The sequence below is a fragment of the Amycolatopsis sp. 195334CR genome (genome assembly GCF_017309385.1).
Taxonomy (GTDB): domain Bacteria; phylum Actinomycetota; class Actinomycetes; order Mycobacteriales; family Pseudonocardiaceae; genus Amycolatopsis.
This window is the reverse complement of the sequence record NZ_JAFJMJ010000004.1, coordinates 282764-339154: the sequence shown is the minus strand read 5'-3', so window position 1 is coordinate 339154 and position 56391 is coordinate 282764. Positions and strand designations below refer to the sequence as shown.

At 70.1% G+C, this 56391-nt stretch carries 50 protein-coding genes and 2 pseudogenes (2 of these 52 only partly in view); 25 read left to right on the top strand and 27 right to left on the bottom strand.

The genetic code is table 11. The features are described from left to right. The 3 genes in view from JYK18_RS45350 to JYK18_RS45340 are tightly spaced (at most 29 nt apart) and all read right to left on the bottom strand, a layout consistent with a single transcriptional unit that may run on beyond the window. Nucleotides 1–802, bottom strand: the 5' portion of a protein-coding gene (locus JYK18_RS45350) for an ABC transporter substrate-binding protein (RefSeq protein ID WP_242584607.1). Its footprint begins 467 nt before the window's first position; 802 of the gene's 1269 nt are visible here — the first part of the coding sequence; it begins with the start codon at nucleotides 800–802; its stop codon lies off the left edge, out of view. A gap of 29 nt (nucleotides 803–831) precedes the next feature. Next, nucleotides 832–1659: a carbohydrate ABC transporter permease gene (locus tag JYK18_RS45345; RefSeq protein WP_206810484.1), complete on the bottom strand. Its 828-nt coding sequence runs from the start codon at nucleotides 1657–1659 to the stop codon at nucleotides 832–834. Then, nucleotides 1659–2600 (bottom strand): carbohydrate ABC transporter permease, encoded by a 942-nt coding sequence (locus JYK18_RS45340; protein ID WP_206810483.1) that lies wholly within the window; start codon nucleotides 2598–2600, stop codon nucleotides 1659–1661. The genes JYK18_RS45345 and JYK18_RS45340 overlap by 1 nt, the downstream gene beginning before the upstream one ends. Nucleotides 2601–3295: 695 nt before the next feature. On the opposite strand from JYK18_RS45340, the pseudogene JYK18_RS45335 reads away from it, so the two are divergent. Together JYK18_RS45335 and JYK18_RS47370 are read left to right on the top strand one after the other, a co-directional pair. Further along, nucleotides 3296–3430: pseudogene (locus JYK18_RS45335) on the top strand (IS256 family transposase); the annotation flags it as partial. A gap of 77 nt (nucleotides 3431–3507) precedes the next feature. After that, nucleotides 3508–3707: pseudogene (locus tag JYK18_RS47370) on the top strand (transposase); the annotation flags it as partial. A gap of 98 nt (nucleotides 3708–3805) precedes the next feature. On the opposite strand, the gene JYK18_RS45330 reads toward JYK18_RS47370, so the two are convergent. Continuing rightward, on the bottom strand, nucleotides 3806–4417 hold the full coding sequence (locus tag JYK18_RS45330) for a TetR/AcrR family transcriptional regulator (RefSeq protein WP_206810482.1): 612 nt from the start codon (nucleotides 4415–4417) through the stop codon (nucleotides 3806–3808). A 400-nt stretch (nucleotides 4418–4817) separates the two neighbouring features. On the opposite strand from JYK18_RS45330, the gene JYK18_RS45325 reads away from it, so the two are divergent. The 3 genes from JYK18_RS45325 (at nucleotide 4818) to JYK18_RS45315 (ending at nucleotide 7723) form a co-directional block, all read left to right on the top strand. Beyond that, nucleotides 4818–5723: an NADP-dependent oxidoreductase gene (locus JYK18_RS45325; RefSeq protein WP_206810481.1), complete on the top strand. Its 906-nt coding sequence runs from the start codon at nucleotides 4818–4820 to the stop codon at nucleotides 5721–5723. 51 nt (nucleotides 5724–5774) lie between these two features. Next, nucleotides 5775–6497 (top strand): alpha/beta fold hydrolase, encoded by a 723-nt coding sequence (locus JYK18_RS45320; protein ID WP_206810479.1) that lies wholly within the window; start codon nucleotides 5775–5777, stop codon nucleotides 6495–6497. An 83-nt stretch (nucleotides 6498–6580) separates the two neighbouring features. Then, on the top strand, nucleotides 6581–7723 hold the full coding sequence (locus tag JYK18_RS45315; protein ID WP_206810478.1) for a Gfo/Idh/MocA family protein: 1143 nt from the start codon (nucleotides 6581–6583) through the stop codon (nucleotides 7721–7723). Nucleotides 7724–7987: 264 nt separating this feature from the next. Here JYK18_RS45315 and JYK18_RS45310 read toward each other — a convergent pair whose 3' ends face one another. Beyond that, a complete protein-coding gene (locus JYK18_RS45310; protein ID WP_206810477.1) occupies nucleotides 7988–8524 on the bottom strand; it encodes a MarR family winged helix-turn-helix transcriptional regulator in 537 nt (178 codons plus the stop codon). Between the two features lie 135 nt (nucleotides 8525–8659). Between JYK18_RS45310 and JYK18_RS45305 the strand changes: the two genes are divergently transcribed. Together JYK18_RS45305 and JYK18_RS45300 are read left to right on the top strand one after the other, a co-directional pair. After that, entirely contained in the window at nucleotides 8660–9631 is a 972-nt protein-coding gene (locus tag JYK18_RS45305; protein ID WP_206810476.1) for an aldo/keto reductase, read from the top strand. A 63-nt stretch (nucleotides 9632–9694) separates the two neighbouring features. Further along, complete coding sequence (locus tag JYK18_RS45300; protein WP_242584606.1) at nucleotides 9695–10786, top strand: Gfo/Idh/MocA family protein; 1092 nt, start codon at nucleotides 9695–9697, stop codon at nucleotides 10784–10786. A 287-nt stretch (nucleotides 10787–11073) separates the two neighbouring features. On the opposite strand, the gene JYK18_RS45295 is transcribed toward JYK18_RS45300, so the two are convergent. Continuing rightward, a complete protein-coding gene (locus JYK18_RS45295) occupies nucleotides 11074–11973 on the bottom strand; it encodes an LLM class flavin-dependent oxidoreductase (protein WP_206810475.1) in 900 nt (299 codons plus the stop codon). After that, nucleotides 11970–14174 (bottom strand): LLM class flavin-dependent oxidoreductase, encoded by a 2205-nt coding sequence (locus JYK18_RS45290; protein ID WP_206810474.1) that lies wholly within the window; start codon nucleotides 14172–14174, stop codon nucleotides 11970–11972. Before JYK18_RS45290 ends, JYK18_RS45295 begins: the two co-directional genes overlap by 4 nt. A 119-nt stretch (nucleotides 14175–14293) precedes the next feature. Between JYK18_RS45290 and JYK18_RS47360 the strand changes: the two genes are divergently transcribed. Together JYK18_RS47360 and JYK18_RS45280 are read left to right on the top strand one after the other, a co-directional pair. Then, nucleotides 14294–14671 carry a helix-turn-helix domain-containing protein gene (locus JYK18_RS47360; RefSeq protein WP_206810473.1) on the top strand — a complete coding sequence of 126 codons (378 nt, stop codon included), beginning with the start codon at nucleotides 14294–14296 and terminating at the stop codon, nucleotides 14669–14671. 522 nt (nucleotides 14672–15193) lie between these two features. Beyond that, nucleotides 15194–16071 (top strand): IS5 family transposase gene (locus tag JYK18_RS45280; RefSeq protein ID WP_374195134.1). Its coding sequence is split into 2 segments (ribosomal slippage): nucleotides 15194–15586 and nucleotides 15589–16071, totalling 876 coding nucleotides; the frame shifts between segments, so codons are not numbered across the junction. A gap of 18 nt (nucleotides 16072–16089) precedes the next feature. Here the strand turns inward: JYK18_RS45280 and JYK18_RS45275 are convergent. Then, entirely contained in the window at nucleotides 16090–17028 is a 939-nt protein-coding gene (locus tag JYK18_RS45275; protein WP_206810471.1) for a DUF5996 family protein, read from the bottom strand. A 137-nt stretch (nucleotides 17029–17165) separates the two neighbouring features. Continuing rightward, complete coding sequence (locus JYK18_RS45270) at nucleotides 17166–18563, bottom strand: S28 family serine protease (RefSeq protein WP_206810469.1); 1398 nt, start codon at nucleotides 18561–18563, stop codon at nucleotides 17166–17168. 197 nt (nucleotides 18564–18760) lie between these two features. Here JYK18_RS45270 and JYK18_RS45265 point away from each other — a divergent pair, with 197 nt between their 5' ends. The 3 genes from JYK18_RS45265 to JYK18_RS45255 all read left to right on the top strand — a co-directional run bounded on the left by JYK18_RS45265 (nucleotide 18761) and on the right by JYK18_RS45255 (nucleotide 20989). Next, nucleotides 18761–20320 carry an alpha/beta hydrolase gene (locus tag JYK18_RS45265; RefSeq protein WP_206810468.1) on the top strand — a complete coding sequence of 520 codons (1560 nt, stop codon included), beginning with the start codon at nucleotides 18761–18763 and terminating at the stop codon, nucleotides 20318–20320. A 137-nt stretch (nucleotides 20321–20457) separates the two neighbouring features. Beyond that, nucleotides 20458–20709: a hypothetical protein gene (locus tag JYK18_RS45260; RefSeq protein ID WP_206810467.1), complete on the top strand. Its 252-nt coding sequence runs from the start codon at nucleotides 20458–20460 to the stop codon at nucleotides 20707–20709. 37 nt (nucleotides 20710–20746) lie between these two features. After that, nucleotides 20747–20989 carry a hypothetical protein gene (locus tag JYK18_RS45255; protein WP_206810466.1) on the top strand — a complete coding sequence of 81 codons (243 nt, stop codon included), beginning with the start codon at nucleotides 20747–20749 and terminating at the stop codon, nucleotides 20987–20989. A 76-nt stretch (nucleotides 20990–21065) separates the two neighbouring features. On the opposite strand, the gene JYK18_RS45250 is transcribed toward JYK18_RS45255, so the two are convergent. The 3 genes from JYK18_RS45250 to JYK18_RS45240 form a co-directional block, all read right to left on the bottom strand. Continuing rightward, a complete protein-coding gene (locus tag JYK18_RS45250) occupies nucleotides 21066–21509 on the bottom strand; it encodes a VOC family protein (protein WP_206810465.1) in 444 nt (147 codons plus the stop codon). A gap of 26 nt (nucleotides 21510–21535) precedes the next feature. Then, complete coding sequence (locus tag JYK18_RS45245; RefSeq protein ID WP_206810464.1) at nucleotides 21536–22990, bottom strand: alpha/beta hydrolase; 1455 nt, start codon at nucleotides 22988–22990, stop codon at nucleotides 21536–21538. Nucleotides 22991–23081: 91 nt separating this feature from the next. Continuing rightward, complete coding sequence (locus JYK18_RS45240) at nucleotides 23082–23693, bottom strand: stage II sporulation protein M (RefSeq protein ID WP_206810463.1); 612 nt, start codon at nucleotides 23691–23693, stop codon at nucleotides 23082–23084. Between the two features lie 84 nt (nucleotides 23694–23777). Between JYK18_RS45240 and JYK18_RS45235 the strand changes: the two genes are divergently transcribed. Further along, a complete protein-coding gene (locus JYK18_RS45235; RefSeq protein WP_206810462.1) occupies nucleotides 23778–24332 on the top strand; it encodes a TetR/AcrR family transcriptional regulator in 555 nt (184 codons plus the stop codon). Nucleotides 24333–24449: 117 nt separating this feature from the next. Here the strand turns inward: JYK18_RS45235 and JYK18_RS45230 are convergent, their stop codons facing one another. Both JYK18_RS45230 and JYK18_RS45225 read right to left on the bottom strand, forming a co-directional pair. Beyond that, nucleotides 24450–25361 (bottom strand): hypothetical protein, encoded by a 912-nt coding sequence (locus JYK18_RS45230; RefSeq protein WP_206810461.1) that lies wholly within the window; start codon nucleotides 25359–25361, stop codon nucleotides 24450–24452. A gap of 376 nt (nucleotides 25362–25737) precedes the next feature. Continuing rightward, the gene (locus tag JYK18_RS45225) at nucleotides 25738–26847 is read right to left on the bottom strand and encodes an SMI1/KNR4 family protein (RefSeq protein WP_206810459.1); all 1110 of its coding nucleotides are present in this window, start codon (nucleotides 26845–26847) and stop codon (nucleotides 25738–25740) included. 133 nt (nucleotides 26848–26980) lie between these two features. Here JYK18_RS45225 and JYK18_RS45220 point away from each other — a divergent pair, with 133 nt between their 5' ends. Beyond that, nucleotides 26981–32596 carry an RHS repeat-associated core domain-containing protein gene (locus JYK18_RS45220; RefSeq protein WP_206810457.1) on the top strand — a complete coding sequence of 1872 codons (5616 nt, stop codon included), beginning with the start codon at nucleotides 26981–26983 and terminating at the stop codon, nucleotides 32594–32596. Nucleotides 32597–32611: 15 nt separating this feature from the next. Here the strand turns inward: JYK18_RS45220 and JYK18_RS45215 are convergent, their stop codons facing one another. Further along, a complete protein-coding gene (locus JYK18_RS45215) occupies nucleotides 32612–33532 on the bottom strand; it encodes an AraC family transcriptional regulator (protein ID WP_206810455.1) in 921 nt (306 codons plus the stop codon). A gap of 81 nt (nucleotides 33533–33613) precedes the next feature. Between JYK18_RS45215 and JYK18_RS45210 the strand changes: the two genes are divergently transcribed. Then, entirely contained in the window at nucleotides 33614–34429 is an 816-nt protein-coding gene (locus JYK18_RS45210; RefSeq protein WP_206810453.1) for an NAD(P)H-binding protein, read from the top strand. Nucleotides 34430–34441: 12 nt separating this feature from the next. Here JYK18_RS45210 and JYK18_RS45205 read toward each other — a convergent pair whose 3' ends face one another. Genes JYK18_RS45205 through JYK18_RS45195 form a run of 3 tightly spaced genes read right to left on the bottom strand, consistent with a single transcriptional unit; the run spans nucleotide 34442 to nucleotide 36825 of the window. Further along, nucleotides 34442–35275, bottom strand: a complete 834-nt coding sequence (locus tag JYK18_RS45205) for an AraC family transcriptional regulator (protein ID WP_242584604.1) — start codon at nucleotides 35273–35275, stop codon at nucleotides 34442–34444. 9 nt (nucleotides 35276–35284) lie between these two features. Beyond that, on the bottom strand, nucleotides 35285–36106 hold the full coding sequence (locus JYK18_RS45200) for an alpha/beta fold hydrolase (RefSeq protein WP_206810451.1): 822 nt from the start codon (nucleotides 36104–36106) through the stop codon (nucleotides 35285–35287). Nucleotides 36107–36165: 59 nt separating this feature from the next. Beyond that, the gene (locus JYK18_RS45195; protein ID WP_206810448.1) at nucleotides 36166–36825 is read right to left on the bottom strand and encodes a phosphatase PAP2 family protein; all 660 of its coding nucleotides are present in this window, start codon (nucleotides 36823–36825) and stop codon (nucleotides 36166–36168) included. 237 nt (nucleotides 36826–37062) lie between these two features. On the opposite strand from JYK18_RS45195, the gene JYK18_RS45190 reads away from it, so the two are divergent. Then, entirely contained in the window at nucleotides 37063–37287 is a 225-nt protein-coding gene (locus JYK18_RS45190; protein WP_206810446.1) for a hypothetical protein, read from the top strand. 113 nt (nucleotides 37288–37400) lie between these two features. On the opposite strand, the gene JYK18_RS45185 is transcribed toward JYK18_RS45190, so the two are convergent. After that, on the bottom strand, nucleotides 37401–38396 hold the full coding sequence (locus JYK18_RS45185) for a LacI family DNA-binding transcriptional regulator (protein WP_206810445.1): 996 nt from the start codon (nucleotides 38394–38396) through the stop codon (nucleotides 37401–37403). 541 nt (nucleotides 38397–38937) lie between these two features. Further along, the gene (locus tag JYK18_RS45180) at nucleotides 38938–39477 is read right to left on the bottom strand and encodes an isochorismatase family cysteine hydrolase (RefSeq protein ID WP_206810444.1); all 540 of its coding nucleotides are present in this window, start codon (nucleotides 39475–39477) and stop codon (nucleotides 38938–38940) included. A 109-nt stretch (nucleotides 39478–39586) separates the two neighbouring features. On the opposite strand from JYK18_RS45180, the gene JYK18_RS45175 reads away from it, so the two are divergent. The 3 genes from JYK18_RS45175 (at nucleotide 39587) to JYK18_RS45165 (ending at nucleotide 42389) form a co-directional block, all read left to right on the top strand. Then, complete coding sequence (locus JYK18_RS45175) at nucleotides 39587–40096, top strand: RICIN domain-containing protein (RefSeq protein ID WP_206810443.1); 510 nt, start codon at nucleotides 39587–39589, stop codon at nucleotides 40094–40096. A 34-nt stretch (nucleotides 40097–40130) separates the two neighbouring features. Beyond that, the gene (locus JYK18_RS45170; RefSeq protein ID WP_206810442.1) at nucleotides 40131–40874 is read left to right on the top strand and encodes a LuxR C-terminal-related transcriptional regulator; all 744 of its coding nucleotides are present in this window, start codon (nucleotides 40131–40133) and stop codon (nucleotides 40872–40874) included. 78 nt (nucleotides 40875–40952) lie between these two features. After that, nucleotides 40953–42389, top strand: coding sequence for an Nramp family divalent metal transporter (locus JYK18_RS45165; RefSeq protein WP_206810441.1), 1437 nt, complete (start codon nucleotides 40953–40955; stop codon nucleotides 42387–42389). Nucleotides 42390–42404: 15 nt separating this feature from the next. Here the strand turns inward: JYK18_RS45165 and JYK18_RS45160 are convergent, their stop codons facing one another. Further along, entirely contained in the window at nucleotides 42405–43481 is a 1077-nt protein-coding gene (locus tag JYK18_RS45160; RefSeq protein ID WP_206810814.1) for a M20 family metallopeptidase, read from the bottom strand. Between the two features lie 72 nt (nucleotides 43482–43553). Further along, nucleotides 43554–45098 carry an AbgT family transporter gene (locus JYK18_RS45155; RefSeq protein ID WP_206810440.1) on the bottom strand — a complete coding sequence of 515 codons (1545 nt, stop codon included), beginning with the start codon at nucleotides 45096–45098 and terminating at the stop codon, nucleotides 43554–43556. 130 nt (nucleotides 45099–45228) lie between these two features. Here JYK18_RS45155 and JYK18_RS45150 point away from each other — a divergent pair, with 130 nt between their 5' ends. Then, nucleotides 45229–46206: an Lrp/AsnC family transcriptional regulator gene (locus tag JYK18_RS45150; protein WP_206810438.1), complete on the top strand. Its 978-nt coding sequence runs from the start codon at nucleotides 45229–45231 to the stop codon at nucleotides 46204–46206. Nucleotides 46207–46218: 12 nt separating this feature from the next. Here JYK18_RS45150 and JYK18_RS45145 read toward each other — a convergent pair whose 3' ends face one another. Continuing rightward, the gene (locus JYK18_RS45145; protein WP_206810436.1) at nucleotides 46219–47178 is read right to left on the bottom strand and encodes an SDR family NAD(P)-dependent oxidoreductase; all 960 of its coding nucleotides are present in this window, start codon (nucleotides 47176–47178) and stop codon (nucleotides 46219–46221) included. Between the two features lie 57 nt (nucleotides 47179–47235). Between JYK18_RS45145 and JYK18_RS45140 the strand changes: the two genes are divergently transcribed. From JYK18_RS45140 to JYK18_RS45125, 4 genes are read left to right on the top strand one after another with little or no spacing between them, the layout of a single operon-like run. After that, nucleotides 47236–47655, top strand: a complete 420-nt coding sequence (locus JYK18_RS45140) for a MerR family transcriptional regulator (protein WP_206810435.1) — start codon at nucleotides 47236–47238, stop codon at nucleotides 47653–47655. A gap of 35 nt (nucleotides 47656–47690) precedes the next feature. Then, nucleotides 47691–48032: a helix-turn-helix transcriptional regulator gene (locus JYK18_RS45135; protein WP_206810434.1), complete on the top strand. Its 342-nt coding sequence runs from the start codon at nucleotides 47691–47693 to the stop codon at nucleotides 48030–48032. Between the two features lie 3 nt (nucleotides 48033–48035). Then, nucleotides 48036–48509, top strand: a complete 474-nt coding sequence (locus JYK18_RS45130; protein ID WP_206810433.1) for an SRPBCC family protein — start codon at nucleotides 48036–48038, stop codon at nucleotides 48507–48509. Then, complete coding sequence (locus tag JYK18_RS45125) at nucleotides 48509–49129, top strand: dihydrofolate reductase family protein (protein ID WP_206810432.1); 621 nt, start codon at nucleotides 48509–48511, stop codon at nucleotides 49127–49129. The genes JYK18_RS45130 and JYK18_RS45125 overlap by 1 nt, the downstream gene beginning before the upstream one ends. Before the next feature lie 4 nt (nucleotides 49130–49133). Here JYK18_RS45125 and JYK18_RS45120 read toward each other — a convergent pair whose 3' ends face one another. The 4 genes from JYK18_RS45120 to JYK18_RS45105 are packed head-to-tail and all read right to left on the bottom strand — an operon-like array spanning nucleotide 49134 to nucleotide 55725. Further along, nucleotides 49134–50024: a hypothetical protein gene (locus tag JYK18_RS45120; protein WP_206810431.1), complete on the bottom strand. Its 891-nt coding sequence runs from the start codon at nucleotides 50022–50024 to the stop codon at nucleotides 49134–49136. Nucleotides 50025–50082: 58 nt separating this feature from the next. Further along, nucleotides 50083–51378 (bottom strand): MFS transporter, encoded by a 1296-nt coding sequence (locus JYK18_RS45115; RefSeq protein ID WP_206810430.1) that lies wholly within the window; start codon nucleotides 51376–51378, stop codon nucleotides 50083–50085. Further along, nucleotides 51375–54797 carry a non-ribosomal peptide synthetase gene (locus tag JYK18_RS45110; protein ID WP_206810428.1) on the bottom strand — a complete coding sequence of 1141 codons (3423 nt, stop codon included), beginning with the start codon at nucleotides 54795–54797 and terminating at the stop codon, nucleotides 51375–51377. The genes JYK18_RS45115 and JYK18_RS45110 overlap by 4 nt, the downstream gene beginning before the upstream one ends. Before the next feature lie 7 nt (nucleotides 54798–54804). Further along, entirely contained in the window at nucleotides 54805–55725 is a 921-nt protein-coding gene (locus JYK18_RS45105; protein WP_206810427.1) for a LysR family transcriptional regulator, read from the bottom strand. Nucleotides 55726–56219: 494 nt separating this feature from the next. On the opposite strand from JYK18_RS45105, the gene JYK18_RS45100 reads away from it, so the two are divergent. Then, on the top strand, nucleotides 56220–56391 hold the beginning of the coding sequence (locus JYK18_RS45100) for a GNAT family N-acetyltransferase (RefSeq protein ID WP_206810426.1). The gene runs 638 nt beyond the window's last position; the window shows 172 of its 810 coding nt (coding positions 1–172); its start codon is at nucleotides 56220–56222; its stop codon lies beyond the right edge, outside the window.

Below are 56391 nucleotides of genomic sequence, written 5' to 3'. Positions count from 1 at the left end.
TGGTCATCGCCACCTGGCCGCCGTAGAACGGCGCGAGCGCCTTGGTGCCGGACTGGGTCAGGGTCACCGGCATGATCGACTTGTCCTCGTAGGCCATCGCGTCGACCAGCTTCGGCAGTGCCATCTCGCCCTCGCCGATGCTGACGTTCATCGCGTCGCCGGTGCCCTCGAAGTACTTGCCGCCGAAGCCGGGCGCCATCGCCACGAACGAGGCCGTCGGGCTGGACAACCCCCAGCCGAGGCCGAACTTGCCGTCCTTCGTGGTCGCCTTGGCGATCTCGCGCAGCTGGTCCCAGGTCATCGTCGGACCGGTCGGCGGGCTCACCCCGGCCTCGGCCAGCAGCGCCTTGTTCGCGAAGACCACATAGGACTGGACCTCGGTCGGGAAGCCGACCACCTGCCCGTCCACCGTCACCGAGTCGAGCACGCCCTTGGTCACGTCGGCGCGCTTGGCCTCGGGCAGGTACGGGGTCAGGTCGGCCACGTACCCGTCCTTGGCGAACGGCACGATGCCCGCGGCCTCGTAGTGGATGATGTCCGGCGCGCTGCCCGCGTTGAACTGGGTGACCAGCTTGTCGTAGACGCCGTCCCAGCCGGCCGGCACGATCTCCACCTGCGCGTCGGGGTGGGTGCGGTTCCACTCGTCGACGGTCTTGCGCGTCTGCTCGATCGCGCCCGGCTGGTCCGAAAGGGACTGGAAGGTCAGCTTGACCGGGCCGGAGTCGCCGCTCTCCCCGCTCCCGCAGGCGGTGAGCACCAGGCTCAGCAGGCAGGCGGCGAGCGCCGCGCGTCGCATCTTCATTGACCGACCTTTCCTCGGGGTGGACGTGCTCATCCCTTCACCGCCCCGGCCATCAGCCCGCCGGTGAGGCGGCGGCGCAGCAGGGTGAAGAAGACGATGCTGGGGATGGCGGCGAGCACCGCGCCCGCGGCCAGCGGCCCGAGCGAGACCTTGCCCTCACCGCCGATGAACATGTTCAGCGTGATCGGCAGCGTGTAGTTCTCCGGCGACTGCAGCAGGACCAGCGCGAAGAAGAACTCGTTCCACGAGGAGACGAAGCTGAACATCGCCGTGGCCACCACGCCGGGGGCGAGCAGCGGGAAGACGATGGTGCGCAGGACCCGCAGCCTGCTCGCACCGTCCATCGCCCCGGCTTCCTCCAGTTCCACCGGGATCGCCGCGACGTAGCCCTGCAGCATCCAGAGCGCGAACGGCAGGGTGTAGGTGGTGTGCACCAGGGTGAGCCCGACCAGGCTGTCGGTCAGGCCCAGGGACCGGAGGATGAGGAACAGCGGCAGGATGATCAGCACCACCGGGAACACCTGGCTGACCAGGATCCAGCCGATGCCCGCCATCCGCACCTTGCCCTTGAGCCGGGCCAGCACGTACGACGCGGGCAGCGCGATCAGGATGACGAGAACGGTGGAAGCCAGCGCCACCACCAGGCTGTTGCCCGAGGAACGGATCAGCCCCTGCCGGTCCAGGGCTTCCGGGTAGTTCTGCCAGTGCCACTGCTCCGGCAGCAGGCTCACGGTCAGCGAGTTCAGCTCGCCCGAAGACTTCACCGAGGCCGAAATGAGCCACAGCAACGGGAAGCCGAGGAACAGGATGTAGCAGGCCAGCGCCAGGTACTGGGCGGGCCGGACGAGTGCGCGCATCACCGTCCCCCTTCCGCGCGGTCGTCACGGAACTGGGCACGCAGGTAGACGGCCAGGATGAGGACGATCAGCACCACCAGCACCACGCCCATCGCCGCGGCCTGGCCGATTTCGCGGTTCTTGAAGGCTTCGAGGTAGACGAAGAGCACCGGCACCATCGTCTTGCCGCCGGGGCCGCCCGCGGTGAGCACGTAGACCAGCGAGAACGAGTTGAAGTTCCAGATGAAGTTCAGCGAGGTGATCGAGGTGACGATCGGGCGCAGGCTCGGCCAGGTCACCGCGGTGAACCGGCGCCAGGCACTGGCCCCGTCCACGGCGGCGGCCTCGTGCAGTTCGGCGGGGATCTGCTGCAGCCCGGCCAGCAGCGTCACCGTGGTCTGGGGCATGCCCACCCAGACGCCGACCACGATCACCGCGGGCAGCGCGGTGGCGAAGTCGCCGAGCCAGTTGATGTCGTCGGGCAGGCCGACCTCGCCGAGGAAGGCGTTCAGCGGGCCGCCGTTGGCCGAGTAGATCATCTGCCACATGATCGCCACGACGACCGGCGGCATCGCCCACGGCACGAGGGCGAGCACGCGGGTCAGGCCTTCGAGCTTGAGGCCGGAGTTGAGCAGCAGCGCCAGTCCCATGGAGGCGGCCAGCTGGAGCACGGTGACCCCGACCGTCCAGATGAGACCGATGCGCAGGGAGTCCCAGAACAGGTCGTTGCCGACGAGCTTGCCGAAGTTGTCGAGCCCGGTGAAGGCGTAGTCGGGGTTGCGGACCAGCCGGGCGTCGGTGAACGCCAGCGCTATCCCGATCACCAGCGGGGCCACGCTGAGCACGAGGATCGGAATCAGCGACGGCATCACCAGGGCGGCCGCCTCCCGGCGGCGGGCGCGCACCATGGGGGTGGACGCCACAGCCTTGCGGCGACGGGGTCGCACCGTGGGGGTCGCCATCAGGCACCCCCTGCTTCGCGCCCGTCCCCGGACCGCTGCGCCCCCGGCGCGGCGCGGGTTGACGTCATCGTCACTCCACTTCGGGAAGATCTCCGGCTTGGAAACGTTTCCAAGCCCAGGTGCGGGCCGCTGGAAACGTTTCCAATGTGAGGTAGCGGGAATACTTCCACCCAGATGGCGGTAAGTCAACAAGCTCGCGCAGGCTAAACAGTGTTCTACCGCGACAGGCCGCCGCGGCGGCCCAGCCACCCCGGACACTTCAACGACCCCACTCTTCCAGACCGTTCGAAAGCCGCTCGTCAAGCTCGCGACCCGTCGCCCGAGGTCGATCTCGTCATGCCTGGTCAGAGCCCGCTTGGCTGCATCGCGCCCTGACCTTCGATGTCCCAGTAATGTCCGAGACGCGTCCTAAAAGGACGGTTCTGGACCACCTGGCGGCGGCTTCGGTTCGGCCAACCCTCCCGCAGGAGACCGAGACGGCGAACCGCAGCCGCGATCTTCGGCTCGAGTGGGTGCCGCCACCACCGGTCCGCGGCCCCTGTCGGGATCGATGAACGCCACGTCCGCCAGGATCGACTTCTCAACCTTCACCCCGAACCCCCTCGCCGGCCTCCCGCCCGCGGGCAGTGGCGGCGACAACGGCAGAACCAACCGCCGTCAACCGGGCCGCACCCTCGGCAGCCATCGATATCGTGTGCCGGTATCTTGTGACCCGCAGCCTGGACCCGACCAGGACAGGCCGCGCCCGATGGACGATGCGCTGGAAGCCAGTGCTCAACGCGTTCGCTATCACGTTCGGTGGCCGCTGGCCGGGATCCGAAACCTACTGATCAACAACGCCGAAACACCGGCCACGGGACAGCCCCAGGACAACCCGGCCCGGTTAGCGGAAAGGACCAGCGCCGCACGCAAGGCCGATCTCCCTCACGTGCACTCCTTTGCCCGAGGCATCGACCAGGACATCGACGCCACCACCGCCGCGATCACCCTCGCCCACCACAACGGACGCACCGAAGGCGTCAACACCAAGACGAAGCTGCTCAAGCGGCAGATGTACGGAAGAGCCGGCATCGCTCTCTCCTGCGCCACCGCATCCTCCTCGGTTGACCACCCCGGAAGTGCACCAGAGCCGATCACGGGATAGATCCCCGAGTTACGTGACATCCCTTGAGGCATCGATGAAGACGATCGCGGAGTTCGCTGTCTCAGTCGTGGGACCAGGACACCGCGTTCATCGCCACATCAGCGACCCGGCGCAGTTCCGCCTCGCTCTTGCCCGTCGCCGCTTGAACGGCGATGCCGTACGCGACCGTCGTGATGAAGGTCGCCAGCGTGCGCGGATCCTCGGTCTCCGGCAGATCACCCTCGGACCGCGCACGCAGAAATCGGGACTCAAGGCGCGCAGCGGCATCCTGGCGCCAGTCGACGAGGACCTTCTGGGCAGTGAGCCCGTTGTCGCCGGCGGACAGCGCGGCCTGGACGCCAAGGCATCCGTGGGGTGCCTCGCGACTCGTGCTGGCAGCGGCCGCGCCGCGAAGAATGGACTCGGCGACTTCGCGTGCGGTCGGCTCGGACAGTGCACGGGTTCCGTAGGAGGCTGGGCCTTCGGTGTACAGCTCGACCACTCGGCGGAACAGCTCGTCCTTGTTCCCGAACGCCGCATACATGCTGCTGCGGGTGATGCCCATCGCGTCGGTCAGGTCCGTCAGGCTCGCCCCTTCGTATCCTTTGGCCCAGAACACTCTCATGGCTTGTTCGAGGGCGTGGTCGGGGTCGAACCCGCGGGGCCGCCCCATCGTGGTCTGCGATACGGGCATGGCAGTCATTATGCCCCCTTACGGATCGGGCAGTCCAGATAGCGCGAAGGGGCAGGCGTTCAAGCCGCCGTCGATGGTGAGCACAGCTCCGGTGATGAGGCGGGCGGGGAGTTCGACGCCGCACAGGCTGCTCCGGCCGAGGCGATGAGCGCGCTGTACAACCCCGCGCAGCGCGATGTCATGACGCGGGCGATCGAGCTCGCGCGGGCCGAGGACGGCGCGAACACCCAGGCCTGACGCCCCGGGCCGTGACGCCCGCCCGCGCGGTTGAGAGCTTGCGAATAGATCTCCGCCTGTGTACGTTACTTATGTACTGATCAGTCCCGAAGTAACGCACTGGGCCTCCGGACGTGACCTCGCCGCAGCGGAGTGCCGCCGGCTCGATAGGAGAAGGATCATCATGAAAGCCGCCGTCATCACCTCGTTCGGCGAGCCCTCCGTGTTGCGGGTCACGGAGGCTCCGCGACCGGTGCCGGGTCCGGGTCAGGTACTGGCGCGGGTGCACGCCGCCGGGGTGAACCCGGCGGAGATCCAGGCACGCGCCGGAGCGTTCGGCCTGCGTGCTCCCGCCATCATCGGATTCGAGTTCGCCGGCGTCGTCGAGGCGGTTGGCCCGGGCGTCGACGAGGGCGTGGTCGGTGACCGCGTCGCCGGGTGGCCGGACTCCGCCACCCAGGGCTCCTACGCCGAGTACACGGTCAGCAGCAACTTCGCGACGATCCCCGACGGCGTTTCCTTCGAGGAGGCCGCGGCTACTGTCATCGGCGCCGACAACGCGGCGAGGGCGCTCGGGCTTCTGAACCTTCGCCCGGGTGACACGCTCGTGGTCGCCGGCGCGAGCGGCGCTCTGGGCGGCGCCGCCGTGCAGTTCGCGCGACAGCGCGGTGTGACGGTGATCGGCGTCGCCGGGACTGCCAACGCCGACTTCGTCAAGAGTCTCGGTGCGATCCCCGTCGCCCACGGCCCGGGCCTGGTCGACCGCATCCGCGCCGCCGCTCCCGACGGTATCGATGCCGCGCTCGACACCGTCGGCAAGGGACTCCTGCCCGGCCTCGTCGATCTTCTCGGCGGCCCGGACCGGATCGTGACGCTCGCCGACCGCGATGCCGCACGATACGGCGTCGCATTCAGCCCGGGAGGCAGCGGGAACCGCGACCGCGGCCCGGTCCAGGAAGCCCTGAACCTGATCGCCGCCGGTGCGTGGACCGCACGCATCGGCCGGAGCTTCCCGCTCGACGAGGCCGCGGACGCCCATCGCCTCGTCGCCACGGGCCACACCCACGGCAAAGTCATCCTTCTTCCCTGACTCGGCCGACCGGCCATTCCAGCACGACAACAATCAATTGGAGAATCCGAAATGCCTGCAGTCCTCGTCCATGGTGTGCCTGATACCCACCGGATCTGGGAAACTCTCCGCTCCCATCTTCAACGCGAAGATATTGTCACGATCGATCTCCCCGGATTTGGCGCACCCCTGCCGGCGGGATTCACGTCGACGAAAGAAGAGTATCTCGATTGGCTTATCAAGAAGATCGAAGAAATCGGCGAACCCGTCGACCTGGTCGGTCATGATTGGGGGTCTCTGCTGACGGGCCGCATCGCGTCCATCCGGCCAGATCTGGTGCGGACGTGGACAGGCATCAGCGGGCCGATCGATCCGGAGTATCCGTGGCACTACCTTGCCAAGATCTGGCAAACGCCAGGCGAGGGCGAGCAGTGGATGGCAGACCTCGATCTCGAGGAGTTCGCGGCAAGTCTCAACGAGGCGCAGATGCCGCTCGACGCGGCAAACGAATCGGTCCGGCATATCGATGCCACCATGAGGGCAAGCATTCTCACCCTTTACCGTTCGGCGATCGAGGTCGGGGCGGAGTGGAAGCCGGGTTTGAGCAACGTGACCGCGCCAGCGCTGGTGATCTGGGGCCTGGACGATCCGTTTCTCCCGCACCGCTTCGCCGACGAGCTCGGTAATGCCACCCGCGCACGTGCCGTCTTCAAGCTGCGCAGCTCGCACTGGCCGATGCTGGAGCGTCCGGCCGATGTCGCGCGCGAACTCGAGGCCCACTGGGCTCACAAGTAAAACCTGCGCATTTGTCCGGAAACGCATCATCGTGACCCGGCCCGGAGAGCGTTGCCGGGGCCGCACAGGGCAGGAGCATCCTGATGACGAATTCAGCAAATAGCCGGATCGGCGTCGGCCTTGTCGGGGCCAGTGCCGATCGGGGTTGGGGTGGAATTGCCCACGTCCCGGCGCTGCAGGCGCTCGACGCGTTCCAGATCCGCGCCGTCAGCACGACTCGTATGGAGAGCGCGAACGCGACCGCTCGTCGGCTGGGCGCCGATCTCGCCTTCGACACACATGAGGCTCTGGTCGTGCGGCCGGAGGTCGACCTGGTGGTGGTTGCGGTCAAGGTGCCGGAGCACAAGCGGATTGTTTCCGACGCGCTGGCCGCGGGCAAGATGGTTTATTGCGAATGGCCGCTCGCAAGAAACCTGCCGGAGGCCGAAGCGCTGGAGGGGTTTGCCCGCGAGCGGCGGCTGTGGACGGTTGTCGGGTTGCAGGGCGGCCTGCACCCGCCGATCCTCTTCCTTCGCGACCTCATCGCGCAAGGCGTGATCGGCAAGCCGCTCAGCACGAGCATCCGAGCGCATTTGGCCGACGAAATGTGGGTCGGCCGATATGACCCGCCGGTCGAGTACATGGCTCAGGCAAAGAATGGCGCCACGCTTCTGAGCATCATGCTCGGTCACGGGCTCGAACCGCTTGCGCGCGTGCTCGGCACGTTCGAGAGTCTGTCCGCCGTCGTCGCCAATCAGCGCGGTGACGGCGTCCGCCTCTCCGATGGCGCGTCGCTGCCGAAGGACGCGCCGGATGAGATCGTCGTCTCCGGCGTTCTCGAAGGCGGGATCGTCACTTCGCTGCACTACAGTGCCGGGCAGTCCGCCGGCCCGGCGACGGTGTGGGAGATCCAGGGCACCGAGGGTGGTGTGCGGGTGGAATCGGCGTCGGGCTACCTCCATTTCACCGATTTCACCATCACGCTGCGCCGCGGCAGCGAGCCTGTCCAAGTGCTACCGGTTCCCCCCGCCTATGCAGGTCCCGACCGGCAACTCGACGCACCCGCAGCGGGGGTCGCCCGCCTCTACGCCCAGTTCGCCGCCGACCTCCGCGACGGAACCGCCGATGCGCCGGATTTCACGGTCGCACTCGATCGCCACCGGGTGCTCGAGGCGATCACACGGGCCGCTGAAACAGGTCATCGGCAGCATCTGGCCCGCCCCGACCGAATGAACTCCACACTTTGAACCCGGCAGAGGCGGTGCCCGTCGACTACGGCGACGGGTTGCCCGACCGGCCGCGGACGGCCGCACCGTCCGGAGTGGACCGTGTGCCCGACGCCGCGGGCACGGACGAGACCATCGCGAACGTTTGCGGAGGAACCCAGCTTCCGGGACCTTCCGCGGTGACCTCAACAGCCGGAGGCTGATGCGGATCGAGGACGTCCGGGGTAATGGCGGACCGACTCCGGGGTCGACGTTTCGTCCGGGGAGGCCACCGTCGAGCCCCTGTCACGTTTGCGCGCGCTTGATGGCGGCATCGACCGCGGTGCCGATCCGGCGCAGTGCTGTCAGCTCGTGCGGCTCGAGTTCGTCGATCAGGTACTCCCGGACGGCCGCGACATGCCCTGGCGCCGCCGCCGCCACGACCTCGTAGCCCGCCTCTGTCAGTATGGCGTTGGTCCGCCTGCCCGGGCCGGGGATCCGGGCTCGGGTGAGCAGTTCACGCTTCTCCAGCCGCCCGACAACGTGCGACAGCCGTGACAGCGATGCCGCCGTCCGCGCGGCGAGTTCGCTCATCTGCAGCGTGTGCTCCGGCTGCTCGGACAGCACCGAAAGCACCATGTACTCGAAAAAGGTCAGCTGGGCCTCGCGCTGCATCCGCGCGTCCAGTGCGGCGGGCAGGCTGATCATGATCGCGGAGTTGGCCAGCCATGCCGCCCGCTCGTCGCCGTTCAGCCATCGCGTGCCGACCGGCACCTCGGGTGCCGCGTCCTTGCTCGGCACCCGGCGGCGTGGTCCGTCCGTGCCCGCTGCGGTGTTCGCCATGACGCCATCCTAACCGGGCTTGTTGACGGGTCAAGTTCGATCGGGTAGAACTTGAAGCGTCAAGTTCAAGGGCCGGCGTAGCCACTCAGGCGACCGACGCCGCACCTGCCCATCGATTCGTGAAAGGACCATCGGATGCACCGCACCTCGCTGGGAGGACTGGAGGTCTCGCGGATCGGCCTCGGGGCGATGGGGATGTCGGCGTTCTACACCGGCGCGGGCCGGGACGACGCCGAGTCGATCCGCACCATCCGGCGAGCCCTGGACCTCGGTGTCACCCATCTGGACACCGCCGAGGTGTACGGGCCCTACGTCAACGAGGAACTGGTGGGCCGGGCGATCCGGGGCCGCCGGGACGAGGTTGTCGTCGCCACCAAGTTCGGCCTCGTCTCCCACACCGGCCGGCCGGGTCCGGACAGCACGCCCACGAACGTGCGCGCGGCGGTCGACGGATCGCTGTCGCGGCTCGGAATCGACCACATCGACCTGTACTACCAGCATCGGGTGGACCCCGGCACGCCGATCGAGGAGACGGTGGGAGCGTTGAGCGAGCTGGTGTCCGCGGGCAAGATCGTCCACATCGGACTGTCCGAGGCGGCGGCGGCCACGATCCGCAGGGCGCACGCCGTTCATCCGGTGGCCGCGGTCCAGACCGAGTACTCACTGTGGACCCGCGACCCCGAGGCGGAGGTGCTGCCCACGCTGCGAGAGCTGGGCATCGGCCTGGTGCCCTACTCGCCGCTGGGGCACGGCTTCCTCACCGGCGACATCCGCACCCTGGACGGCTTGGACGCCACCGACTGGCGTCGCACCAATCCCCGGTTCACCGGCGACAACCTCGCTCGCAACCTGCGCATCGTCGACGAGGTCCGCGCGGTCGCCGCCGACGTCGATGCCACGCCCGCGCAGGTCGCGCTGGCCTGGCTGCTCGCGCAGGGGGACGGCATCGCGCCCATTCCGGGCACCAGGCGGGCCGACCGGCTCGAGGAGAACAGCGCCGCCGACCGGATCCGGCTCGGCACCGCACAGCTCTCCCGGCTGAACGAACTGCCACCGGCCTCCGGCGAACGTCATGCCGAGCCCGACCTGGCCGCCATCGACCAGTAACCAGCCCAAAAGGTACGGAATGGCCGTACCTCTCTCGAACATCGACGAAGGGAACCGGACATCATGTCAAGCAAGGCGATTCGGGTCGGCATCATCGGCGCGGACACGAAGGCGAGCTGGGCGGGGGCATCGCACATCCCCGCGCTGGCGGCACAGCCGGCGTTCCAGCTGGCGGGCGTGGCGACACGGAGAGAGGAGAGTGCCCGCGCCGCCGCCGAGGCGTTCGGGGCCGAGCGCTGGTTCGCCGATCCGTTCGAGCTCATCCGCGATCCGTCGATCGATCTTGTCACCGTGGCCGTCAAGGTCCCCGCGCACCGCGAGCTGGTGCTGGCGGCCCTGGCGGCGAACAAGGCCGTGTACTCGGAGTCTCCGCTGGGCGCGTCCGTTGAGGAGACCGAAGAGATGGCCGCCGCGGCCGGTTCGCTGCACACGGCGATCGGCCTGCAGGGACGGCTGAACCCGTCGGTCCGCCGCGCGGCGGAGATCATCGCGCAGGGCAGGCTCGGGCGGCTGCTCTCGGCCCGGGTCGTCGCGACCACGTTCGGCAACGGTCCCGAGTCGGTGAGCACGTACGAGTACTTCGACAAGGCGGCGTCGGGCGCGAGCTTCCTGACCATCGCGGCGGGCCACGTCCTGGACCTTGTCGAAGCGGTGCTCGGCGACATCACCGAGATCGACGCGCGCACGGAACTCCTCTGGCCCGAGGTGAAACTCGCCGACACCGGCGCGGTCTCCGTCCGGGAAGTCCCGGATCACCTCGACGCCATTGCCAAGACCTCGTCGGGCGCGCCGGTCGGAGTGCAGATCCTGGCAGGCGTTCCCGCACCCGAGGCTCGGTTCAGTCTCGAGGTTCGCGGTTCGGACGGCTGGCTGACGCTGACTGGCAATCACCCCGCGGGCGCGCAGGTCGGCGATCTCACGCTGGCCTCGAGTGTGGACTTCACCCCGCCGGACACCCCGGTCGCCACCGGTACCGGCCCGACCGCGGCCGAGATCTGGACCGGTGCGTCGATCAACGTGGGCGAGGTGTACGCCAGCCTGGCGCGTGACATCGCGAACGGGACGTACCACGCCCCGGGCTTCGACCGCGCCGTCCACAACAGCCGACTGATCGCCCGCGTCGAACAGGCCTCGCGCACCGGCCTGCGCCAGTAGGGAACCCGGCCACTGCCGATAGGGCGACCGATCCGCGAGCACCGGCCGCCGACGTAGGTTCGGACACGCTGGAGGGCCGTGGCGCCCACATCCCCGACCCGGGAGTCTCGACCGGGTCGGGGCCGCCGTCGTGAGGGCGGTGCAAGCCGTGCGCGTCCTCGCACGGGGCGTACTGCGACGTGGACGTGGCGGAGCAGGGCGGACTTGCCGATCCCCGGCTCACCCCACAGCACGAGCGCGCCGCCGGTCCCTGCCCGCGCAGATGGCGGCTCCCAGGTCTGACAGCGTCACGCCGTGCGTTCGGACTGGACGAGCTCGCGGGCTCGCGGCGCGACCTCGTGTCCGAAGAGATCGAGTTCGGCGGGCTCGTCCGAGGCGAGGATGAACCCGGACACGCCGTACCGCAGTGCGAGGTCGGCGAGCTGCTCGGCCCAGTCGGCGGTGGTGCCCTGCAACAGGCCGCCACCGCCGGTGGTGAATCGGCCGCTCAGGTTGAGCAGGCGGCGGACCGCCGCGGGTTCGCGGCCCGCGGCCGAGGCGGCTTCGTCGATCTGCTCGTTCATCGCGTCGAGTGATGCGGGACCCTCGGGCAGATAACCGAGTGACGGCAGCCAGCCGTCGGCGATCCGGCCGGTCAGCCGGAGCATGCGCGGCTTGTAGGCACCGAGGTGGATCGGGATCCGGTGGGCCGGCGCGGGCCCGCGCTTGGCGCCGGTCACGGCGTAGAACTCGCCGTCGACCTTGAGCGGACCCGCCTCGTCGGTGGCCCACAGCCCACGGATCACGGCGACCGCCTCCTCCAGGGCCTGCACGGCCTGGCCCGGAGTGAGCCTGCGGCCGCCCATCGCGGCGATGCCGTCCCAGAACGCGCCCGCGCCGAGGCCCAGTTCGACCCGCCCACCGGTGAGCCGGTCCAGGCTCGCGGCGGCGCGGGCCAGCACGGCGGGCGAGCGCAGCGGAAGGCTCAGCACGTTGCCGCTGACCCGGATCCGCTCGGTGCGCGCCGCGACGTACGACATCAGCGTCCAGGTGTCCTGGAACGCCGACTGGTACGGGTGGTCCTGGAAGCTGACGAGATCGAGCCCGGCCCGCTCCGAGGCCAGTGCCAGCTCGACCGGCGCCTGGGGCGGGCGGGCGGCGGGCGTGACGAAGCTGCCGAACCACAGGTCGTGGCCGTAGTCGGTCATTTCTCGCTTCCTCCGGGATCGTTCGTGGCGGGAGTGAGCGCGAAGTTGTCGTCGAACACTCCCTCCGGGTCGTACTGGGACTTGAGCTCACGCAGCCGCGAGAGAGTCGCCGGTGGCCACGCCTCGGCGAGGCGTTCGGGCCGGAGACCGGACTCGAAGCTGAGGTAGAGGCCGTCGAGGAAGGGACGCAGCAGCTCCCAGGCCGCGTCGACCACCTCGTCGTCACCGCCCATCACCACGAGCGAGAAGTTCGCGTCGCGGTGGGCGTAGGCGGTGGCGTCCGCGGCAACGTCGGCGACGGCCCCGCCGACCGCGCGGAGCTGGAACCAGCCGATCGCGCCGCTGCGCAGCACCCGGGCGGCGGCCGCGGCGAACTCCGGGGTCACGTGCCGGAGCAGGCCGCTGCGCGAAACCGGCTCACCCCGGGACACCGGCGCGTCGTCACTCGCGTTGTCCATCACCGCCGCGTAGGACGAGATGGTGACGTCCTGGGCGTACATCGGGGAAATCGCGGCCAGCGGTTCCAGCCGGGCGAGCACGGTCTCGCGGTCGGCGGAATGCACCATGGTGTGGCTCAGCGCCACCGCCGGTCGCCCGCCCCGCGGCGGCGGCAGGATCACGAAGCTGGTGAGGTCCCGCGGCGACTGCTCGACCACCTGGCCCCACTCGACGAGGTAGCGCTCGACGTCGCTCGCGTCCTGGGTGAGCTGGGCGAAGGCGACCGGACCGACCTCGTCGACCTCGAACTCGAACGCGGTGACGATCCCGAAGTTCGCGCCCGCGCCCCGCACCGCCCAGAACAGGTCCGCGTTCTCCGTGTCGTCGGCCCGCACAGCGGAGCCGTCCGCGAGCACCATCTCCACGGCCCGCAGGTGGTCGATCGTCAGGCCGTGCTCGCGCGCGAGATAACCGATGCCACCTGCGGTGGCGAGGCCGCCGACCCCGACGCCGCCGTAGTCGCCCGAACTCAACGCCCAGCCGTACGGTTCCAGCGCGGCCGCCACCTCGCCCCAGCGTGCGCCCGGACCGATGCGCACCCGGCGCGTCCGCTCATCGAGGACCTCGATCGCGTTCATCAGCGACACGTCGATGACGATCCCGCCGTCGTTCGTGGAGCGTCCCGAGACCCCGTGCCCGGCGCTGCGGCGGGACAGGGGAACGCCGGGATGCCGACGGGCGTACGCCAGCGCCCGCACCACCTGCTCGTTCGTCGCGGCCCGCAGGACGATCCCCGGCGCGCCTCCGCGCAGGTAACCGGAGCGCAGCCGCGCGTAAGCCAGGTCCCCCGGCTCGACGACCTCGGCCATCTCCGCCGGAACACCCTCGTAGTCGATCCCCGGACGGCGCCTGGCGAGTACGGCCGCACGGCGAATCCGCGCACTCGACCAACCGTGGGGCAGCGCCGCGTCCACGGCGTCCCGCAGCGCGGGGGCGACGTCGTTCGCGAACTGCGCCGCGACGTCCTCGGAGTCGGTGTCGAGCACGACCGTGCCCACTCCGTGGTCGAGCACGAGAGGCAACAGGTCGTTCACCCAGTCCGCGGCGGTTCCGGTGAACCTCTCCGTACGCTCGCCGAAGCCACCTCGGATCGTGACCCGCCTGCGGATCTCGCGCGGGTCGCGACCTGCTTCTCCCGCGGCCTCGTCGACCACGCGGTTGCCCTCCGCCAGCGCGGCGACGTCGGCGACCGTCGACCACTCGTCGCCCAGCTGACCCACCAGCCGCAGCACGTGCCGATCGCCGTGCACGGCGATCGGCACGTCGTGCGCGGGTGCGGCCTTCTGCGCGCCGGCGAGCCGGTGGACGCGGCCCGTGAACCGGCCGAGGCCGCGGTCGAGGACGTTCCACAGCTCGCGGACGACGGCGATCGTGTCGCCGAGTGCTTCCTCGGAATCCGCGTGGAGAGCCAGTTCGACCCGGCCCCCGGTGAGGTGGTCCAGACTCGCGACGGCCCTGGCGAGCACCGCCGGATGCGCGGGCGGCGGCGACTCCACCACCAGTCCGAGCGAGCCCGTCGACGCCGCGATCCACGACGACACGGTCCCCGGCTCGAGATCGGCGCCGGCGGTTCCCGCCGGGACGACGAGCAGGTCCAGTCCCCACCGCTCGGCCAGGGCCACCCTCTTGATCAGGTGACCGGGTTCGCGATCGGCGCCGGTGTCCAGGCGCAGCCCGAACCGCAGCCGGTGTCCGTAGTTCACCGCGCGTCGGGACCGGCGGTGCGTGCGTTCATGCCACCAGGCTGCCCGAAGCCGACCACGGGCGACAAACGGGGCATTACCAGGTCACCTAATACAACTCGGTCAGCTATGATGACCGAGTGACCAGCTCGCGATCCACCAGCGAATCCGCCGCCCCGGGCGAGAGCCGCGCGGAGGTCGCCTACGAGCACATCGACGACGACGTGTGCCGCCGCTTCCAGCGCTCGGTCGAGATCGTGGGCAGGAAATGGACCGCCGCCGTGCTCATGGCGGCGATGCGGGGCGCCCGCCGGTTCGTCGACTACCGGGCACGCGTCACCGGGATCTCGAACCAGCTGCTCTCCCAGCGTCTTCGTGAACTCGAGAGCCACGGCCTGATAGAGCGGGTCGTGGTGCCGACGACACCGGTCCAGATCACATACCGGCCCACCGAGCGGGGTGTGAGCCTGATGCGCGTCCTGCACCCGCTCGTCGAGTGGAGCGTCAAGAACGACTAGAGCCCACGAACGGTCCGGCATCGCGCCAGGGATCGCCCGTGCGCTGGAACGCCAGAAATTCGCGACGTTCCAGAGCACGGGCGTGAGAGCGAAGCGACCTCCGCATCGCCGGCGTTGCGGCCGGTGAACTCGCAGTCCGAAATGCCCGGTCGCTGTCCCGCGAACCTGCACCACCCTTCCGGCCGTGCGCCGACCCGGGACGCAGGTCACAAAGTGCGCCACCCGCGCGAGCGGGGGGATCGTTTCCAAGGCGGCACTTCCGGCGGTCCGCACTGTCCTCACGGGACGATCCGGTTCGCGTGATCGGCCAGGGGGACGAGGTTCTCGCTCGGCAGACAGGCCCTGTGGTTGCCTGCCACGCGAAGGTCACGTGCTCGCGAGCCATCCATCTCGAAGTGTCTGGATCACGGTCAAGCGCAGGACCGGCACCGAGTTCGAAAAGTGCGTCGCGCCCGGCGACCCCGGTCGAAGACTAGGGCGTGTCCTGCGGATCTTTCCATGATCGTGTGCAGATGATGGATGGTGGTTGGTCGTGGTGAGCTGACGGACAAGGCCTGGGCGGGGATCGCGCCGTTGCTGCCCGTGCAGAGTGGGCAGCGCGGTGGCCGGTGGCGCAGCCACCGGCAGGTGATCAACGCGATCCTGTGGAAGCAACGCACCGGCGCGCCCTGGCGTGACCTGCCCGAACGGTACGGGCCGTGGAAGACCGCGCATGAGCGGCTGCGCAAGTGGACCGCGGACGGGACAGGGGACCGGATCCTGGAGCACGTGATCGTCAAAGACGACTCGCTCGGGACGCTGGAGGACAACGTCGCGTTCGTGGTCAGCGTTGACTCCACGAGTGTGCGGGCGCACCAGCACGCGGCCGGTGCCCGGAAAAAGGGGGCTGCGCGGACTGGATCGAAGCGCTCGCCGTCGACGGTGAATGCCTCGGACGCTCCCGCGGAGGGCTGACCACCAAGCTCCACCTGGCCGTCAACACAGCGGGCCTGCCGCTGGCGGTGATCCTCACACCCGGCCAGGCTGGCGACAACCCGCAACTGCTGCCGCTGCTCGACGACATCCACGACATCGACGTCGACGGGCAGCGAGTGCGGGTCGGGCGGGTCATCGCAGACAAAGCCTACGCCCACCCAAGCACCCGCACCGCGTTACGGCAGCGGCGAATCAAGGCCACCATTCCCGAACGCATCGACCAGATCGACCGACGCAAAGCCTTGGGCTCGGCCGGTGGCAGGCCACCAGCCTTCGACCCCGACCTCTACAAGCTCCGTAACGTGGTCGAGCGCTGCTTCAACCGTCTCAAGCAGTTCCGCGGCCTGGCCACCAGATTCGCCAAACGAGCCGCCTACCACCGCGCCGAGATCATCCTGGCCTGCATCGTCCTCCACCTCCGATAAAGATCCGCAGGACACGCCCTAGTCGCTCGCTTGCTGCAGCCGGAAGGGGTTGTCCTCCAGTGCGGGGCGGTCCCAGTGGGCGAGGTCCGCGGCGGCGACGTAGGTGGCGTGGAGGAACTCGGCGACCGCGCGGTCCGGGTCGGGTGCGGCGCGGGCGACCTCGTAGGGCAGCAGGAATTGCTGGAACTCGGTGCTGTAGAACGCGCCGTCGGGGCCGGCGGGCTGCTCGGCGAACCCGTCGGGGGCGGGGTAGGCGTAGGCGTAGAAGGCGCCTTCCTCACCGCCGCCGGGCCAGAACCCGCAGCTGGACAGCTCGCGGGAGTAGCCCTCGACCATCACCCAGTCGCCGCAGTTGGGGGCGCCGCCGGGGTGGGGCGGGGCGGGTCGTCCGGAGAAGCGGGTGCAGGCGAGGTCCATCGCGCCCCAGAAGAAGTGGACCGGGCTGACCTTGCCGACGAAGTGCGAGCGGAACTCGCCGATCACCCGGTTCGCCTGCAGCAACTGCCGCCAGAACAGGGTGGCCGCCTCGCCGTCGTAGGAGGCGTGGACGTGGTCCTCAGCGAAGGGGATGGCCGGGTCCACCTCGTTGGGGTGGGGCCGGATGGGCGCCTCGATGCCGAGTTCGCCGAGCACGTGGAGGATCCGGCGGTAGAACTCGGCGACCGGCATCGGCTGGAGGGGGAAGCTGCGCACGCCGCCGTCGCTGCTGCGGACCTCGAGCCGGTGGCCGAGGAAGTCGAACTCGATCTCGAAGGCGCCGGCGCGGTACGGGATGGCCGAGGTGGTCAGCCCGCGCGGGCTGACGTACAGGGTGACCTGCCACCAGTGGTTGACCAGCGGGGTGTGGGCCATGCGGATCTTGCCCACGATCTGGGTCCACATGTGCAGCGTGTCGCGGGTGGGGGCCCAGTCCGAAACCCGGAGGCTCGGCCAGCTCGTCTTCGCGGGGCTGGTCATCGGTTCGTTCTCATTTCCTCGGTCCGCACAGTCGTCGAAAAACGACACTACGGCGGCCTCCCGCGGGCGTCCAAGACTTGTCCGGGACGCCGGCGGTAGGTTCCGTCTATCGATATCGGCCGCCTGGTGCGGGAGGATCAGAACGGCAGCGGCGCCCGGACGACCTCCTCCTCGGCCGGGTCGATCACCGGGGGCGGACCGGCGGTCTCGAACCCGACGTCGGCCCAGCGGCGCAGGATGTCGGTCGCCGCGAGGCGGTCACCGTCGGCCAGCAGGGAGATCTTCGCCCCGTGGTGGGCACCGGGCGCGGTGTAGAGGTGCGAGTCGTGCGGGCTCGGCGTGAACCGCTCGGCGCTCCAGGGGTCGTTCTCCCCGTAGATGAACATGATCCGCTGCGCTGAGGTGCGCACCCACCGGTCCACCTCGAGCATCGGAGCCGGGTCGTGCGGGCGATGCAGCTCCGGCGGGACGTTGGAGTGCACCGACGACGAGTCCGTGTACTTGAGGTACGGGCGCACGTGCGGGAACTCCGGCTGGGGCCAGCCGAGCTCGGTCATCGCGTGGAAGTAGTACGGCGTCATCTGCCCGAGGTCGTTGTCGCTGAACGAACCGAAGGCGACGGTGCCGTCGATGTACTCGAAGATCTGCTCGGTGGTGGCGGAGGCCGGCGGCACCGTCGCGCACTCCCCCTGGCCGCGGAACTGCCAGAACGCCCAGCCGAGCATCATCACCGACTTTTCGAACGCCTGGTCCAGGCTGCCGACGATCTTGTCATAGGTCCAGCCGGACTTGGCCGCGTGCTGCGTCAGCAGGGCGACCATCTCCGGCCTTCGCTGGAACGCCTCCACCTGGAGGTCGGCGAGCGCGGTGCGGCAGGCCTCGGAACCGACGGAGGCGAAGAACCGGTCGTAGGCGCTGTCCTCGTCGTTGTCGCGGTCGTTCGCCGCCACGTACGCGACGACACCGTCGACGTCAGCCGGGTAGAAACGGCTGTGGTAGACCGAGGTCATCCCGCCCTTGCTGGCCCCGCTGGAGAGCCACTTCCCGGCATAGAGCGGTTTGAGCGCGCTGACCAGCCGGTGGTGATCGGTCGCCGCCTGCCAGATGGTGAGCTGGTCCCAGTTCGCCGGCTCCGGCCGGGACGGCGGGAAGAACCGCTGCTCGGTCGAGATCTGGTTGCCGCCCACGAGCTGGGTGGTCTCGGTGCGGAACGCGGCCGGGTAGAGCCCGTACCCGGTGGTGTGCAGGATCATCGGCCGGTCGGCCGATTTGTGCACCAGGCTGAACCGCTGCTGGAAGGTGGCGCCGTCCGGCCGGCGGTGGTCGACGGGCTGCGTGTAGCCGAGCACGAAATAACGGTGCTCCGGGGCCGGTGGCGTGCCCTCGGAAAGCACCGTCAGACCCGGGATCCGCTTGAGCTGGTCGAGGATGTCCTCCGGTGGCGCGGCCCCCGCCGCACCCACCGGGCCGGACAGTCCCGCGACGAGCGCGACCGCGGCCCCGACGACCGCGGTTCTCCATGACTTGGTGAGCAAGATCGACTCATTTCTCGTGCGCACGTCGTCCCCCAGTAGTGACGACAACGAGAGCTTGGCCGAAATCGCCGCTCCCGTCCCTCGTTTAAGCGCTACGTGAAACCCCGGCCGTCACGCACCGGAACAGCGGTCGCGGGGCGGCGGGCCACCGGTGTTGTCGCTACAGTCCCCGGGGTCCGATCGAACTGGGGGTTCGAATGAGGAGATTCCTCGTCATCGGCCTGACCGCGCTGCTCACCTCGGGCACCGCGGCGGCCGTCAGCACACCGGCCAACGCCGTTCCACAGCTTGACTTCGGGGCCTGCCCGGCGGATGTCGCCCAGGTGTACCCGGCGCTGCAATGCGCGACGGTCAATGTCCCGCTCGACCACTCGCGGCCGTTCGGCGCGCGGATGGACGTGCTCGTCTCGAAGCACGCCAGCACCAACCCGGCGAAACGGCGCGGCGTGCTGTTCGTCAACCCCGGCGGCCCGTCGGGCTCAGCGGTGCTGCAGGCGGGCAAGCTGTCCCTGCCGGACGCGACCGGCTACACCCGGCTGCCCAAGGAAGTGCTCGAGGCCTACGACATCATCGGACTCGATTCCCGCGGCACCGGGCACAGCCAGCCGCTCAGCTGCGTCGGCGAGGACTACTGGCGCCAGCTGCAGCCCGATCCCGACCGGCCGGAAGAACGGGACAAGAGCTGGGAGCGCTGGAAGTCCTTCGCCCGCTCGTGTGCGGAGAAGAACGGTGAAAAGCTGAAGCACACCGGCAGCCGCAACGTGATCCAGGACATGGACCACGTGCGCACGCTGCTCGGCGAGGAGAAGATCAGCTACCTGGGGTACTCCTACGGCACCTATCTCGGCAGCGCGTACGCCGAGCGCTATCCGGACCGGGTGGACCGGATGGTTCTCGACAGCTCGATGCACCCGGTGGAGCCGGAAATGTGGTACCACAACTCGACCGGTCAGGTCAGCGCGGGAGTCGCCCGCGAACACGCCTACCTGAGTTGGATCGCCCGGTACGACCACGTGTTCCACCTCGGCAAGACCTACGACGAGGTGCACGCGGCCTGGAAGAAGCTGCTCGGCGACTTCCGGGAGGCGCCGCGCGGGCCGTCGAAGAACGTCGGCGCGGTGGAACTGATGGACGTCTACATCGCCAACCTGTCCCACGAGCTCTACTGGGAACCCCTCGCGAAGGCGATGGCCGACTACGTGCTGCGCGGTGACGATCGCGCCGTACTGGACTGGGCGACTCCGTCGGGTGGCGCGGCCGCCGAGCGCTCCATCGCCGGCATGATCTCGATCGCCTGCGTCGACGCCGACGCGCCGACGGACCGGGCCAAGATCGAGCGCGACTTCGGCGAGCTGGCCAAGACCAGCGATTTCGCCTGGTACAACGTGTCGATCCCGTCCGCCTGCGCGAACTGGCCGGTGCGTGACCAGCGCATCGTGCCCTCGGGGAAGAACCTGCCGCCGATCCTGCTCTTCGGTGTGGAGGGAGACTCCGCGACGCCGTATGCGAACACCGTCGCGATGCACCGGCAGCTGCCGAGCTCGGTGCTGGTGACCGAGCGCGGCGCGGGCACCCACTGCCTGTTCGGCAGCCACCCGGCGATGGCCAACCAGGAGGCCCAGCGGATCGGCCGGGACTACCTCGTCGACGGCCTGCTCCCGGGCGGCGACCTCGACATCGCGCCCCATCCCCTGCCGGTGCCGACGGCGGGAACCGCGGCGGCCGTGCGCCCGGCCGTCGTTTCGCCGCACCTGTGACACCCGCTGACCGGACAGCAACACGCCGGATTCGTCGTAGCGTGAAACCGTCCCTTGGCCCCGCCAGAGGTGCTCCCGCTCCGATACCCTCCCGCTGTCCCGTTTCAAGACCGTCGACTTAGGACTCTGGGGAGACCATGAAGAACACCCTGCGACGGCTCGCCGTCGCCGGCACGGCCGCCGTTGCCTTCGCCTCGGCCGGCGCGGTGAACGCCACCACGGCACAGGCCGCGGACTGGCAGTTCCACAGCATCCACTCGAGCCACAAAGACTGCTGGGACACCGGCTGGTGGGGTGCGGTCAAGGGGGAATGGGCGGACTGGGGCTGCGCTCTCAACGCGCCGATCATGGGCGCGTGGAACCTGGCCGTCAAACCCTTCGACGCCTGATCAGCCGGCCAAGAACCGACAAGACACTGGGGAGACCATGAAGAACACCCTGCGACGGCTCGCCGTCGCCGGCACGGCCGTCGCTGCCTTCGCCTCGGCCGGCGCGGTGAACGCCGCCACGGCACAGGCCGCGGACTACGAGTTCGTGAACTACTACAGCACCATCGACGACTGCGAGCTGACCGGCCGAACCGGCTTCGCCAACGGCGACTGGACCGAGTGGGTCTGCGTGTACCACACGCCGCTGTACTTCAACTGGGGTCTGTTCGCGAAGTTCTGATGCGACCTGGCGGCCCGGGTGGTAGCCGGTCGGCGGCTTCCACCCGGGCCGCGGTCATCCAGCTGGGCCGGGTTCGTCACCCAGCAGCGCGCGTCTCGATGAGCTCGATGGCGGGCTCATGCGCGAGTCCCTTCAGGTACACGAATCGAGTCCCATCGGCTACGGAGGCGTCGAACGTCACCTCGACCTGCTCCCCCAGCCCGCGCAGGTGGTCCAGGTAGGCATCGATCCGGTCGACGAAGTAAGCGAGGTGATGGACGCCGCCGACCGGCAACAGTTCGTCGTAGGGCGAAGGCCGGGAGGTCGGTTCGATGAGTTCGATCTGTGAGGCACCGGTGTCGATGAACCGATAGCGGGCGGACACGTCGGTGGGCACTCCGGCCAACAGGGCCCGGGAGAAGCTGAGATCGACGATCGGGCCCGCGTTGACGCCCCACCGGCGCTCGTGGTCGAGGGCCGCGGCCTCCACATCGGCCACCACGATGCCGATGTGGTGCAGGGCCGGAAGTGTGATTGACATGGTGCTCCTTCAGGTTCGGGCAGAGATCACGATTCCGCCGCGCAGGCGCGATCCCGTTCCGGAAACTCGCCGGTGGACAGGAAAGCCGTGACCGTGTTGTTGGCGCACATGTTCTCCGCGAACAGTCCGTAGGCACCGTGGCCACCCTGGTCTGCCGTGACCAGCCGGGCCCGGTCACCGAACGCCCGCCGCATTTCCAGCGCACCGGCCAGGGGCGTACCCGGGTCGCGCAGGTTCTGCACGAGCAGCACATTGGACGGTCCTCGGTCATGGATGCGGACCGGGGGCTCGACGGGCTTCTGCCAGAACGCGCAAGGGTTGACGTTGGCCGCGGCCGCACCGAACAGCGGATGCTCGGCCCGTTGCGCCTCGACCTCACGCTGGTAGGCCGGAACCGAGCGCGGCCAGTTCGAGTCACCGCAGAGTACATAGAAGTGCGAGGCGTAGAAGTTGTCCATGTCGCCGGCGGGCGGGGGCACCTGCACTGGCTGCCCCGCGTCGAGTGTCTTCATCTTCTCGGCGAGGCTGGGGAAGAGCGCGTCGGCGTAGAGCGCCTCATGCGTCAGATTGCGCAGCAGGGAGCCATCGACACCGCCGATCGGCTCGCGGTCGAGCCGCGCCGCGAGGTCCAGGTACTTTTCTCGAACCTGTGCGGGCGTGGTGCCCAGCCCGTACTCCGGGTTCGCCACCACGAACCTGGCGAAGTCCGGGAACCGATCGTCGAACCCGATGGCGAACCGGAGCTGCGCCTGGTAGTCGTAACCGCCGGCGCCCAGCACGCTGTCGAGCACGATCCGGTCGCCGCGTGACGGGTACAAGGTCGCGTAAACCGCGCCGAGGTAGCTGCCGTAGGACCCACCGAGATAGGAAATCCGGGGTTCCCCCAGCGCTTCCCGGATCCGGTCCATGTCCCGTGCGGTGTTCGCGGTGGTGATGTGGGGCAACAGGTCCTGCGTCTCCGACGTCGCGCACTGCCGGGAAACAGTCCGCGCCACACCGGCGTGCCGCCCCACCTCGCCCGGGTTTTCCGGGTACGGCAACCAGCGAGGCGCGAGCTGTTCCGGCGTGACGTCGCACGTCACCGGCGAGCTGCGGCCGACACCACGGGGATCCATGCCGATCACGTCGTACTTGTCCCGCACGCTCTGCGGCAGCGGATGCGGGACCGCCGGATCCGCGAGCAGGGCCGGGTAGTCCAGCCCGGGCCCGCCGGGCCCGCCCGGATTCGTCAGCAGCACGCCCCGGCGCTGCGAAGGGTTCGTGCTCTTCAGCCGGGAGATCGCGATCTCGATCGTCCGGCCCTCCGGATGCCGGTAGTCAAGGGGCACCTGGAGGGTCGAGCACTCCAGACCCGGCGCGCCGGCCGCCGCGCACGGCTCCCAACTCAGCCCGTCGCCCGCCACCGCCGGTGACGCCGCCGCGACCACGACCGACGACAGGGCAACGACAACGGCGGCCGAGGCCACCCATGCTCTCCGCATTACCTTCTCCAGACGTCGCAATGTGACTCGGCCATGGGACACGATGCCCTTGGGGCACAGTCAAGCCTGGGGCGCGGGTGCCCGGGGGAGATCAACCGCCCAGCATTCCCGGCAGCAGGTAGACGACCGAGAATGCCTCGTAGTACGCGCCGATCACGAGAAGCACGATCGTCGGCAGCGCGAGCCACGCGAGTCGCCGCAGACCGGCGACGTACGCGCGCCGGCGACTGCTCTCGCCGAGGTAGCCGGGACGGATCCAGCCGCGACCGAGCTGGTATGCCCCGAACATCACGAGAACGTAGGCGGTGAGCTCGATGATGAGCGTCAGGGAGTGCGGGATGAGCACCGTCGCCGCCGTCGAGCCGGATGGCGCGATCGAGACGCCCACGTTGAACATGTACAACGCGATCGCCGGGACGCCGAGGAACGGCACGATGAGCGACGGCAGCAGAATGCCGCCGACAGCGGCCACGAACAGGTTGATCAGCAGGATCACGGTGCCGAAGAACCACGGGTTCGTGATCATCGTGTGCACGAGGTCGCCGGAGACGCCGCCGGAGACCAGGGTGGGCAGCTCGAGACCGGGGAACAGCGTGCCCGTCCCCATGCCGAGCAGCAGTGCTCCGAAGATCAGCACGGTGAGGACGACCAGCGCGCGGGAATCCGAGCGCAGGATCTCGACTGGTCGGCGAAGCAGTTTCATGGCTCGTCCCCCGGCGGACTGGATGTTACGAACCGATTTGGTCCGGTTCCGACCATATCGGTCCATCCTGGTAGTGTCGACCCCATGCCTCGCCTGACCAAGGAGCAGATCGACGCCGAGATCGTCGACCGCGCATCGGCGGTCTTCGCACGCCACGGATTCCGCCACACGTCGCTGCAGCAGATCGCCGATGAGGTGGGGTACTCGAAAGCGGGCCTGCTGCACCGCTTCTCGAACAAGGAGACGCTCTACCGCGCGGCCGTCGCCGAGGCACTCCGGCGCAGCACCCGCCTCCTCTCGGCGACCGCCGGAATCGCCCCCGGACTCGAACGGGACCGGCTGCTCCTCGAGGCGATCCTGGACACCACCTGGGAACTCCCCGGCACGGCGGCGTTCCTCAGCGCGAGCGTGTCCTCCGATCCCGAACTCGATCCCGAACTGCTCGAAGCCGGTGTCGCGCTCGCTGAGGCGTTCGGAATCGACCCCAGCGCATTCGACGACGAACGGATGGCGCGCGTGATCGCCGCCACCGCGGGCCTCCAGGCGGCCGCCGAGAGCGCCACCCGCGCGGACCGGCGCCGCGAGTGGCGACCCCATATCCTGCGGGCGGCGCTCGACGCCCTCGGTCACCACGACTGAGCCGGTTCGACTCCGCGTGATCCAGAAGGGATCGCGCTCGCCCACGGGTGTGGCGCCGAGGGAACAATCCCCTTCGGCGCCACACTGTTACGAAGCCGGACCGGTGCTGGCAGGTGATCAGGCGATGGTGGTCGGTGTGCCGAAGGAGGCGATGTCCGGCGACGCCGACGGCCACAGGTGAATCATCTGGACCTCACCGGTGGTCTGGTCGAGCACGACGGTCAACGAGGTGCCGGTCGGCGCGGCCGCGTTCTGGGGCCGCGGTACCCCGTCGGCCCGGAAGTCACCGTCGATCTGGACAACCGTGAGGTCGCTGCCACCCCGGATGTCGGTGTTGAACAGGGCATTGACCGCGGTGCGATCGCCGGCGACCGCGCGGACGCCCTTCGGCGCGGTCACACCCATCGTCTTGGCCACACGCAGCGCTTCGTCCACCGGCGACAGCTTCGGCGGCAGAGCCGGCTCGACTGCCCGCGCGTCCTGGTTCGCGGCGGCGATGTTGCACCGGGCGCGCATGTCCTTGAACTGGGAGACCCACATGGTGTAACACGGCCACCCGCCGGGGTTGGCCGCCGGAGCCGGGTAGCTGGGGGTGTCCCAGCCGGTGTACCAGTTGTTGTTGACCGTGTGCCGCCACTTCATCTTGCCCGCGGTCATGCTCGACTTGACGTCGCCGCGGGTGTACTCGTGACCGACGTCCAGCCACGCGGTCGTCGCCGGGGTCGAGGACCAGGTACTCACGTTGGACCCGTTGAGGTGGAAGCTCCACGAGCCGGAGCCCTCTTGCAGGCGGACCATCGCCTTGGTGTTCAGCGTGGCCGTGCCCAGGCAGCGGAGCTGGAACCCGCCGCTGTTCGGGTAGCTGGCGGCGGTGAACCAGTGCGTTCCGCTGCAGGCCGCGCCCACGCTGCGCAGAACGCCCGCTTCGATCCAGCTGACGGATGAGCCGTCGAAGCCGACCCACATCTCCGAGGTCTCGAAGTCAGGTCCGGCCCCGGGGACGCTGAGCGAGTAGGTGCCCAGCTCCACCTCCGCTCCGGAGACATCCCCGTGGGACCACCGCAGTGTCGCGTAGCAGTGGTTCTCCCAACTGCACGCGGCTTGCGGCTGGGCGGGCGGCGTCGCCGCCGAAGCGGTGGGCGCCGAGACTGTTGCGGACGCCAGCAAGGCGGTCAGTACGCCTGCGAGCAGACCTTTGCGATGACGGGACATGGGATCCCCCTTGGTCGACGATGCGGGCCCAGCGGAACCAGGCCCACGATGCGCCGGCTGCCTTGGGCAGATCTGGGGGAAATGTGGGATCGCGCCGGCGATACGGCTTCCCGCGGCGATCAATCGTGAGGGTGCCTGGGTGCTGCCCTCGGACGTCTGGTTGTGCTCGCGAACGCACTCCTCTACCGGTGTCTCACGACCGGGCCCGCGACAGCAGCGCCCTCCCCTGGTCCGCGGTGAACGCCCGGGCCAGCACCGGATGGGCGAGCAGGCCGATCGGGGCGATGTGGTCGTCGGTGCGGGGACGCCAGTGCGGGAGAGCGGCGTGCACGGCCGCCCACAGCCGGGCCGGGTCGCCGTTCAGAGCTTGCCGGACGCGGGCATCGAACTCCGGAGGACCAAAGGTGGGCGGTTCCGTGCGCGCCTCGTCTTCGGCGAGGGCTCGCCGAAGGTCCGGCTGCTCCCCGATCAACGCGGCCCGCAGGATCGAATTGTGGTGCGGCAACGCGTCCTGGAACCGCAGCCACGGCAGGAATTCCTCGGTGAACAGCGGATCGCGCAGGAAATCCGGTGAGCCCGGGCGCAGCAGCCTGCCGATGAGCATGCCCGCTTCGTAGTGGCGATCGAGCATGAGCAGCAATTGCGCCCGCAACACCGTGGCCCGCGTGCGGCCGGAATTCTCGGCTTTCGCCAGTACCGCTTCGGCTTCGTCGACGTGACCGCCCAGCGCGAGCAGCCGCGCCCGCTCGGTCTCGGCGTCCCAATGGTCACGGGTTTCGCCGGCGGGCTGCCGCATCCGGTGGAACTCGGCGTACAGCTCGTCCATCAACGCGGTGAACGACGCAAAGCGCACCGGCGGTTCGGCGCGCCAGGAAAACAGGCTGTAGGCGGCCCATTCACCGTTCTCATCGACGTCACCGGGATCGAGGAAAAGAATGCCCGCGTCGGCGTCCCGGGAAATCAACACCCCGCGGGTGAAGCAGTTGTCCAACGGGGTGTCCTCGACAACCCATTCCCACGCCTCTTCCCAGAACGGTTCGAGCACGCGCAGCAGGTCGACGTCGCTGGTATCACGCAGCCGCCAGACGAACTCACCCGCGTTGCGCCAGCCGTCCGTGGTCAGCAAGAACTCCCGGTAAGAGGGCGGCAGACGTCGCTGCAAACGCCGCTCGAGCGAGGCGACCGCCGCCTCGCTCGCCGGTTCGAAGCCGAGCCAGCGCTCGCGCGCCACCGCCGGATCGGGTTCCTTCTCGGTGCTGAGCCACTCTTCGCTCCAGCGCGCCAACCACGGTTTCCAGTCCACGCGCACCACTATGCCCACTCGGCCGACCTGATCGACCGGGTTTTCGTTACTCCTTCACCAGGTCTTTTCCGCTGAATGGGGTTCTGCTTACGATCTCCGCCGTCGATTCTTCGAGTACTGGGGTGGCTGGTCGATGACGGCGGGTAGAGGTCGCCGCGCGCTGCGCGGGCTGGGGTTGGCCGGATTGATCCTGCTCAGCACCGCCACGGCGGTCGAGGCCGCACCGCGGGCGGGAGACCCGCCCAAACCGCCGAAGCAGCAGGCGGCCGCCGAGACGCCGAAGCCGACCGGTCCGGAGATCCCCGAGGCGCCACCCAAGTCGTGGAGTGTGGACGGCCGGGGCTCCTTCAGCGACGAGATCGAGATCGCCGTGCCCGAGTTCCGGGAGATCACGCCGCGCCTGTCGCTGTCCTACGAATCGGGTGCCGGGAACGGGGCGTTCGGGGTGGGCTGGGACCTGGTCGGGGTCAGCCGGGTCGAGCGGGCGGGGGCCGGCCGGGGCGCGCCGAGGTACGACGCGTCGGACGGTTACCTCGTCGACGGCGTCGAACTGGTGCCGTGCGCGGCCGGTAGCGCGAGCCCCAGCTGCACCACCGGTGGCACGCACTCGACCAAGACCGAGCGGTACCTGCGGATCGCGCTGACCGGGACCGGTGCCGCCAGCCGCTGGACGGTGACCGGCAAGGACGGCGTCCAGCGCGTCTTCGCCCCGACCGCCACCGCCGGTGCCGAAACCTTCCGCTGGGGGCTGACCGAGGTCAGCGACACCTCCGGCAACACCGTCGCCTACCACTGGGCCGCGGACCAGCTCGACTCGGTGACCTACAACGGCACCACGGTGAAGTTCCACTACGAGCCGCGGCCCGACGTCGAGCAGAGCGCCACCGGCAACGGCGGCCTGCTCTCCGTGCCCAACCGGGTCAAGACCATCGACGTGGGCGTCGGCGGGCAACGCCTGCGCGCCTACCAGCTCGCCTACACCGCCAGCGGCGCCACCGCCCGCTCGCTGCTCACCGGCGTGCGGCAGTACGGCCGGGACGCCGTGCTCGACGCCTCGGGCACCGTCACCGGCGGCACCGCCATGCCCGCCACCACCGCGGCCTACCGCCCTGGCGATCCGGTGTTCACCGCCGGTGCCCATGACTCCGCGATGGCGTCGTCCACCAGCAGCCGCTACCTGCCGATGGACATCAACGGCGACGGCCGCGGCGACATGCTGGAGATCCACCCGTACGGCTTCGGCTCCCAGCGCCGCAGCTGGATCTCCGACGGCACCGGGTTCACCAAGGCCGCCGAGGAGGGCGGCATGGCGCTGAGCACCGATGCCCGGTTCCTGCCCGGGGACGTCAACGCCGACGGCAAGACCGACGTCGTCGAGATCTACCCCAGCGGCTTCGCCTGGGGCAGGCGGGTGTGGACCTCCAACGGCACCGGCTTCACCCTCGCCTCGACCGGCTCGGCCCACGGGCCCAAGAGCGACAACTCGCGCTTCCTGCCGATGGACGTCAACGGGGACGGGAAATCCGATCTGCTGGAGCTGTACTCCTGCGGCCTTTTCCCGGTGCACTACTGCCGCGCCACCTGGCTGTCCGACGGCACCGGCTTCACGCTGGCCTCGCACGAGACGGGCATCCCCTACACCGCGGACCGCCAGTTCCACCCCGCCGACGTCAACGGCGACGGCAAGTCGGACCTCGTCGAGATCTACCCCGTGTTCGGCTCGTCGGGCGCGCGCCGCATCTGGCTGTCCACCGGTACCGGGTTCACCGCCGGGGCCACCGATTCGGGCATCTCCTGGAGCACACCGAAGGCGGACGGCGCGGGCAGCCGGTACTACGTGGCCGACGTCAACGGCGACACCAAGGCCGACATGATCGAGCTGTACCCCTTCCTGAGCACCTACACCCGCCGGGTCTGGCTCTCCACCGGCTACGGCTACACGCTCACCGCCACCGACACCGCCATGCCCTCGGCCGGCTCGGCCAAGCACCTGCCCGTCGACGTCAACGGGGACGACCGGGTGGACCTGGTCGAGGTCTCCCCGTACGGCCTGTCCTCGCGCCGCCGGATCTGGCTGTCCACCGGCAGCGGCTTCACCGCCGGCGCGACCGACACCGCGATGGGCAGCTTCACCTGCTCCGACAAGGGTCACTGCGGCACCGAGTTCCTCGACGCGGACGTCAACGGCGACGGGCTCCCCGAGGTGGTGGAGCTGCACTCGATCCCGTTCAGCCTCAACAAGGGCAGGCGCGTCTGGAGTCCCGGCAACGCCGTGCCCGACGTGCTGACCTCGCGCACGAACGAATGGGGCGGGACCACCTCGGTCGCCTACACCCCGTCCACCGCCTGGCCGAACGCCGGCAACCCGCCGATCACGCAGACGGCCACCGCGGTGACCACCGGCGACGGCCGGGGCGCCACGGCCACCACCGGCTACAGCTACGCGGAGGGCCGCTACGACCTGGCCGAACGGCGTTCGCTCGGGTTCCGCTCGCAGAAGGAGACCCAGCCCTGCATCGCGGGGGAAACCGCGTGCCCGACCACCGAAACCCAGTACCGCCAGGACCTGCCCGCGTTGTTCGAACCCGAACGCGTCGAACGCCGCGGCGGCGACGGCGGGCTGCTCACCTCGACGGTCCACGAGTACGCCACCACCGCGACACTGCCGAGAACGGCGCTGCGCACCGCCACCTGGGAGCAGGTCCACACCGGACCGGCCTGCCCCGGCGCGGACTGCAAGCGCAAGCACAAAACCTGGCAGTACAACAACTACGGTGAAGTCACGCACGAGACCGACCACGGCGACGCCGACTCCCCCGGTGACGAGCGCACGACGGTGACCACCTTCGTGCCCAACACGGCGGCCTACCTCGTCGGCAAGCCCGCCTCGGTGACCCTGCACCAGGGCGCCGGCACCACCGGGCCCAGGCTGGCCGAAACCCGGACGCACTACGACGGCGCGGCGAACTGGGACCAGGCCCCGTCCGCCGGGCTCGACACCGCGACGGCCCGCTGGCTCTCCGACCCCGATTCGTTCGTGGTGACCGGCAAGGAACGGGACAGCTGGGGCAACGTCACCGCCGAGACCACCGCGATCGGCGCACGCAAGACGACCACCTTCGATCCGGACTACCACCGGTTCGCCCTCGCCGAGACCAACGCGCTGAACCAGACCACGACCAAGGAGTGGGACCCGGTGTGCGGGGTCCCGACGAGGACCACCGACCTCAACGGCCAGGTCACCACCCTGGCCTACGACCCGCTGTGCCGGCTGGTGGAGCGGGCCGGGCCCGGCGGCCGCTTCGAACGGCACGCGCGGATCGGCCTCGGCGATCCCGCCGCGCAGCACGAACTCGTCGAACGGCCCTCGGCGGACGGCACCGCCGATCCACTGTGGACCAAGCGGTACCTGGACGGGCACCAGCGCGCCTGGCGGACCGTCGGCAAGGGGCCGGGCGGCAGCGGCGACATCCACACCGACACCGGCTACACCGCGCGTGGCCAGATCGCGTCGAAGACCGCCGCCTACTACTGGGGCGACCCGCCCCAGCCGACCACCTACGGCTACGACGCCCTCGACCGGCTCACCCGGACCACCTTCCCGGACGGCGCGCACCAGGCCAGGAGCTACGGCCTGTGGTCGGTGACCAGCACGGACGAACTCGGCCACGCCCACACCGACCGGTTCGACGCGCAGAACCGGCGGGTGGCCCGCGAAGAGGCCGCCGGCACCGCCGTCTACGCCTACGACCCGCGCGGCAACCTCGAACGCTCGACCGATCCGCACGGCAACACCATCAGCTACACCAGTGATTCCCTCGGCCGCCGGATCCGCATGACCGACCCCGACTCGGGTGCCTGGAGCTACGAGTACGACCCCGCCGGACGGCAGACCGCGCAGACCGACGCCAAGGGCCAGCGCACGGAGTTCGCCTACGACGCGCTGGACCGCAGGACCGGCAAGACCAGCCGCGCGGGCACCCCGGAGGCGAGCACCGCCACCTGGGTCCACGACGAGCCCCGTGCCGGGTTCTTCAACACCGGCAAGGTCACCACCACCACGGACCCGGCGGGCAGCCGGACCACCGACCACGACGCGCTCGGGCGCGTGGTGCGGACCGTCCGCACCACCGGCGGCGCCACCTACGCGTTCCAGTACGGCTTCGACGCCGGTGACCGTCCGTTGTGGACGACCTACCCGGACGGCGACACGCAGGGCACCGCGGCGGACCCGCTGCGGTACGACGCGGCCGGGCGGCTGCGGTCCATCCCCGGCTACGTCACCGCCGCCCGCTACACCGCCGACGGCAAGCTCACCCGGATCGAGAACACCAACGGCACCGTGACCACCCGCCCGCACGACCCGGCGCGCGGCTGGCTCACCGGCGTCTCGACCGTGCGCGGCACGGCCACCGTGCAGGACAGCGGGTACACGCGCAACGCCAAGGGCCTGATCACCGCGATCGGCAGCCCGCTGCCGGACGAGGCGTGGAACTACACCTACGACGACGCCGACCAGCTCCTCACCGCCACCAGCGCGGCGAACCCGGCGCTCGACCAGACCCTCACCTACGACGCGATCGGCAACCCCACCTCGAACTCCCGGCTCGGCGGCTACACCCCGGACGGGACCCGGCCGCACGCCGTGGCCACCGCGGGCCCGCACGCCTACACCTACGACGCGGCGGGCCTGATGACCACCGGCGCGGGCCGCACGATGACCTGGGACGGCGACAACCGGCTGGCCTCGGTCACCAAGGCCGGGCACACCACGGCCTTCGCCTACGACGCCGACGGGGAACGCGTCCAGCAGGTCGACGGCGCGGTGACCCGCCACTACGTCGGCGACGACTTCGAGACCACCCCCGGCGGCGCGGCGACCAAGTACATCTCGATCGCCGGCACGCTGGTCGCCCGCGCCGACGGCCCCACCCGGCTGTGGGTGCACACCGACCACCTCGGCTCGGTCCAGGCGCTGACCGACGCCACCGGCGCCGAGGTGCACCGCAAGCGGTACCGGCCCTACGGCGAGGTGCTGTTCTCCGGCGGCCCGCTGGCCCGCGAACCCCGCGGGTTCGCCGGGCAGCGCCACGATTCGACCGGCCTGCTCTTCCTGCACGCCCGCTACTACGACCCGGAACTGGGCCGCTTCCTCTCGCCGGACAGCATCATCGACGGCGAGGCCACCATCGGGCTCAACCGCTACGCCTACGCCGCCAACAACCCGGTCAACAACCGCGACATCACCGGTCTCGAGTGCAAGAAGTCCGACTCCGGCGGGAAGGGCGGCGGCTCCGGCGGCGGCAGCTGCAAGGACGAGAGCGGTTTCGTGTCCTGGCTCAAGGCGGTCACCCGCAAGGTCACCGAGACGAAGTTCGAGTACGTGGCCGAGAACGTGCTGAAGTACGCGCTCAAGGTCAAGTCCTTCCCGGTGACCAACGCGATCGTCTCGGTCGAGAAGGCGTGGCACGACCAGAGCCAGGCGACGGACAAGCTGAACAAGGAGTTCCCCACGCTCCCGCCGCTGGACCCGGTCCGCGGTGGCATCTACCGGGTGTCCACCTTCGTCACCTCGCTGGCCTGGAACGCCGCGGACAACGCCGCGTTCAACATCCCCGGCACGATCAAGTACGCCATGGACTACGGCCAGTGGCGCAACTTCGGCCAGGCGGAGGGAAAACCGAAACCCGACCTCGTCCTGCCGGTCATCGGCCAGATCACCGGCTGCCGCGACGGGCTCTTCTGCTAGCCGGCCGGCCGGGGCTCAGCCCGCGCGGTAGGCGCTCGGGCTCACGCCGCGGATTCGCTTGAACGCCGAGCTGAAGGCGAAGCCGTCCGCGTAACCGACCTGGCTCGCCACCGAGGCCACCGAAGTTCCCTGCCTGCGCAGCAGATCGGCGGCCAGGGTCATCCGCCAACTGGTCAAGTAGGCCAGGGGTGGCTCGCCGACCAGTGCGGTGAACCGGCGGGCGAACGCCGCCCGGGACGCGCCGGCGACCTTGGCCAGGGTGACCACGGTCCACGGACGGCCCGGCTCGGCGTGCATGGCCCGCAGCACCGGCCCGATCACCGGGTCGCCGAGCGCGGAGAACCACGCGGGCGGCTCGGTGTCCTCGTGGGAGAACCAGGCCCGCAGCGTGCCCACCAGCAGAAGGTCCAGCAGCCGGTCCAGGACGACCTGCTGCCCGGGTTCGAGCGAGCACACCTCATCGGCGAACAGCTTCAGTTCCACGTACGGCACGGACTCCCCCGAAACCACCAGCGCCGGGGGAAGCGCGTCCAGCAGTCGCGTGCCCACCTCGCCGGGCGCCTGGTACGCGCCGACCACGAGGGTCGCGCCGCCGCCGGTGGCCAGCGGGCCGGGAGATGCGGCGTCGACGAGGTATTCGCCGGACGGAGCGACGGTGCACAGTTCACCCCGCCGCACGGTCGCGACCGGCAGGCGGCCTGGTTCGTCGGCGACCACGAACGGTTCCGGCCCGCGGACCACGGCCATCGCGTTGGGGGTGAGCCGCACCGGCTCGCCGTCGGCGGGCACCAGCCAGCCGGAGCCCTCCAGCGCCGCGCAGAGGGTCAACTGGGCCTCGTGCACGTACCGCACCGACCACGGCGGCGTGAGCACCGAGTGCCCCAGCAGGGCACCGTCGGCGCGGACGCCGCGAACCAGGTCGGCGAAAGGATCCATGCCGACAGCGTAGACGAATGGACATGCGATCGAGCAGATCGATGATGTTCAGTCTCCGTCGGCGCCGGTTGACTGGGTCCCATGACAACAACGACCTTGGTTCTCGGCGGCACCGGCAAGACCGGCCGCCACGTGGTTTCCGGCCTGCGGGCGGCGGGGCACCGGGTGCGGCCCGCGTCCCGCTCCGGCGAGGTGCGCTTCGACTGGGCCGACGAGTCCACTTGGGACGCCGCGGTGACCGGCGCCGACGCGGTGTACCTGGTGTTCCCGGACGACGACGTGACCGGTGCGCGGCCGTTCATCCGGTTCGCGGTCGAGCGCGGCGTGCACCGGCTGGTCGCGCTGTCCGGACGGGGCATCGAGGAGTACGGGCTGCCGGAGCTGATGGACGTGGAGCACGCGGTCCGCGAGTCCGGTGTGGACTGGACGATCCTGCGGCCGAGCTGGTTCAACCAGAACTTCGACCTCGGCCAGTTCCGCGACTACGTGCTCGCGGGCGACCTGCGCGTGCCGACCGGCGGCGGGCGGGAGCCGTTCATCGACGCCACCGACATCGCCGCGGTGGCCGTGGCGGCGCTGACCGATCCCCGGCACGCCGGGCAGATCTACGAGCTCACCGGCCCGCGGTCGCTGAGCTTCGGCGAGGCGGCGGCGGAGATCGCCAGAGCGTCCGGCCGGGAGGTGACGTTCACCGACGTCACCGACGACGAGTTCCTCGAGGAGCAGGAAGCCGCCGGGGTGCCGGAGAGCTGGGCGAAGCTGCTGGCGATGGTGTTCGGCAGGATCCGGCGCGGTGAGCACGAGCCGGTGAGCCCGGACGTCGCCGCAGTGCTCGGCCGCGACCCGGTGGACTTCGCCGACTACGCCACGGCCGCCTGGGGTGGTAGCGCGGCCTGAGCGGCCACTTCGCTAGGGGGAAACCGGCCACGCGACGTCGTCGATGGCGAGCCACGGCGCGACGGCCACGGCCGAGGGCGTGAGCCCGGTGAACGCCTTGACCTCGCGGTGGAGGTGGGACTGGTCGGCGTAACCGGTCTCGGCGGCGGCGCCGGCGGCGGTGTGACCGGCCGCGAGGAGGTGGGCGGCGTGGTCGAACCGCACCAGCCGGCCGGCGCGTTTGGGGCTGATGCCGAGCTGGGACCGGAAGCGGGACCACAGGCGCTTGCGGTCCCAGCCGACCTCGCTCGCCAGGCTGTCGACCGGGGCCAGCCCCCGGCTGGTGAGCGTCCGCCGCCAGGTGTGGGCGACCTCAGGTTCGACCGGCGTGCGGGCGCGCAGCCGCCGGCCGACGACCTCGGCCGCGATGGTGAACCGTTCGTCCCACGACGCGGCGGCGCGCAACCTGTCCTCGAACCGCCCGGCGTCGCGCCCCCAGACCTCCGCCAGCGGTGCCATCGTCCCGCTGAGCTCGGGTGCCGCGTCGAACACCGCGGCCGCCACGTCCGGCCGCAGCCGGATCTGGAGGCATTCGCCCACGCGGCCACCCGCCCGCAGGTCGCCGGGCACGAGCCCGATGACGACGCTGCCGCGCTCGTGCCCGCCGCGGCTGTCGCGGACGACGATTTCCCCCTCGCTCAGCTCGATCAGCAGGGTGACGGCGGGGTGCGCGACCATGGTGATGTCCACCGGGACGACGTCGAGCTGGCGGAACCCGGCCATGCTGATCCCCGGCAGCCGATCCGGCGGGCGCGGGACCGCGATGTCCATCTTCGTCCAGTCCGGCGGTGCCCCGGTCGGCGACATGCGACCAGTCTAGGCACCGGGGACCTGTTGCCGCGAAGTCCAGCCCAGCAGCAGTTCGCTGATCGTCTCGGGCGCTTCGAACATCGGGAGGTGCCCGACGCCGGGCAGCAGCTCGATCCGCGCCTGCGGAACCGCTTCGTACCGGTGCACCGAGGACGGGTCCCAGCGGGGGTCGGCGGCGCCGAAGATCGCCAGCACCGGAACGGGGAGGGCGGCGAGGCGCTCGGGCACGCCGCGCTCGGCGAGGTAGGCGGTGTTGTGGCGCGTCAGCGTCCTGAACGCGTGGTACGAGGTGCGCCGGAAATCGGCGACCGTGTCGTCGGGTATGTCCACCGGGCGAGCGGCCGTCGCCAGGATTCCCCTGCGGATCATCGCGTCCGAGCGCCGCGGCCAGATCAGCGGGCCGAAGGGCGGGCCCAGCAGGATCCGGAGGATCAACGGCTGCGGGAGCAGCGCGCCGAGCTGCGGGCCGCAGCTGATCAGCGCGATCGACCGCACCAGGTCGGGGCGCTGTTCGGCAAGGGCGGTGCTGACGTAACCACCGCTGGAGTGCCCGACGACGGCGACGTCGCGCAGGCCGAGGTCGTCGAGCACCGCGGCCACCCGGCTCGCCTGCACGGGCACCTCGTAGGACGGTGGGGGCGGGGACTGACCGCAGCCGGGGAGGTCGACCCGGATGACGTGGTGGTGGGCGGCGAGTGCCGGGACCACCGGGCTCCACGAGGCACCCGAGGCCCCCGATCCGTGAATGAGCACCAGGGGCGGCGCCTGCCGCGGACCGTCGTGCACCACGTGCATCCCCGGCTCACGCTCGACATCGTTCTCGCTCATACGGGGATGGTGCACGGCCGCCGGCCATCGGTCTTGGACGAATGTCGTCGCGCGAATCCTCAGGCGGGGTGACGGGAACCGGCTTCCACCCACCAGCGCCCGACCACGCTGGCCCCCAGCAAACCGACGGCACAGACCCCCAGGACCGCACCGAGCACGTCGGTGACGTAGTGCTCGGCGAGTGCTACGCGGGAAGCCATGGTGAGCAGGAGGGCGCCACCCTGCACGGCCACCACCGCGAGGAGCCACTTCCGCACGAAGAACGCCGCGATCACCACCGCGACCACCGCGAACGCGCCCGCGACCGAAGCGTGACCGCTGGGGTAGCTGAAACCCTCCGGTTGCCCAGGCGGCCCGGGGCGGCGGAAGCCGAACTGGAGGGCGGCCGGCAGTCCGCAGCCCAGCAACAGCGCGACGCACCACAGCAGATCCGCACCGTGCCGCGGCCGGCGCCACCAGGCACGCACCGCCACCGCGACGAGAACAGCAGCACAGGACAACACGGTCAGGGTGCTCAAGACCAGTGCCACCTGGTGCGGTGGACCTCCCGGCACGAGGACCACGGAGCCGGCGAACCATCGGTCGACCGCGGGGATCTCGTTGCGCACCAGCACACCGAGCAGGACGAACGCCAGCGCGCAGCCCGCGCCGGCGAAGGCGGTCAGCGCGCGGGAGCGCCGGACAGCGGGCCGGGCGGGCGGTGTCGAAGCGGCGTTCACGGCTCTCCTGGTGCTCTTGGTTGCGGCCATCGTGGCGCCAGGAACGGGTGGGGAGCCACCCTTGTCCGAAAAGTTCAGGGAGGTGCCGGGGCTTCCCTTAGGGGCGCGACTCCGGCACCCCGCCGCGCCGAAGCCTTCAGCCACGCGTGAAACCCTCCCGTTCGGCGGACAAGCGAGCCCGGTTCGTGTTTTCTTGTGCGCGCACGTGTTCCAAGGCAGAGAACTGGGGTTACACCGATGAAGAAGATCGCGGCAGCCACCATCCTGGGCGCGCTGGCGTCCACGATCGCGCTCGCGCAGCCCGCCAGTGCGGGCATCGACCCGAGGTACCACTACGAGTCCAGCTGGTCGACCGAGGGGGACTGCCAGATCAACGGCTACTCCGGCAAGCAGAACGGCCGGTGGTCTGACTACTTCTGCTCCGCGTCGACCTGGTCGTGGGACCTCTACATCAAGCGGTAGTCCGCTACGGCGGGGACCCACCTGAACCTCCAGGTGGGTCCCCGTTGGTAGCTCATACTCGCACTCCGCGTGACCGTCCACTTCAGACTGACGTGCGGCGGATCACCGAGCCGTCACGCGTCCCCGCCCGTGGACTCGCGGACCACCAGCTCCGGGCTGACCGCGATCTGCCGCGCCTCGCTGGCCGGGTCGTCGGCGAGGGCCAGCATCAGCCGGGCCGCCGCGTGCCCGCGTTCGGTCGAGCCGAGGGAAACGCTGGTGAGGCTGGGCAGGAACACGCGCCCGATCTCGGTGTCGTCCATCCCGGTCACCGCCACGTCCTCCGGCACGGACAGGCCGCGCTCGCGCACGGCACGGATGGCGCCGATCGCGAGCAGGTCGTTGGCGGCGACCACGGCGTCGAGGTCGGCCCGCGCGAGCAACCGCCGCGCCGCTTCGAGGCCGGCGGCGACGGTGAAGTCCGCCGCCACCTCCACCTCGGTCCGGTCGGCGGACACGGCCGCGTCGAAGCCCCGCTGGCGCGCCGCGCCCGGGGTGGTGTCCAGGGGGCCGTTGAGAAAACCGACGCGGCGGCGGCCGATCGCGTGCAGGTGCCGGACCGCTTCGCCGATCCCGCCCGCCGAATCGGTGGAGACCGAACTGATGCCGTGGTCGTCCAGCGCGCGGCCGATCACCACCACCGGCACCGGCGCCTCCTGGATCTCGCGGACCAGGCGGTCGTCGGTGCGCAGGGGGCTGACGATCAGTCCGTCCACCACTCCGCTGCCGAGGCTGCCCACGAGTTCGGCGGTGGAGGTGGCAGTGTCCCCTGTGGACATCACGACCACGCGATAACCCCGCGGCGCCAGCACTTCGTGGATCGCGCGCATCATCTCGACGTAGACCGGGTTGCCGATGTCGGCGACGGCGAAGGCGATCTGAAAGGTCTTCTTCATCCGCAGGGACCGGCCGATGGCGTCGGGGCTGTAACCGAGCTCGGCCGCGGCGGCGCGGACGCGCTCGACCATCGCCGGGCTGGCGCCGGTGCCGTGCAGCGCGCGGGAGGTCGAGGCCAGCGAGACCCCGGCACGCTGCGCCACCTGGATCAGCGTGGCGCGGGTTGGCGTCATCGTCGCTCCACCTCGGATCGTTGTTTGGAAACGTTTCCACGCGGGTGGGGCGGGTGTTGGAAACGTTTCCAAGCTGGGGTCAGCGGAATACTGGCAGCCGGAGGGAGGTAAGTCAACCAGCACGGAAGCAGTGGTGTGGCGGTTTGTCGTCACGGGGTTTGTGGTCGCCGGGTTTGTGGTCGCGGGCTTCGTGCCCGGTCGCCGCCTGACGGCACGGCAACACGGCGGGTGCGGCGGCTTCGGCGCCTCCCCCGACCGGCACGGCCTCGGTGCCCACAAGCGACACGGCCTCGGTGCCCACGAGCGGCAGGGCCCGATAGCCCAGCGACGGTGACGGCTCCGGTAGCCCCAGCGACGGCTTCGCCCGGTTACGCCTGCCGCCTAGGTCGACAGCCCGCCATGAGTTCGTCTCTGCTGGTGACGCCGGTTTTGCGGTAGATCGCCTTGAAGTGGTCGTAAGCTGATCGTCTACGCGGCCGCGCGACTCGACGTTCAGTTTCCGCGGCGGGAAAGGACGGTCGTATCCCCAGATTTGGGGGTGTCACCAGACGATTTCCGCGGCGGCGCGCACGGTCAGCTCGCCGCCGGGGTGCCTGGCCGCGGCCAGGATCCGGTTGTGCCGCCCGATGATCTGCTCGGCGGTCAGCCCGGCCTCCGGATCACCCTCGGCCACCGGCGCGTGCCCGTCCCCGACCAGGACCACGTCGACGCCGTGGCTCAGCGCGGAACGCGCGGTCGCGTCGACGCAGTAGTCGGTCGCGATGCCGGTCAGCACGATCGTGTCCAGCTCCCGTTCGGCGAGCAGCGCCGCCAGGTGCGTGCCGAAGAAGGCGTCGGTCGCGGTCTTCTGGATCACCACGTCCTCGGCTGCGAGGCCGAGGCGCGAGTCGAGCCGTGTCCCGGGGCTGTCCGGGTCGAACTCCGTGCCGCTCGGCCCGATCTGCTGCAACGCGATCACCGGCACGTGGTTCCGCCGCGCCTCCCGCGCGAGCCCGGCGATCCGGTCGGCCAGTTCCGCGCCCCGCCAGACGAGCGGGACCAGCATCTCCTGCACATCCACGATCACCAGTGCGGCGTTCATACCGGCGCAGCCTACGCAGTTCTCCCCATACCGGGGCGGGGGCGCACGCTGTTTTCCTTGTCGCAGCCGCCATCCGGCGGAATTCACCGGCACAGGGGGAAAACACAAAATGGGGAGAAGAATCCGCTCGCTGGCGCTGGCGTTCTGCGCGTTCACCGCGCTGGGCACCACGGTCGCGAACGCGGCACCGGCGGACACACCGACCACCTTCTGCTCGCTGCGCGGCGACGACTACTACGCCGACTGCATGCGCGTGGCGTTCGGCCTGACCCGCGGCGAACTCAGCCCGTCGACCGTCTTCGACTGGCACTTCACCGGCACCGGCGCGGCGAACACCTACACCATCCAGCCCCGCGATTTCCCCGGCTACTGCGTCATGCCGTCCGGGGTCCACGTGGACGCCGCGGTGGTGCTGCACCCGTGCGACTCGCGGCAGAGCCAGCGCTGGGTCGTCGAGACGCACCACAGCGCCGGGCCGTTCGACCTCTACCACCCGCTGCGCAACCAGTTCACCGGACTGCACCTCACGTTCGTCAACGTCGGGGGCAATCCGATCGTGCAGCGCCCGTTCGTCGCGCAGGACCAGCAGTACTTCGCGAGGCTCGGCCCGGCGGTGTGAGTATCCGGGGCGGTCCCGCCGCCTCTTGTCCACCATGCCCGAGGCCACCTCCCGCGACCTGCGCCGGGCGCTGGCCGTCGTCCGGCGGCTCAACGAGGACGACCCGGACGCCGAAGCGGCGGCGCTGGACCTGCTCCGCGACCTGGTGGGCGGCGAGCAGGCGAGCGTGATCACCAGCGACCACGTCGCCCGCACGATGACCGCGGCGAACAGCACCCGCCCGGAGCGCAACCTGTTCCACCGCCGGGGTTTCGCCACCGCGATCGCCCAGCACCCCGGGTTCGCCGCGTACCGCTCGGGCAGGCTGGCGATCGGCTCCTCGGTCGCGCTGAGTGATCTCGCTTCGCCCGCCGCCCTGCGCGCGCTGCCGCTCTACACGGAGTTCTACCGGCCACAGGGCACCGTGGACCAACTGCTCGCGCTCGCCTCGCTCACCGGGCGGCACGGCACGGCGGTCGCGGTCAACCGGTCCCGGCGCGGGTTCACCCGCCGGGACCGGGAACTGACCGAACTCCTGGCCCCGCACCTCGCCCAGGCCGCGGCCAGGCGGGCGCGGACGTCCGCTCCGCCGGACATCCACCGGCTGTCCCGGCTGACCGAGCGCGAACGGCAGGTCGTGCACCGGCTCGCCGACGGGGCCACCGACCAGCAGATCGCCCGTGGCCTGGGCATTTCCGTGCGGACCGTGCACAAGCACGTCGAGCACAGCTACCGCAAGCTCGGCCTGGGCAACCGGGCGTCGGTGGCCGCGTTCGTCCACCGGGCGAGGGCCGGTTAAGTCATCACCCGAACGGGTGGGTTTCCGGGTACCATCCCCCTCCAAGATCTCCTTGGTTCGCGCGGAGGGATCACCACGATGACGAGGCAGCACAACGACGTGACCACCTCGGCCACCGGGCGGTTCCCGGTGAGCAGACACCTACCCGCCCCCGAACTGCGGCCCCTGCCCGAACCACCGGCGTCGACCTGGCGGATCATCGGCCCCGGCGTGATCGCCGCCGGGGTCGGGCTCGCCTCGGGCGAGTTCATCCTGTTCCCCTACATCGCCTCCCAGGTCGGCCTGGTCTTCGTCTGGGCGGCGCTGATCGGCCTGGCCACGCAGTTCTTCCTGAACATGGAGATCGAGCGCTACACCCTCGCCACCGGCGAAACCGCGCTCACCGGCTTCAGCCGCTACTGGCGGCACTGGGGTCTGGTCTTCGCCGTGCTGACCATGCTGGCGAACCTGTGGCCCGGCTGGGCGACCAGCTCGGCGACCATGATCACCTACCTGTGGGGCGGCAACGTCCAGTGGATCTCGGTCGGCCTGCTGCTCGCCATCGGGCTGATCCTCACCCTGGCGCCGGTGGTCTACGTGGCACTCGAACGCGCCGAGATGCTCAAGGTGGCCGCGGTGCTGGTGCTGCTGGCCGTCGGCGCGGTGGTCGCGATCACCGCCGAAGCCTGGGCGGACGTGCCCAAGATCGTCACCGAGGCGAGCGTGCCGATCGATCTGGGGCTGGCGTTCCTGATGGGCGCGCTGGCCTTCGCCGGCGCCGGTGGCGGGCAGAACCTGGTGCAGAGCAACTGGATCCGCGACAAGGGCTTCGGCATGGGGAAGTACGTGCCGCGGATCAAGAGCCCGGTCACCGGCAAACCGGAGGCCGCGCCGAGCACCGGGTTCATCTTCGAACCGACCGACGAGCACCTCAGGCGGTGGCGCTCGTGGTGGCGCTTCGCCAACCGCGAGCAGCTCTACACCTTCGTGCTGATCACCTTCCTGTCCATCATGTTCACCTCGCTGCTGGCCTACTCGACGGTGTACGGCAGGCCGGGGCTGCCGAACAACATCGGCTTCCTCAAGATCGAGGGCGAGGTGCTCAAGGAGACCGTCGGCGCCTGGTTCGGCACGCTGTTCTGGGTGGTCGGCGCGTTCGCCCTGTTCGCCGCGGCGCTGGGCATCGTGGACTACTCGAGCAGGCTGACCGCGGACGTGATCAAGACCGCGTACGCCAAGCACGTCAAGGAGAGCACGCTCTACTTCGCCGTGGTGTGGGTGCTCGTGCTGGCGGGCTGTGTGATCGTGCTGGCCGGGTTCGCCCAGCCGCTGATCCTGCTGGTCATCTCCGCCTGCGTGGGCGGGCTGATGATGTTCATCTACTCCGGACTGCTGATCGTGCTGAACCGGCGCGTGCTGCCCAAGCCGATCCGCATCCGCGGCGGGCGGATGGCGGTGCTGGGCTGGTCGGTGGCGTTGTTCGGCGTGCTGAGCGTGCTGACCATCATCGAGCAGGCGGGCAAGCTGTTCGGCTGACCCGCCTGCCCGGGCTCAGGCGAGGGCGGCGATCAGGCCGATGGTCAGCGCGGTGCGCTCCGGGATGTGCGCCACGACAACGTGTTCGTGACGCGCGTGCGCGCCGCCGCCCACCGCGCCCATGCCGTCGAGCACGGGGCGGCCCAGCGCGGAGACGAAGTTCCCGTCGCTGGCGCCGCCCACGGCGGCGTCCTCCAGCGTCCAGCCCTGCTCCTCCGCCACCTTCCGCGCCCGCTCGAACAACGCCACCGACGGCGGGTTGGCGGTCATCGGCGGGCGGTTCCACTCGCCGGTGACCGAGACCGTCACCCGCGGGTCGGATGCCTTGAGCCCGGCGAAAACCGCGTCGATCCGGTCCATTTCGGACGGTTCGGCGACCCGCACGTCGATCCCGCAGGTGGCCTGGCCGGCGGTGACGTTGCGGCCGGTGCCGCCGCTGATGGTGCCGACGTTGACCGTGGTGCCGTGCTCGCGCGAACCGGCCGCCGCGACCCGCGTGACCACCTCGGCGAGGGCGTGCACCGCGCTCGCGCCCTTGTACGGGTCCAGTCCCGCGTGCGCCTCGACCCCGGTGACGGTCACGTCGAACAGGCCGACGCCCTTGCGCGCGGTCTTCAGCTTGCCGTCGACCGCGGCCTCGAAGACCAGGTTCGCCACGGTGCCCTCGCTGGCGGCCTCGATCAGCGGCCGCGAGAACGGGCTGCCGATCTCCTCGTCCCCGTTGAACAGGAACTTGACCGACGGGTGCGGCAGGCCGAGTTCCCGCAGGCCGCGCAACGCCCACACCGACTGCACCAGCCCGAGCTTCATGTCGAACGCGCCCGGCCCGGTGACCCGGCCGTCGGCCTCGGTGAACGGCCAGCCGTCGAGCGTGCCGGTGGGCCACACGGTGTCGTAGTGGCACAGCAGCAGGACCTCGCCCTCGGCGGTGCCGCGGTAGGTCAGCTCGAGCACGTCGCCCCGGACCTCGCTGCGGTGCCGGACTTCCCGGTCCGGCTCGCCCAGCCGGTCGGCCGCCCACGACCGGATCGCGCCGAGACCGGCGTCCAGCGCGGCCTTGTCGTAGCTGTGGGTTTCCAGCTCGACGACCATCCGGAGGTCGGCGAGCAGGCCGGGCAGGGCCCCGCGGGACCAGTCGGCGGTGCGTGACACGGGAGTTCCTTTCTATCGGATGGGCGCGCCGGGGCCGAGCGGGATGCCGAAGCCCCAGAACACGAAGAACAGCAGGGTCCAGACCACGAGCAGGGTGAGCGAAAGCGGGATGGTCATCGACAGCAGCGTGCCGATGCCAGCCTGTTTGCGGTACCGCTGCAGGAAGCCCAGTGCCATCACGAAGTACGGGCTCATCGGGGTGATGGCGTTGGTGCACGAGTCGGCGATGCGGTAGAGCGCCTGCGTGGTCTCCGGCGGGATGTCCAGCAGCATCAGCATCGGCACGAACACCGGGCCGACCAGCGCCCACTGCGCCGAGCCGCTGGTCACCACCAGGTTGATCACGGTCACCACGAGCAGGATGCCGAGCAGGATCACCGGACCGGAGACGCCACCCGCCTTGAGCAGTTCGGCCCCGTGGATCGCGGTGATCTCGCCGATGCCGGTCCACTTGAAGTAGGCGAGGAACTGCGAGATGGCGAAGAACAGCACCAGGATCGGCGCCATTTCCCGGAATCCGTGGGCCATGAAACCGGGGATGTCCCGGCTGCTGGTCACCGTGCCCGCCACCTTGCCGTACGCCCAGCCCGCGGCCAGGAAGCCCAGTGCCAGGAAGATCGCGACCGAGGTGAGCAGCGGCGACTGGACGATGCTGCCGCCCTCCCCGCGCAACGGCGACGAACCGGGCAGCAGGGCCGCCACCAGTGCCACCGCGAACACGACCAGCGCGATGAGCGCGGCCCGCAGGCCCCGCTTCTCCTGCGCGCTGAGCTTCAGCGAGCCGAGGTCGTCCTGTTCGGCGTCCTCGTCCACCGGCATCGATTCCGCCCGCCGCGCCAGCACCTTCTCGGTGATCACCGTGATCACCGCGGCCAGCACGAACGACGAGGCGAGCGAGAAGAAGTAGTTGGCCAGCGGGGTCACCACGTACGACGGGTCGATGGTGTGCGCGGCGGCCGTGGTCAGCCCGGACAGGATCGCGTCCGACGGGGTGATCAGCGGGCTCGCGTCGTACCCGGCCGAAATGGACACGAAGGCGACCACGATGCCGAGGATCGGGCTCCGGCCGACCGCCCGGAAAGCCATCGCGCCCAACGGGATCAGCACCACGTAGGCGGCGTCGGAGGCCACGTGCGAGACCATGCCGGTGAACGCGAGCGCGAAGGTCACCCAGCGCGGCGACACCTTCGACACCCCCGACCGCAGCACCGCGGCGAGCAGGCCGGAGCGCTCGGCCACCGCCACGCCGAGCATGACCACCAGGATGGTGCCCAGCGGCGGGAACGAGGTGTAGTTCTTCACCACGTCCTCGACCATCGTGCGCACGCCGTCGGCGGAGAGCAGGTTCTTCGCCTCGACCGTCTTGCCGGTCGCCGGGTTCACCGCCGACACGCCCGCCGCGGACAGGCCCCAGCTGGCCAGCGCCAGCACCCCGCTCAGGATCACGAAGAGCCAGAACGGATGTGGCAGCTTGTTGCCGAGGCGCTCGACGCCGTCGAGGGCGCGCAACAGCAGGTTCAGCACTCGGGACGCCGGCTTGGCTTGGCTGGTGCTCATCGGGCCTGACTCCTTCCCTGGGTTGCGGGTGCCCCATTACAAGGGCAGGTGGCTGAATAGTGCAAGTACAAAGCTGAAACCGCATGATCCAGTCAAAATTGACGGTTGATCTGCGTGATACAGTCAGCCGGTGTTGAACGAGGCCGATCTCGACCTGGTCGCCGCGCTCCAGGTCGCGCCCCGCGCGTCCGCCGCCGTGCTGGCCGAAGCGCTCGACATGTCCGCGAGCACGGTCGGCCGCAGGCTCACCCGCCTGGCCGAACAGCGCCTCCTGCGGGTGATCGGGCAGGTCGAGTGGTCGGCACGGGCCGAGGGCAATCCGCGCCACGTCTGGGTCACCACCCAGCCCGGGGCCGCGGGCCGGGTGGCGCACGCGCTGGCGCGACTGCCCGAGGCGCAGCTCGTCGCGGAGACCTCCGGGCGGTCCGACGTCTACCTGGCCGCGCACCTGCCCGACCGGGCGCAGGCCCGCGAACTGCTGACCGAGCGCATCCCCGGCGTGCCCGGGGTGGCGGGCACCCATTCGGAACTGGTGCTGCGCGCGCTGACCAGGGCCGACTCCTGGCGGCTGCACCGGCTCTCCGAGGCCCAGGTCGACCTCCTCGCGCGCGCGGAGGAACCGGTCGGCACGGCGAGCGCCGGCGGGGTCAAGGTGAGCGCGGACGAACGCCGCGTGCTCGCGCTGCTCCAGCGGGACGGGCGGATCACCGCCGCGGAAGCGGGCCGGGTGCTCGGCCTCAGCCAGTCGACCACCTACCGGCTGATCCAATCGATCCTGCGGCGCGGCATCGTCCGCCCGCGCGTGGAGGTCGAGCCCGCGCTGCTGGGGTACGGGCTGGAGGCCGTCATCGCGCTGACCATCTCCCCCGGCGCCATCCAGCCGGTGGCCGAGGAACTGGCCAGGCACCCGTCGGCCCGGTACGTCTCGATCGTGGCCGGGACCACCTCGGTCATCCACCAGGGCGTGTTCCGCAACGAGGACGAGATGGCCGACTTCCTCACGCGGGATCTGGCGCCCCTGCCCGGGATCTCCGCGCTGCAGGTGTCGGTGGTGCTGCGCATGCTGCGCCGGTACTGGATCCACCGGGAGGACGGCCGGCTCACCTGAAACAGGAACAGCTCATCGAGGTGCTGCGGCGAACGCGTCAGCCCCGGTGAGCCGTGCCGAAAGCGCCCACAGCCGGGCCGCTTCGCCCGGATCGACGGCGTGGGCGCGGACCCCGGCGACCATGTCCGCGCGGTCCGTGGGCTCGGCGATGTCGCAGTCCTCCGCGTAGAGCCCGCCGAGACCGTCCAATTGGGACGAAGTCGCCGCCCAGACCTGAGTGGCCGCACCCTGTTCCGGGGTCTTGAACTCCGGATCGGCGAGTTCGCCGTGCTCGTCGACCCAGCCGCGCTCGACCATTTCCGCGCGCGTGAGGTGACGCAGCAGCGGGGTCAGGATCGCGCCGGGGTGCACCGAGAACGCGCGCACGCCGTGCTCCCGGCCGAGCGCGTCGAGGTGCACGGCAAAAAGGACGTTCGCCGTTTTCGACTGGGCGTAGGCGAGCCAGCGGTCGTAACCGCGGTCGAACTGGACGTCGTCCCAGCGGATCCCGGACAGCTGGTGCCCGGCCGAGGACACGGTGACCACCCGCCCGCCCGGCCGGATCGACGGCCACAGGTGGTTCACCAGTGCGTGGTGCCCGAGGTGGTTGACCGCGAAGTGCGCCTCCCAGCCCGGTCCCACGCGGGTTTCCGGGCAGGCCATGATCCCGGCACCGCCGATGAGGAGGTCGATGCCGCGCCCCGAGGCGAGGAAACGGTCCGCGAACGCCCGGACGCCGGCGAGGTCGCCGAGGTCCAACTCCCCCACCTCGGCGATCCCCGCGACCGCCGCCCGCGCTTCGGCGACCCGGCGCGCGGGCACGACGACGTGGGCCCCGGCGGCGGCCAGCGCGCGCGTGGTTTCCAGGCCCAGCCCCGAATACCCACCGGTGACCACGGCGAGCTTGCCGCTCAGGTCCAGTCCACTGAGGACTTCGCGGGCGGTGCTCCGGTGGCCGAACCCCGACCCGATCTTGTGTTGGCGTGTGCTCATGACGGCGGAAACTAGGTGCTAGACCGAGGTCTAGGTCAACAGCGTAGCGTGGCCTCCGTGTCGGACACCACAGCAGAACTCAGCATCGGCCAGGTCGCCGAACGCACCGGGATGAGCGTGCACGCACTGCGCCTGTACGAGCGCGAGGGCCTGCTCGCCGCGCCCGTGCGGCGCGATCCCGGCGGCAGGCGCGTCTACACCGAACAGGACGTGACCTGGCTGCTCAACTGCACGAAGTTCCGCGCGTCGGGCATGCCGCTGGCCACCATCCGGCGCTTCGCCGAACTGGTCCGCCAGGGCCCGGGCACCGAGCCGGAGCGGCTCGAACTGCTGCGGGCGCACCAGGACCACGTGGTCGCCAAGATCGCCGAACTCACCGACTGCCTCGACGTGATCACGACCAAGGTCCGCGTGTACGAGCAGCACGTGGCCGAGGGCACCGCCGACGGACTCTGGCAGACGGAGCGGACCTCCTGACTTGACGCATTCCGATATGGGCATATGATTCCGGCATGGCACGAGCAGCGACCACGTCGGACGTCTTCAACGCCATCGCCGAACCGCAGCGCCGGGACATCCTGGTGCTGTTGCGCGCCGGTGAGCGGCCGGTCACCGAGCTGGCCGACGAACTGGGGATGAGCCAGCCGCGCGCGTCCAAGCACCTGCGGGTGCTCCGCGAGGTCGGGCTGGTGCGGGACCGCCGGGCGGGCAAGCAGCGCCTGTACGGCCTCGACGCCCGCGGGCTGCGGACGGTCCACGAGTGGACCGGCGGGTTCGAGCGGTTCTGGCACGAGAGCTTCGACCGGCTGGACGCGTACGTGCGGGAACTGAAGCGGGAAAAGCAGGAGGAGTGACCGATGAGCGCAACAGCCGACCGCGAGATCGTGCTGTCCCGGGTGATCGACGGCCCACGGGAGCTGGTGTTCGAAGCCTTCACCGAGGTACGGCACCTGTCGCGGTGGTGGGGACCGGCGGGGTTCACCACCACCACGCGCGGGTTCGAGTTCCGCGTCGGCGGGGCGTGGGACTTCGTGCTGCACGGACCGGACGGGACGGACTACCCCGAGTGGATCACCTGGACCGAGATCACCCCGCCGGAGCGGATCGCCATGGTGCACGGTGAATCCCGCGAGGACCCGAACGCCTTCGAATCGGTCCTGACCTTCGAGGCCACCGGTGCGGCGACCCGCATCGAGATGCACACGGTGTTCCCCACCAAGGAATTGCGGGACGAGGCGGTCGAGAAGTACCACGCGATCGAGGCTGGCGAGCAGACCCTGGGCAATCTCGCCGCCTACGTCGCCGAACTCGTCGGGCAGGGGGAAAACTGATGGCGGGCAAGGTGTTCTTCAGCGTCTCGATGTCGCTGGACGGGTACATCGCGCCGGAGTCCACTGAGGACTTGATGGGCCCGCTGTGGCGGGAACTGCAGCAGTGGGTCTTCCCGCAGCGGTTCTTCCGGGAGAACCTGAAGTTCGGCGAGGGCGGTGAGGAAGGGCGCGACAACGACATCCTGCGGGAGACGTTCGAGCGCACCGGCGCCAGCGTGATGGGCAAGCGCATGTTCGACGCCGGTGCGCACGCGTGGCCGGAGGAGGCCCCGTTCCACACCCCGGTTTTCGTGGTGACGCACGAGAAACGCGACCCGTGGGAGCGTCCCGGCGGGACCACGTTCCACTTCGTGAACGACGGCATCGAGGCCGCGCTCGACCAGGCCCGCGAGGCCGCCGGGGACCGGGACGTCCGCATCGCGGGCGGCGGCACGACTATCCTGGAGTACGTGAACGCGGGCCTGGTCGACGAGTTCTCGATCGCGCTGTCGCCCGTGTTGTTCGGCACCGGGATCCGCCTTTTCGAGGGCGTGGACGCGGGCCGGCTGGCTCTGAAGCAGGTCCGCTCGGAACCGTCCCCGAGGGCGACGCACCTGACCTACACCGTCGGCAAGCGGTAAGGGCTCACAACGAGTCGAGCAGGTCCAGGAATTCCGGGGAGAAGTCGGTGACCAGGTCGTCGCCGATGACCCCGGTGCCCCCGTCGGCGAGGTGGGCCACCGGCACCAGGTACCCGGCTTCCGGGCTCCACCAGTACACCTGCCTGCTGACCGGGGCGGGCCCGGACCGCTGGGAAGCCTCGTACTCCTCGGCCGCGACCTCCGCGATCTCGCGCATCGCGGCCCGGGCGGCGTTGGCCTCGTGCAGCACGTGGAAGAGCATCGTGCCGTGGTTCGGCATGGCCACGAGCGTGCCGAAGGGACAGTCGGGCGACCCGGTCACGGCCTCGACCACGTACGGCATGACCAGCACGGTCGAGGCCACGTAGTCGTTGCCCTGGAACAGGTGCACCTCACCGGAGGTGGCGTAGCGGTCGGGCAGCTGGCCGCACAGGTTCTCCATGCCCGCCTGCGCGAGCCGGTCGAAGTCGTGCCGGGCGATCTGCTCGTCGTTGAGGATGGCGATGCGGTCGGGGTGGTCGAGCGCGAGCACCAGCAGCAGGCCCGGCGCGATCTCCGGCGCGTACTTCCACCATTCGACCGGGCTGCCCTCGATCGGCCGCACCCGCGCGTAGATGCGGCCGAGCAGGTCCTCGGTGGGTCCGTCGAGTTCCGGGCTGCCGCCGGTGACCGCCTTGATCATGCGCTCGAGGCGGTCGTCGACCAGGTCGGCCCACTCGCTCATCGGGGCGCCTTCGACGGCGTCGAAGACCGGCGCGAACGACAGTTCCAGCTGCTCCGGCTCGAGCACCTCCACGTGGTCGTGGTGGAGCGCCACCCGCATCCCGCTGAACACGGGACTGCGCCGGATCAGGTTGTGCAGCCGGTCGATCTGGGTTGTCGTCAGGTTGTCCACCGCGGGGAGGTTACAAGATCAACTCGATTTCCCGTGGTGCTTTCGGCGAACTCGGCGGTCAGTCCTCGGGCGGGGTGGTCGGCATGGTGCGCAGCCTGCCGACCGGGGACAGCATCAGCGGCACCAGCATGACCACCGACAGCGCGCTCAGGAACCACAGCGCCGTGCGCAGGTCCCACCAGGTGGCGATGGCACCGGCGACCGGGCCGCCGAGGGCACCGCCGCCGAACAGCGCCATGCGCATGGCCGCGCTCATCCGGCCCATCAGCGAGTTCGGCGTCAGGTTCTGCCGCAGCGACTGGACCAGCACGTTCGAGATGCCCAGTCCGACCGAGACGAGCAGGAACGAGCCGACGAAGAACACGATGGCGGACACCCGCGCGGACGGCGCCAGCGGGATCAGCACCGGCGCCACGAAGATCAGCGACAACGCGAGCCGGTACGCGCCGCCCACCGGCATCCGCTTGAGCAGCGGCGGCGCGGCGATCGAGCCGATGATGCCGCCGATCGCGGCCAGCGAGAAGATCACGCCCAGCAGGACCGCGTCGATCCCCCGGTCCCGGACCGCGTACACGATGAACATCGCCGACACCCCGGTGATGGAGAAGTTCACGAACACCCCGACCACCGCGATGGCCCGCAGGTGCCGGTGGCCGAACACGAACCGCAGTCCGTCGACCAGTTCCCGCCACAGGTGCCGTCCCGCCGCGGGTGGCTCGGGCTTCGCTTCCTTCGCCTTGATCATCAGCAGCGCGGCCAGCGAGGCCAGGTAGGAGATCGCGTCGATGAGCATGGCGAACGGCGCGGTGAACACGCTCACCAGCACCCCGGCCACGCTCGGCCCGGCGGCGTCCGAAGAGGACGCGGTGATGCCGATCTTCGCGTTGGCCTCCACCATCAGCCGCCGGTCCTTGATCAGCACCGGCAGGTAGGCCATCCAGCTCAGGTCGAAGAACACCGAGGCCACGCCGATCAGGAAGGCGATCACGAACAACGGCCCGATGTCCAGCATCCCGGCCCACGCCAGGGCCGGCACCAGTCCGATGAGGACCATCCGGACCGCGTTCGAGGCGACCATGATCGGCTTGCGCCGCATCCGGTCGACCAGCGCGCCGAACAGCATGGCGAAGGCCAGGAACGGGGCCAGCTGCAGGAACCGCAGCCAGCCGATCTCCTCGGCCGAGGCGTCGAAGACGTAGATCGCGGTCAGCGGCAGCGCCAGCATGCTGATCTGGCTGCCGTAGAGCGAGATGGTCTCCCCGGTCCAGAACTTCAGGAAGTCCGCGTTGTGCCACAGGGATTTGACCGGGGCTTCGCCGGTTTCCGGCACGGCCTCGGGTGGTGAGTCGGTCATGGCTGGATCGGTCCCCTCTCTCCGGCTTTCGCCGCGACGAGCTCGTCCACGGCGATCGCGATCTCGGTCAGCGGCATCCCGCCGTAGAGCAGGCGGAGGTTTCCGCGGATGCCGAAGGTCTTGTTGATCCGGCTGACCGCGCGCATGGCCTGCAGCGAGTTCCCGCCGAGGTCGAAGAAGTTGGTGTCCACCCCGACCTGCTCGGCGCCGAGCACCAGGGCGAAGATGTCGGCGAGCGCCTTCTCGGTGGCGGTGGCGGGTTCCGCGCCGGCGAAGGCGTCGGCCTCGAACTCCGGTGCGGGCAGCGCCTTGCGGTCGACCTTGCGCGCGGTGGTCAGCGGGAACGCGGCCAGCGGCACCCACGCGGTGGGCACCATGTGCTCGGGCAGGCGGTCGGCGACGTGCCGCCGCAGCTCCCCCGGTTCCGCCTCGCCGGTGTAGTAACCGGTGAGGCAGGGCTCCCCGGGTGGATCGGTGCGCAGCAGCACGACGGCCATCCGCACGCGCGGGTGCGTCAGCAGCGCGGCCTCGATCTCCCCGAGTTCCACGCGCAGGCCGCGCAGCTTCACCTGGTTGTCGGCGCGGCCGAGGAATTCGAGCTGCCAGTTCTCGGTCCACCGCACCAGATCCCCGCTGCGGTAGACGCGGCCGTGCTCGCGGAACGGGTCCGGCACGAACGCGCGCGCGGTGAGCTCCGGCTGGTTCAGGTAACCCCGGGCCAGGCCTTCGCCGCCGATCAGCAGTTCGCCCGGCACGCCGCGCGGTACCAGTTCCCCGGCCGGATCGACGACGTAGAGCAGCCGGTTGGGCTCCGGTCCCCCGATCGGCGGGCCCGTCCGCCACGTGACGTGCTCGCACACGTACTCGGTGCAGGCCACCGCCGCCTCGGTCGGGCCGTAGAGGTTCACGAACCGCCTGCCCGGCAGGTTCCACTTGTTCACCAGCTCGGCGGGCAGCCGGTCCGCGCCGTTCATCACGTACCGCAGGTCCGGGTACGGCCCGGCGTCCAGCAGGGACAGCATCGCCGGGGCCAGTCCGGCGTAGGTGACGCGCTCTTCGCGGATCAGCTCGACGAGCGCTTCCGGCGACAGTCCTTCTTGGTGGGAGACCAGCACGAGCGTGGCGCCGATGGTCAGCCCGGCCCAGATCTCCCCCTGCGACATGTCGAAGGTGATCGCCGGGAGCTGGAGCATGCGGTCACCGGGGGCGAAGCCGAAGGTGCGGTGGTAGCCCTGGAGGAAGCAGGACAGCGCGCGGTGGTCGATCAGCACGCCTTTCGGCCGTCCGGTGGATCCGGAGGTGTAGAGCACGTAGGCCAGCGCGTCCGGCGACTGCGGTTCCTCTGCCGTGGTCTCCGGGAAGTCCTTGTCCAGGGTGAGCACCTGCCAGCCGGACGACGGCGGCAGGCCGTCGACGAACTCGGGTCGCGTGATCAGCAGTGGGGCCGCGGTGTCGCGCAGCATGAAGGCCAGCCGGTGCGGTGGGTGGCGCGGATCGAGCACGGTGAACGCGGCGCCGGCCCACCACACCGCCAGCATCGCGACGAGCACGTCCAGTGAGCGGTCCAGCGCGATCGCCACGATCTGCCCGGGTCGCACGCCGTTCGCGCGCAGGTGTCCGGCCAGGGCGCGGGCGCGCCGGTCGAGTTCGCCGTAGCTCAGTTCCGCGCCTTCGCAGATCGCGGCGACCGCGCCGGGGCTCGCCGCGGCGACCCGGGAAACCACCACGTGCACCGGGTCGGTCCATGGTTCGACCTCCGGTCCTCGTCCGGCGGCTCGCACTTCTTCCTGTTCTCGCGCCGAAAGCAGCGGGATGCGGGACACCGGGAGCGAGGGGTCGTTCAGCACCGCGGCGAGCACGTGCTGGACGTGCCGCAGCAGTGCCTCGATCCGCCACCGGTCGAACAGTTCGCTCGCATAGGACAGCTGGGCCCGCAGCCCGCCACCCACCGCGAAGAAGTTCAGATTCAGGTCGAACATCGGCTGGGTGGCGCCCTCGTCGAGCCAGTCCACGGTGAGGCCAGGCAGCGTCGCGGCGGTGGCCGAGTTACCCGCGTCGAGCACCTGCACGGCCACGCCGAACAGGGGGTTGCGGCCGGGTTCGCGCACCGGTTTGACCCGGTCGACCACCATCTCGAAGGGAGCGTCCTGGTTGTCCAGCAGGTCGAGCACGGCGTCGGCGACCCTGGCGGCCAGTTCGCCGAACGACGGGTCGCCGGACAGGTCGGTGCGCAGCACCACCATGTTGGCGAACAACCCGACGACGTCCTCGAAGTCGGGATCACCGCGGCCGTGCATCGGCACGCCGATCGGGATGTCGGCCGCCCCGGTGTACCGGGAGAGCACCACGGCCAGCGCGGTGGCGAGCACGGTGAACCGGGAAAGTTCGTGGCGGGCGCAGAACTCGCTCAGCGCGGTCACCAGCGCCGGGTCCAGTTCGGCGGTGACGGTGCCGCCCGTCGCGGTGGGCTCGATCGGCCGCGGCCGGTCGGCGGGGAGTTCCAGTACCGGGAGCCCGGCCAGCCTCCGCTCCCAGAACTCCAGTTGCCGGGTGAGGCGGTCGGATCCCGCGCGCTGCCCGGCGACGAAGTCGCGGTACCGCGCGCGTGGTTCGGGCAGGTCGGGTTCGGTGCCGGTGAGGAGGGCGCCGTACAGCTCGGACAGTTCGGCGTTGAGGACTCGGCCGGACCAGCCGTCGGTGACCAGGTGGTGGCAGTCGATGCCCAGCGCGTGGTCGTCGCCGGCCAGCCGGAGCACCAGGAACCGGGCCAGGGGCCCGTTTTCCAGATCGAACGGCACCGCGGCGGCTCGGGCGAGTTCGGCCGCCACGATCGCGTCGCGCTCGGCGGGCGGGTGCCCGGTGCGGTCGAGGACGGTCACCGCCGCCTCGGCGGGGTCGCTGATCAGCTGGTAGGGGGTGCCGTCGTCGGCGTGGAAGGTGGCTCGCAGGCTCTCGTGGCGGGCGATCAGCCGGGTGAACGCGTGACGCAGCACGGTGACGTCGAGCGGGCCGGTGACGCGGAAGCCGTGGTGGACGTGGTAGGTGGTGGTGCCCGGGGAAAGCTGGTGGAGAAACCACAACTGCGACTGCGCGAACGACAGCGGCAACCGTGGCCGCGCCGCTGCCCCGCCACCCGATACGGGGTGGCTGCCGCCCGGTGCGGGCTGGCTGGCGCCCGCGGCCGGGTGACTGTCGGCCAGAGCCGACCGCCCGCCCACCGGTTCCGAGCGGCCGACAGCCGGATCCGAGCCACCGGCGGCCGTTGCCGATGGCACGGCAACCGGACCCGAGCCACCGGCGGCTGGTACAGAGCCGTCGGCAACCGGCACCGCGCCGTCAGTGACCGGGTCCACGCGGTCCGCAGCCGGGACCGAGGCGTCGGCGGCCAGGGCCGGGGCGTCGGGGGTACTGCCCTCCATGGAATCCTCACTGTCCTCCGAGCGCTGCGATTCCGCGTCCCTCCGAAGTGGACGGTCGTGCGCTCTCGCGCAGGCACAGCACGAAGCCGACGGTCGCGGCGGAATTGTCCGCGACCGAATGCACCACCTCGATCCGGCGGCAGGCCGGCCCGGTCACCGGCACCGCCACCAGCCCCCGCGGCGGGTCCACCGCCGCCGGCGCCAGCGTCACGCCGACCCCGGCCCGCACCAGTTCCCTTGCGGTGTCCCGATCCTCGGCCCGCGCGGCCACGCGCGGGGAGAACCCGGCGGTCGCGCACGACCGCTGCAGGTGGCTGAACTCGTCCCCGGTCTCGGGGCCGGTGACCCACCACTCGTCCCGCAACCCGGCGAAGGTCACCGACGGCCGCGCCGCGACCGGGTGCCCGGACGGCACCAGCACCGCCAGCGGTTCGTCGGCCAGCGGCCAGGTCGCCACCTGCCCCGGCCAGGTGCGCGGCACCAGGTTGTACCGGCACACCAGCGCCACGTCCAGCGAACCGGCCGCTATTTCGTCCACCAGCACGGTGGATTCGCGCGTGGTCAGCGAAAGCGACAGCGGCGCACCGCTGTCCGCGAGCCGCCGCAGCGCGGGCCGGGCGTAGCGGAGCGCGTCGGTGCAGACACCGATGCGCAACTGCGTGACCCCGCCACCGGCGTCCTCCGACTGGTCCAGGTTGGCCAGCATGTCGAGCAACGGCGTCGCCCGTTCCGCCAGCCTGATCGCCGCCGAAGTCGGCACCACCCCCCTTCTGTCCCGGCTGAACAGCGGCCGGTCGATCGCCCGCTCCAGCCTGCTCATCTGCTGGGACACCGCCGACGGCGAATAACCCAGCAGGCGTGCGGCATCGGCGAACGAGCCGAGTTCGACGACTGCCCCCAACGTGCGGAGCCACACCGGGTTCAACACGACGCGAGAATATGTCGAAGCAGCGAAAAATGGTAGAGCGGACGGCCATTCTTATGCACATTCTCGGTAAAGACGAGAACTTAGCCTGGCTAGGAAACGCCACGCCATCAACACGGCACAGCCCGTGATTTCGGCCCAGTGGAACACCGCGTTCGGCGGTCAAGATCACTCCTGATCAGCACAAGATCTGCAATTCCGGGACAACCTGTCCACCCAGCGAAAACACCGCTATCCGGGCCACCGCCACCGGTGACGCCTGCTTAACAACCCATCAGAAATTGCGTTCGACGACGCCGGGTTAAAACATTGACACCGCGACCAGCGCCCCTGCTAGATTGCTCGACCACAGGCTGCCTGGCGGGCAGCCAACAGGGGTAGCCGGAATGCACTTGGGGGCAAGGCGTTCGGCGCCGATCCGGTTAGCGCGAAGTGCGGCACGAGGGGAATCCGGCGCTATGACGAATACTGGTTTTCTGACGTCCCCGACCCGGTCGGTGGGCGGTACCACAACGATTCGGCGACTCGAAGCCGTCGAAGAGTACCGGCAGTGCGAGAAACTGCAGGAGCGGATCTGGGGCCCGGCCGACATCGGCGGGAACCGGGTGGTGGCGATGCTCACCGCGCAGGAAAACGGCGGGCACGTGTTCGGCGCCTTCGCCGAGAACG

What these genes read in the sequence shown, in the direction of transcription:
- JYK18_RS45345 (WP_206810484.1), bottom strand. Translation starts at nt 1,659, where the DNA reads ATGCGCGCACTCGTCCGGCCCGCCCAGTACCTGGCGCTGGCCTGCTAC.
- JYK18_RS45340 (WP_206810483.1), bottom strand. Translation starts at nt 2,600, where the DNA reads ATGGCGACCCCCACGGTGCGACCCCGTCGCCGCAAGGCTGTGGCGTCC.
- JYK18_RS45330 (WP_206810482.1), bottom strand. Translation starts at nt 4,417, where the DNA reads ATGCCCGTATCGCAGACCACGATGGGGCGGCCCCGCGGGTTCGACCCC.
- JYK18_RS45325 (WP_206810481.1), top strand. Translation starts at nt 4,818, where the DNA reads ATGAAAGCCGCCGTCATCACCTCGTTCGGCGAGCCCTCCGTGTTGCGG.
- JYK18_RS45320 (WP_206810479.1), top strand. Translation starts at nt 5,775, where the DNA reads ATGCCTGCAGTCCTCGTCCATGGTGTGCCTGATACCCACCGGATCTGG.
- JYK18_RS45315 (WP_206810478.1), top strand. Translation starts at nt 6,581, where the DNA reads ATGACGAATTCAGCAAATAGCCGGATCGGCGTCGGCCTTGTCGGGGCC.
- JYK18_RS45310 (WP_206810477.1), bottom strand. Translation starts at nt 8,524, where the DNA reads ATGGCGAACACCGCAGCGGGCACGGACGGACCACGCCGCCGGGTGCCG.
- JYK18_RS45305 (WP_206810476.1), top strand. Translation starts at nt 8,660, where the DNA reads ATGCACCGCACCTCGCTGGGAGGACTGGAGGTCTCGCGGATCGGCCTC.
- JYK18_RS45300 (WP_242584606.1), top strand. Translation starts at nt 9,695, where the DNA reads ATGTCAAGCAAGGCGATTCGGGTCGGCATCATCGGCGCGGACACGAAG.
- JYK18_RS45295 (WP_206810475.1), bottom strand. Translation starts at nt 11,973, where the DNA reads ATGACCGACTACGGCCACGACCTGTGGTTCGGCAGCTTCGTCACGCCC.
- JYK18_RS45275 (WP_206810471.1), bottom strand. Translation starts at nt 17,028, where the DNA reads ATGACCAGCCCCGCGAAGACGAGCTGGCCGAGCCTCCGGGTTTCGGAC.
- JYK18_RS45265 (WP_206810468.1), top strand. Translation starts at nt 18,761, where the DNA reads ATGAGGAGATTCCTCGTCATCGGCCTGACCGCGCTGCTCACCTCGGGC.
- JYK18_RS45260 (WP_206810467.1), top strand. Translation starts at nt 20,458, where the DNA reads ATGAAGAACACCCTGCGACGGCTCGCCGTCGCCGGCACGGCCGCCGTT.
- JYK18_RS45255 (WP_206810466.1), top strand. Translation starts at nt 20,747, where the DNA reads ATGAAGAACACCCTGCGACGGCTCGCCGTCGCCGGCACGGCCGTCGCT.
- JYK18_RS45250 (WP_206810465.1), bottom strand. Translation starts at nt 21,509, where the DNA reads ATGTCAATCACACTTCCGGCCCTGCACCACATCGGCATCGTGGTGGCC.
- JYK18_RS45245 (WP_206810464.1), bottom strand. Translation starts at nt 22,990, where the DNA reads ATGCGGAGAGCATGGGTGGCCTCGGCCGCCGTTGTCGTTGCCCTGTCG.
- JYK18_RS45240 (WP_206810463.1), bottom strand. Translation starts at nt 23,693, where the DNA reads ATGAAACTGCTTCGCCGACCAGTCGAGATCCTGCGCTCGGATTCCCGC.
- JYK18_RS45235 (WP_206810462.1), top strand. Translation starts at nt 23,778, where the DNA reads ATGCCTCGCCTGACCAAGGAGCAGATCGACGCCGAGATCGTCGACCGC.
- JYK18_RS45220 (WP_206810457.1), top strand. Translation starts at nt 26,981, where the DNA reads ATGACGGCGGGTAGAGGTCGCCGCGCGCTGCGCGGGCTGGGGTTGGCC.
- JYK18_RS45215 (WP_206810455.1), bottom strand. Translation starts at nt 33,532, where the DNA reads ATGGATCCTTTCGCCGACCTGGTTCGCGGCGTCCGCGCCGACGGTGCC.
- JYK18_RS45210 (WP_206810453.1), top strand. Translation starts at nt 33,614, where the DNA reads ATGACAACAACGACCTTGGTTCTCGGCGGCACCGGCAAGACCGGCCGC.
- JYK18_RS45205 (WP_242584604.1), bottom strand. Translation starts at nt 35,275, where the DNA reads ATGTCGCCGACCGGGGCACCGCCGGACTGGACGAAGATGGACATCGCG.
- JYK18_RS45200 (WP_206810451.1), bottom strand. Translation starts at nt 36,106, where the DNA reads ATGAGCGAGAACGATGTCGAGCGTGAGCCGGGGATGCACGTGGTGCAC.
- JYK18_RS45190 (WP_206810446.1), top strand. Translation starts at nt 37,063, where the DNA reads ATGAAGAAGATCGCGGCAGCCACCATCCTGGGCGCGCTGGCGTCCACG.
- JYK18_RS45185 (WP_206810445.1), bottom strand. Translation starts at nt 38,396, where the DNA reads ATGACGCCAACCCGCGCCACGCTGATCCAGGTGGCGCAGCGTGCCGGG.
- JYK18_RS45180 (WP_206810444.1), bottom strand. Translation starts at nt 39,477, where the DNA reads ATGAACGCCGCACTGGTGATCGTGGATGTGCAGGAGATGCTGGTCCCG.
- JYK18_RS45175 (WP_206810443.1), top strand. Translation starts at nt 39,587, where the DNA reads ATGGGGAGAAGAATCCGCTCGCTGGCGCTGGCGTTCTGCGCGTTCACC.
- JYK18_RS45170 (WP_206810442.1), top strand. Translation starts at nt 40,131, where the DNA reads ATGCCCGAGGCCACCTCCCGCGACCTGCGCCGGGCGCTGGCCGTCGTC.
- JYK18_RS45165 (WP_206810441.1), top strand. Translation starts at nt 40,953, where the DNA reads ATGACGAGGCAGCACAACGACGTGACCACCTCGGCCACCGGGCGGTTC.
- JYK18_RS45160 (WP_206810814.1), bottom strand. Translation starts at nt 43,481, where the DNA reads ATGGTCGTCGAGCTGGAAACCCACAGCTACGACAAGGCCGCGCTGGAC.
- JYK18_RS45155 (WP_206810440.1), bottom strand. Translation starts at nt 45,098, where the DNA reads ATGAGCACCAGCCAAGCCAAGCCGGCGTCCCGAGTGCTGAACCTGCTG.
- JYK18_RS45145 (WP_206810436.1), bottom strand. Translation starts at nt 47,178, where the DNA reads ATGAGCACACGCCAACACAAGATCGGGTCGGGGTTCGGCCACCGGAGC.
- JYK18_RS45135 (WP_206810434.1), top strand. Translation starts at nt 47,691, where the DNA reads ATGGCACGAGCAGCGACCACGTCGGACGTCTTCAACGCCATCGCCGAA.
- JYK18_RS45130 (WP_206810433.1), top strand. Translation starts at nt 48,036, where the DNA reads ATGAGCGCAACAGCCGACCGCGAGATCGTGCTGTCCCGGGTGATCGAC.
- JYK18_RS45125 (WP_206810432.1), top strand. Translation starts at nt 48,509, where the DNA reads ATGGCGGGCAAGGTGTTCTTCAGCGTCTCGATGTCGCTGGACGGGTAC.
- JYK18_RS45115 (WP_206810430.1), bottom strand. Translation starts at nt 51,378, where the DNA reads ATGACCGACTCACCACCCGAGGCCGTGCCGGAAACCGGCGAAGCCCCG.
- JYK18_RS45110 (WP_206810428.1), bottom strand. Translation starts at nt 54,797, where the DNA reads ATGGAGGGCAGTACCCCCGACGCCCCGGCCCTGGCCGCCGACGCCTCG.